General features: G+C 71.8%; 51 protein-coding genes, 1 tRNA gene and 1 pseudogene (2 of these 53 cut by a window edge). 34 read left to right on the top strand and 19 right to left on the bottom strand.

All coding sequences use genetic code 11. The features are described 5' to 3' along the window. Nucleotides 1-890 carry the 3' end of a heparinase II/III family protein gene (locus QE359_RS14710; protein ID WP_309779745.1) on the top strand. It extends 979 nt beyond the left edge of the window, so only the last 890 of its 1,869 coding nucleotides appear in the window; its start codon lies beyond the left edge, outside the window; it ends in the stop codon at nt 888-890. Beyond that, the gene (locus QE359_RS14705; RefSeq protein ID WP_309779744.1) at nt 887-1,555 is read left to right on the top strand and encodes a ThuA domain-containing protein; all 669 of its coding nucleotides are present in this window, start codon (nt 887-889) and stop codon (nt 1,553-1,555) included. Before QE359_RS14710 ends, QE359_RS14705 begins: the two co-directional genes overlap by 4 nt. Nucleotides 1,556-1,607: 52 nt before the next feature. Here QE359_RS14705 and QE359_RS14700 read toward each other — a convergent pair whose 3' ends face one another. From QE359_RS14700 to QE359_RS14670, 7 genes are all read right to left on the bottom strand, one after another. After that, on the bottom strand, nt 1,608-3,143 hold the full coding sequence (locus tag QE359_RS14700; protein ID WP_309779743.1) for a DUF4832 domain-containing protein: 1,536 nt from the start codon (nt 3,141-3,143) through the stop codon (nt 1,608-1,610). A 107-nt stretch (nt 3,144-3,250) separates the two neighbouring features. Continuing rightward, nucleotides 3,251-4,033: a dipeptide/oligopeptide/nickel ABC transporter ATP-binding protein gene (locus tag QE359_RS14695; RefSeq protein ID WP_309779742.1), complete on the bottom strand. Its 783-nt coding sequence runs from the start codon at nt 4,031-4,033 to the stop codon at nt 3,251-3,253. Beyond that, on the bottom strand, nt 4,030-4,848 hold the full coding sequence (locus QE359_RS14690; RefSeq protein ID WP_309779741.1) for an ABC transporter ATP-binding protein: 819 nt from the start codon (nt 4,846-4,848) through the stop codon (nt 4,030-4,032). Before QE359_RS14690 ends, QE359_RS14695 begins: the two co-directional genes overlap by 4 nt. After that, nucleotides 4,845-5,744, bottom strand: a complete 900-nt coding sequence (locus tag QE359_RS14685) for an ABC transporter permease (RefSeq protein ID WP_309779740.1) — start codon at nt 5,742-5,744, stop codon at nt 4,845-4,847. Before QE359_RS14685 ends, QE359_RS14690 begins: the two co-directional genes overlap by 4 nt. After that, a complete protein-coding gene (locus tag QE359_RS14680; RefSeq protein ID WP_309779739.1) occupies nt 5,741-6,694 on the bottom strand; it encodes an ABC transporter permease in 954 nt (317 codons plus the stop codon). Before QE359_RS14680 ends, QE359_RS14685 begins: the two co-directional genes overlap by 4 nt. A 37-nt stretch (nt 6,695-6,731) precedes the next feature. Next, nucleotides 6,732-8,267 carry an ABC transporter substrate-binding protein gene (locus tag QE359_RS14675; protein ID WP_309779738.1) on the bottom strand — a complete coding sequence of 512 codons (1,536 nt, stop codon included), beginning with the start codon at nt 8,265-8,267 and terminating at the stop codon, nt 6,732-6,734. Nucleotides 8,268-8,324: 57 nt separating this feature from the next. Further along, the gene (locus tag QE359_RS14670; protein WP_309779737.1) at nt 8,325-9,272 is read right to left on the bottom strand and encodes an alpha/beta fold hydrolase; all 948 of its coding nucleotides are present in this window, start codon (nt 9,270-9,272) and stop codon (nt 8,325-8,327) included. 65 nt (nt 9,273-9,337) lie between these two features. On the opposite strand from QE359_RS14670, the gene QE359_RS14665 reads away from it, so the two are divergent. Next, complete coding sequence (locus QE359_RS14665) at nt 9,338-10,234, top strand: siderophore-interacting protein (RefSeq protein WP_309779736.1); 897 nt, start codon at nt 9,338-9,340, stop codon at nt 10,232-10,234. Then, on the top strand, nt 10,231-11,058 hold the full coding sequence (locus QE359_RS14660; RefSeq protein ID WP_309779735.1) for an ABC transporter ATP-binding protein: 828 nt from the start codon (nt 10,231-10,233) through the stop codon (nt 11,056-11,058). The genes QE359_RS14665 and QE359_RS14660 overlap by 4 nt, the downstream gene beginning before the upstream one ends. Nucleotides 11,059-11,417: 359 nt before the next feature. Here the strand turns inward: QE359_RS14660 and QE359_RS14655 are convergent, their stop codons facing one another. From QE359_RS14655 to QE359_RS14635, 5 genes are all read right to left on the bottom strand, one after another. Then, nucleotides 11,418-11,774 (bottom strand): Fe-S oxidoreductase, encoded by a 357-nt coding sequence (locus QE359_RS14655; RefSeq protein ID WP_309779732.1) that lies wholly within the window; start codon nt 11,772-11,774, stop codon nt 11,418-11,420. 2 nt (nt 11,775-11,776) lie between these two features. Continuing rightward, complete coding sequence (locus tag QE359_RS14650; RefSeq protein ID WP_092386928.1) at nt 11,777-13,180, bottom strand: NAD(P)/FAD-dependent oxidoreductase; 1,404 nt, start codon at nt 13,178-13,180, stop codon at nt 11,777-11,779. An 88-nt stretch (nt 13,181-13,268) separates the two neighbouring features. Continuing rightward, on the bottom strand, nt 13,269-14,090 hold the full coding sequence (locus QE359_RS14645) for an arginase family protein (protein ID WP_309779730.1): 822 nt from the start codon (nt 14,088-14,090) through the stop codon (nt 13,269-13,271). Nucleotides 14,091-14,135: 45 nt separating this feature from the next. Then, nucleotides 14,136-14,861, bottom strand: a complete 726-nt coding sequence (locus QE359_RS14640; RefSeq protein ID WP_070416310.1) for a PspA/IM30 family protein — start codon at nt 14,859-14,861, stop codon at nt 14,136-14,138. Between the two features lie 56 nt (nt 14,862-14,917). After that, entirely contained in the window at nt 14,918-16,861 is a 1,944-nt protein-coding gene (locus QE359_RS14635; RefSeq protein WP_309779726.1) for a TPM domain-containing protein, read from the bottom strand. A 274-nt stretch (nt 16,862-17,135) separates the two neighbouring features. Between QE359_RS14635 and QE359_RS14630 the strand changes: the two genes are divergently transcribed. Then, nucleotides 17,136-17,339, top strand: coding sequence for a hypothetical protein (locus QE359_RS14630; RefSeq protein WP_022905704.1), 204 nt, complete (start codon nt 17,136-17,138; stop codon nt 17,337-17,339). 24 nt (nt 17,340-17,363) lie between these two features. Next, on the top strand, nt 17,364-17,927 hold the full coding sequence (locus QE359_RS14625; protein WP_309779724.1) for a 4'-phosphopantetheinyl transferase superfamily protein: 564 nt from the start codon (nt 17,364-17,366) through the stop codon (nt 17,925-17,927). Here QE359_RS14625 and map read toward each other — a convergent pair. Then, nucleotides 17,911-18,678: a type I methionyl aminopeptidase gene (map, locus tag QE359_RS14620; protein WP_309779722.1), complete on the bottom strand. Its 768-nt coding sequence runs from the start codon at nt 18,676-18,678 to the stop codon at nt 17,911-17,913. The genes QE359_RS14625 and map overlap by 17 nt on opposite strands. Before the next feature lie 45 nt (nt 18,679-18,723). Between map and QE359_RS14615 the strand changes: the two genes are divergently transcribed. Next, complete coding sequence (locus QE359_RS14615) at nt 18,724-19,020, top strand: helix-turn-helix transcriptional regulator (protein WP_309779721.1); 297 nt, start codon at nt 18,724-18,726, stop codon at nt 19,018-19,020. Between the two features lie 25 nt (nt 19,021-19,045). Here QE359_RS14615 and QE359_RS14610 read toward each other — a convergent pair whose 3' ends face one another. The 5 genes from QE359_RS14610 to QE359_RS14590 form a co-directional block, all read right to left on the bottom strand. Then, nucleotides 19,046-20,437, bottom strand: a complete 1,392-nt coding sequence (locus QE359_RS14610) for a M1 family metallopeptidase (protein ID WP_309779719.1) — start codon at nt 20,435-20,437, stop codon at nt 19,046-19,048. Beyond that, nucleotides 20,362-24,288 (bottom strand): Pls/PosA family non-ribosomal peptide synthetase, encoded by a 3,927-nt coding sequence (locus tag QE359_RS14605; protein WP_309779718.1) that lies wholly within the window; start codon nt 24,286-24,288, stop codon nt 20,362-20,364. Before QE359_RS14605 ends, QE359_RS14610 begins: the two co-directional genes overlap by 76 nt. Nucleotides 24,289-24,333: 45 nt before the next feature. After that, nucleotides 24,334-25,395, bottom strand: coding sequence for a Gfo/Idh/MocA family oxidoreductase (locus QE359_RS14600; protein ID WP_309779717.1), 1,062 nt, complete (start codon nt 25,393-25,395; stop codon nt 24,334-24,336). 134 nt (nt 25,396-25,529) lie between these two features. Continuing rightward, nucleotides 25,530-25,601, bottom strand: a tRNA-Arg gene (locus tag QE359_RS14595). Between the two features lie 345 nt (nt 25,602-25,946). Further along, on the bottom strand, nt 25,947-26,522 hold the full coding sequence (locus tag QE359_RS14590) for a hypothetical protein (RefSeq protein ID WP_309779716.1): 576 nt from the start codon (nt 26,520-26,522) through the stop codon (nt 25,947-25,949). Between the two features lie 59 nt (nt 26,523-26,581). Here QE359_RS14590 and argS point away from each other — a divergent pair, with 59 nt between their 5' ends. The 9 genes and pseudogenes from argS to prmC all read left to right on the top strand — a co-directional run bounded on the left by argS (nt 26,582) and on the right by prmC (nt 38,507). Further along, a complete protein-coding gene (gene argS / locus QE359_RS14585) occupies nt 26,582-28,252 on the top strand; it encodes an arginine--tRNA ligase (RefSeq protein WP_309779712.1) in 1,671 nt (556 codons plus the stop codon). Nucleotides 28,253-28,460: 208 nt separating this feature from the next. After that, a complete protein-coding gene (locus tag QE359_RS14580; protein ID WP_309779711.1) occupies nt 28,461-29,216 on the top strand; it encodes an LmeA family phospholipid-binding protein in 756 nt (251 codons plus the stop codon). Between the two features lie 58 nt (nt 29,217-29,274). Then, a pseudogene (gene lysA / locus QE359_RS14575) lies at nt 29,275-30,679 on the top strand (diaminopimelate decarboxylase). Nucleotides 30,680-30,723: 44 nt separating this feature from the next. Then, the gene (locus QE359_RS14570) at nt 30,724-32,031 is read left to right on the top strand and encodes a homoserine dehydrogenase (protein ID WP_071302517.1); all 1,308 of its coding nucleotides are present in this window, start codon (nt 30,724-30,726) and stop codon (nt 32,029-32,031) included. Between the two features lie 44 nt (nt 32,032-32,075). Continuing rightward, complete coding sequence (gene thrC, locus QE359_RS14565) at nt 32,076-33,155, top strand: threonine synthase (protein ID WP_070416299.1); 1,080 nt, start codon at nt 32,076-32,078, stop codon at nt 33,153-33,155. A gap of 32 nt (nt 33,156-33,187) precedes the next feature. Continuing rightward, complete coding sequence (gene thrB / locus QE359_RS14560) at nt 33,188-34,147, top strand: homoserine kinase (RefSeq protein WP_309779708.1); 960 nt, start codon at nt 33,188-33,190, stop codon at nt 34,145-34,147. 161 nt (nt 34,148-34,308) lie between these two features. Next, nucleotides 34,309-36,513: a transcription termination factor Rho gene (gene rho / locus QE359_RS14555; protein WP_309779707.1), complete on the top strand. Its 2,205-nt coding sequence runs from the start codon at nt 34,309-34,311 to the stop codon at nt 36,511-36,513. 3 nt (nt 36,514-36,516) lie between these two features. Next, complete coding sequence (gene prfA / locus QE359_RS14550; RefSeq protein WP_070416296.1) at nt 36,517-37,599, top strand: peptide chain release factor 1; 1,083 nt, start codon at nt 36,517-36,519, stop codon at nt 37,597-37,599. Between the two features lie 20 nt (nt 37,600-37,619). Next, nucleotides 37,620-38,507 (top strand): peptide chain release factor N(5)-glutamine methyltransferase, encoded by an 888-nt coding sequence (gene prmC, locus QE359_RS14545; protein ID WP_396127764.1) that lies wholly within the window; start codon nt 37,620-37,622, stop codon nt 38,505-38,507. Between the two features lie 292 nt (nt 38,508-38,799). Here prmC and QE359_RS14540 read toward each other — a convergent pair whose 3' ends face one another. After that, nucleotides 38,800-39,492: an HAD family phosphatase gene (locus QE359_RS14540; RefSeq protein WP_309779706.1), complete on the bottom strand. Its 693-nt coding sequence runs from the start codon at nt 39,490-39,492 to the stop codon at nt 38,800-38,802. A gap of 37 nt (nt 39,493-39,529) precedes the next feature. Between QE359_RS14540 and QE359_RS14535 the strand changes: the two genes are divergently transcribed. The 18 genes from QE359_RS14535 to QE359_RS14450 form a co-directional block, all read left to right on the top strand. Beyond that, nucleotides 39,530-40,204, top strand: coding sequence for an L-threonylcarbamoyladenylate synthase (locus QE359_RS14535; RefSeq protein ID WP_070416294.1), 675 nt, complete (start codon nt 39,530-39,532; stop codon nt 40,202-40,204). Continuing rightward, nucleotides 40,201-41,427 carry an MraY family glycosyltransferase gene (locus tag QE359_RS14530; protein ID WP_070416293.1) on the top strand — a complete coding sequence of 409 codons (1,227 nt, stop codon included), beginning with the start codon at nt 40,201-40,203 and terminating at the stop codon, nt 41,425-41,427. The genes QE359_RS14535 and QE359_RS14530 overlap by 4 nt, the downstream gene beginning before the upstream one ends. Next, nucleotides 41,424-41,903 carry a hypothetical protein gene (locus QE359_RS14525; protein ID WP_309779704.1) on the top strand — a complete coding sequence of 160 codons (480 nt, stop codon included), beginning with the start codon at nt 41,424-41,426 and terminating at the stop codon, nt 41,901-41,903. Before QE359_RS14530 ends, QE359_RS14525 begins: the two co-directional genes overlap by 4 nt. Before the next feature lie 104 nt (nt 41,904-42,007). Further along, on the top strand, nt 42,008-42,868 hold the full coding sequence (gene atpB, locus QE359_RS14520; RefSeq protein ID WP_374115161.1) for a F0F1 ATP synthase subunit A: 861 nt from the start codon (nt 42,008-42,010) through the stop codon (nt 42,866-42,868). Between the two features lie 67 nt (nt 42,869-42,935). Next, nucleotides 42,936-43,172, top strand: a complete 237-nt coding sequence (gene atpE, locus QE359_RS14515) for an ATP synthase F0 subunit C (protein ID WP_070416292.1) — start codon at nt 42,936-42,938, stop codon at nt 43,170-43,172. Nucleotides 43,173-43,181: 9 nt separating this feature from the next. Beyond that, nucleotides 43,182-43,745: a F0F1 ATP synthase subunit B gene (locus QE359_RS14510; protein WP_070416291.1), complete on the top strand. Its 564-nt coding sequence runs from the start codon at nt 43,182-43,184 to the stop codon at nt 43,743-43,745. Nucleotides 43,746-43,747: 2 nt separating this feature from the next. Then, nucleotides 43,748-44,542, top strand: coding sequence for a F0F1 ATP synthase subunit delta (locus QE359_RS14505; RefSeq protein ID WP_070416290.1), 795 nt, complete (start codon nt 43,748-43,750; stop codon nt 44,540-44,542). 107 nt (nt 44,543-44,649) lie between these two features. Further along, complete coding sequence (gene atpA / locus QE359_RS14500; protein ID WP_070416289.1) at nt 44,650-46,278, top strand: F0F1 ATP synthase subunit alpha; 1,629 nt, start codon at nt 44,650-44,652, stop codon at nt 46,276-46,278. After that, nucleotides 46,279-47,181 carry a F0F1 ATP synthase subunit gamma gene (locus QE359_RS14495; protein ID WP_071296243.1) on the top strand — a complete coding sequence of 301 codons (903 nt, stop codon included), beginning with the start codon at nt 46,279-46,281 and terminating at the stop codon, nt 47,179-47,181. It abuts the gene before it with no gap. A 47-nt stretch (nt 47,182-47,228) separates the two neighbouring features. Next, nucleotides 47,229-48,683, top strand: coding sequence for a F0F1 ATP synthase subunit beta (gene atpD, locus QE359_RS14490; protein ID WP_022905457.1), 1,455 nt, complete (start codon nt 47,229-47,231; stop codon nt 48,681-48,683). A gap of 1 nt (nt 48,684) precedes the next feature. After that, nucleotides 48,685-48,948: a F0F1 ATP synthase subunit epsilon gene (locus QE359_RS14485; protein ID WP_022905458.1), complete on the top strand. Its 264-nt coding sequence runs from the start codon at nt 48,685-48,687 to the stop codon at nt 48,946-48,948. Next, nucleotides 48,945-49,718, top strand: coding sequence for a peroxide stress protein YaaA (locus tag QE359_RS14480; protein WP_309780440.1), 774 nt, complete (start codon nt 48,945-48,947; stop codon nt 49,716-49,718). The genes QE359_RS14485 and QE359_RS14480 overlap by 4 nt, the downstream gene beginning before the upstream one ends. A 109-nt stretch (nt 49,719-49,827) precedes the next feature. Next, complete coding sequence (locus QE359_RS14475) at nt 49,828-50,385, top strand: hypothetical protein (protein ID WP_309779703.1); 558 nt, start codon at nt 49,828-49,830, stop codon at nt 50,383-50,385. A gap of 54 nt (nt 50,386-50,439) precedes the next feature. Beyond that, nucleotides 50,440-51,348: a hypothetical protein gene (locus tag QE359_RS14470; protein ID WP_309779702.1), complete on the top strand. Its 909-nt coding sequence runs from the start codon at nt 50,440-50,442 to the stop codon at nt 51,346-51,348. Nucleotides 51,349-51,351: 3 nt separating this feature from the next. After that, nucleotides 51,352-52,173 carry a PP2C family serine/threonine-protein phosphatase gene (locus QE359_RS14465; RefSeq protein ID WP_070416284.1) on the top strand — a complete coding sequence of 274 codons (822 nt, stop codon included), beginning with the start codon at nt 51,352-51,354 and terminating at the stop codon, nt 52,171-52,173. A 129-nt stretch (nt 52,174-52,302) separates the two neighbouring features. Continuing rightward, nucleotides 52,303-53,715 (top strand): serine/threonine-protein kinase, encoded by a 1,413-nt coding sequence (locus QE359_RS14460; protein WP_309779701.1) that lies wholly within the window; start codon nt 52,303-52,305, stop codon nt 53,713-53,715. Continuing rightward, nucleotides 53,712-56,819, top strand: coding sequence for an Ig-like domain-containing protein (locus QE359_RS14455; protein WP_309779700.1), 3,108 nt, complete (start codon nt 53,712-53,714; stop codon nt 56,817-56,819). Before QE359_RS14460 ends, QE359_RS14455 begins: the two co-directional genes overlap by 4 nt. Continuing rightward, nucleotides 56,816-57,671, top strand: the start of a protein-coding gene (locus QE359_RS14450) for a fibronectin type III domain-containing protein (protein WP_309779699.1). It continues 1,895 nt past the right edge of the window; 856 of the gene's 2,751 nt are visible here — the first part of the coding sequence; it begins with the start codon at nt 56,816-56,818; its stop codon lies beyond the right edge, outside the window. The genes QE359_RS14455 and QE359_RS14450 overlap by 4 nt, the downstream gene beginning before the upstream one ends.

Here is a 57,671-nt window from a genome sequence, read left to right as displayed (position 1 = left end):
CGAACTGGCACCTGCTGGTCCGGTTCGGTGCACGCGTCGGGGACGACGAGGTCGTGCAGCACGCCCGGTGGATGGGGCGCCGGCACGCGTTGCGGTTCGACGGGCAGCTCGCAGCGCTCTTCCGCCGCACCCTCGCCGAGCTCCGGGCACCGGGGTGGCAGGACGCCGGACCCGCAGCGCCGGGCATGCCCACGTCGCTGTACCTCCCCGGCACCGAGGTGGCCGTTGCCCGCTCCGACGCCTTCTTCCTGTCGGCGAAGGGCGGCCACAACGCCGTCAGCCACAACCACAACGACGCAGGGTCCGTCATCGTCTCGCTCGACGGCGAACCCGTCGTCGTGGACGCCGGTGTCGGGGTGTACCGCCGTGAGACGTTCCTGCCCGAGCACCGGTACGGCATCTGGACCATGCGGTCGAGCTGGCACAGCGTGCCGTGGCCGAACGGCGTCGAGCAGCACGAGGGGGAGTCGTTCCGGGCGACGGGCACCGAGTTCGCCGACGACGGCGACCGAGCGACGCTGTCCACGGACCTGACCGCGGCGTACCCCGCGGCGTCCGGGCTGGTGCGCGCGGTGCGGATCGCCTCGCTCGACCGGGCCGCCGAGGTCGTCGAGCTGCAGGACGAGTGGGCGTTCGCGGAACCGGGCGTCATGACGCTCGTGCTGTTGACGCTCCACGAACCGGTGGTGACCCCCGGCGGTCTGGACGTCGGGCCGGCACACGTGGCGGTCGACGGCGCGCGCTTCGAGGTGCGCACGGAGCGACGCGAGCTCGACGACGAGAAGCTGCGGGCGGCCTGGGACGCGGCGCTGCACCGGGTCCTGCTCGTCGAACGCGAGCCTGCCCGCACGGGGTCGCACACCGTCCGCATCACCCGGGCCACCGCGTGAGTGCGGTGCTGCTCGGCGGGGTCGGACGGTGGACGGACCCCTGGCACCCCTTCGACGAGACGACCGCGGCGCTGACGGCGATCGCGGCCCAGGTCGGGATCGGGCTGTCGTCGTCGTCGGACGTCGACCGGACGCTCGAGTCCTTCGGGGTCGGCCCGCTGCCGTCGCTCGTGGTCGTGGACCTCGGCCTGCCGCGGGACGGCCTGCCGGTGCCGTTGCCCGCAGCGGAACCGGGGTTCCGTCGGCTGCTCGCGAGCCGCGTGCCGATGCTCGTCGTGCACGTGTCGTCGACGTCCTTCGCCGGAGACGACGACTGGGAACGGGCCCTCGGCGGCGTGTGGGTGCGCGGCACGACGATGCACCCGCCGTCCGGACCGTGCACCGTGCACGTGGTCGACGACCAGCACCCGGTCACGGCGGGCATCGGCGACTTCTCGCTCGACGACGAGCGGTACTCCCACCAGCGGGTCTCGGCGGCGGTCCGGGTCCTGGTCGACCACGAGCACGACGGTGTCCGACACCCGCTGGTCTGGGTGCACGAGCGTCCGGGCGGCGGCGTCACGGTCTACGACGGCCTCGGTCACGCCGGGGCGTCGTTCGCCTCGCCGGATCACCGCCGGCTGGTCGCACAGGCGCTGGGATTCCTGACCGAGTCCGGCTCGTGACCGTTCCGGTTCGCGATCGCGGGGGATCGCGAACCGGAACGGTCACGACGGCTCAGGAGACCGTGACGTCCCCGACGACGAGCCAGCCGTTCGTCGTCGTCCCCTGCGCCGCGAGCGCGATCGCCGGGGTGTCCGACCGGGTCGTGTCCACGATCGCGACGCCCCAGCGGTAGGAGCCGCGGGCGACGCCGGCGACCGACGGCGTGTACGAGTACGCGGTGGGCGTGCCCCGCAGCCAGTCCGAGGGCTCGGACGCCGCGTCCACGACGACCCGGACGGGCGTTCCGTCCGCCCCGAGCAGCGCGAGCGCGGCCTTGTACTTGTGCTTCCAGACCGGGAGGTTCGTCGGCAGGAAGCCCCAGCCGAGGTTCGTCCACTCGTGGGTGATCGCAGCGGTACCGCCGGCACGGAGCGCGTCCGGGGCGACGACCTTCGACGGGTAGAGGCGGTACCCGCCCTCGGCGTCGAAACGCTGCGTGAGCGGGGCGGTCTCGGCGGCGAACCACGAGAGTGTCTCGCCGTTCCGGAAGTCCATCATGTTGACGTGGGCCTCGACGGAGTCGTCGAACTCGCCCTGCCGCACGTCGGCGACCGTCTCGTAGCCGCGGGGGTCCTGCGTGACGTCGTGCTGGGCGGTGACCCACCCGCCCTCCATGATGATCGGGCGCCGGTACCGCCACTTCGCGGCCATCGACCTCTCCCAGTCGGAGTAGTAGGTGGTCATCCCGAAGGCGTCGTGGCGGAGGACGTACCCCTTCTCGTACGCGCCGTCGAGCATCCGTTCGCTCTCGGGGTCCGGCGCACCCCAGTCCTTCCCGCCGCCGATCATCCGGTGGTAGTTCAGCGCCAGCGGCACCGTGGTGAAGTGCCGCTGGTACAGGTCGATGATCCAGTCGAACACGGGCTCGCGGTTCGCGGCGTCCCGGTAGAGCATCGAGTGTCCCTCGCCCCACTTGCCGAGGCCGTACCCGTCGATGAAGTCCGTCGTCTCCGGGTCGTCGTACTGCTCGGCGAAGGCGGCGACGAACGCCGCGTACTTCGCCTGGAACACCGGGTCGTCCGGGTAGGGCGACCAGACCGTCTTGCTGCCGGTCTGCGTCTCGTACCCGGAGGCACCCGCGGCCCGCACCCAGTCGGGCGTGAAGTTCGACGCCTTGTCGCGGCTGTCGACCACCACGCGGAACGCCAGCCGGAGTCCCCGACGGCGGGCCTCGGCGAGGATGCCCGCGAAGGCAGCGTTCGTGTCCCATCCGTAGACGCCCTCTGACGGTTCGAGGATCGTCCACGACACCCGCATGTACAGCACCGAGGCGTGGTCGGACACGGTGATCGTGGTGCCGTCGGGCAGCGGGACGTCGTCGTACTGCGTCCAGTAGTCCGCCGCCGGGGTGGACGAGCCGTACAGCGCCCAGCCGTTGAGCGGGTTCTTCAGCAGCGTGGTCGTGTCGGCCGCGAACTCCTTCGTGACCGTGGCGGCGAGGTGTGGTCGGCCGCGCCCTGGTCCGAGGACCCCGCTCGCGGCCGACGTGGTGGCGACGATGCCGAGACCGAGTGCCGTCCGTCTGGTGATGTCGTTCGACGTGCTCATGCGTTCTCCCCTTCGAGAAGCGATCGATGCACGTCGATGCTCCCGAGGGTCCCGCACAGTGGGCAAGGACTCCCGCCCAGCCGAACAGGAGTCGCACACGGCCGGCGCTACGGCAGCGTGGGCGCCGCCTCCACCAGGGCCCGGGTCACCGGGTGCTCCGGCGCATCGAGCAGGGACACCGGCCCGTGCTCGACGATCCGGCCCGCGGACATCACCGCCACCGTGTCGCACAGCCGCTGCACCACGCCGATGTCGTGCGACACCAGCACCAGCGTCAGCCCGAGGTCGTCCGCGAGCGACCGGAACAGCTCGATCACGCGGGCCCGGACCACCACGTCGAGGGCGCTCATCGGCTCGTCCCCGAACAGGATCCGCGGCGAGTGCACGACGGCCCGGGCGATCGCGATGCGCTGCCGTTGGCCGCCGGAGAACTCGTGCGGGTACCGGTCGACGACGTCGGCGGGGAGGTCGACGCGCGCGAGGACGTCCCGGACGAGCGCGTCGTGCGAACCGTCGATCCGGAGCGCCCGCAGCGGTTCCGCGACGATCGCGCCCACGCGCATCCGCGGGTCGAGCGAGGCGTACGGGTCCTGGAAGACCACCCCGGTCTCGCGACGGAACCAGCGCATCGCGGCCGCGGACCCGGACGCCACCACCGGACGACCGGAGGCGGTCACGGTGCCCGCGGAAGGCGCCTCCAGGCCGGCGAGCAGCCGCACCAGCGTCGACTTGCCCGATCCGGACTCGCCGACGATCCCCAGGCGTGCGCCGGGCGCGACCGTCAGGTCGACGCCGTCCACCGCGGTCCGGACGGGCCCGGGTTCGAACGGGCCGCGGCGGGGGAGCCGGTAGGTGCGGTGCAGGTCGCGGGCGTGCAGGACGTCGGTCATGCGGAGCCTCCGGTCCGAGGGGCACGACGGGCGGTGGCGCGGGCGGCGTCGACGAGGGCGGCCGTCGCGGGGTGCTGCGGCGCCGCGAGGAGTCCTGCGACCGACCCGTGTTCGACGACCCGGCCGGCGTCGAGCACGACGGCCGTGTCCGCGATCCGGGCGAGCACCGCGAGGTCGTGCGTGACGAAGACCATGCCCGCGGTGAGGCCCTCGAACAGCTCGAGGATCCGGGCCTCGGTCGTGACGTCGAGCGCCGTGGTGGGTTCGTCGGCCACGAGGTAGGACGGCTGACCCGCCATCGCCATCGCGATGCAGATCCGCTGCCGCTGCCCACCCGAGAGCTGGTGCGGGTACTGCCGCAGCAGCGACTCGGGATCCGGCAGCCCCACGCTGACGGCGAGGTCGAGCGCGGCGGCCGCTGCGGCACGCCGGTCGAGTGAGCGGTGCAGCCGCAGCGGTTCGGCGATCTGCGCGCCGACCCGGCGGAGCGGGTCGAGCGCGGTGCCGGGTTCCTGGAAGACCATCCCGATGCCGGCCCCGCGGTGGCGGGCGCGCGCACGGTCGGGCAGACCGACGAGCTCGGTGCCGTCCAACCGGACGCTGCCGGTGACGGTCGCGCCGGTCGGCTCGAGTCCCATCAGGGCGAGCGAGGTCATCGACTTGCCGGACCCGGACGCGCCGATCACGCCGACGCGGCGGCCAGGAGGCACGGTGAACGTCACGTCGTCGAGGATCGTCCGACGGTCGATGCGGACCGTCAACCCCCGCACCTCGAGCCCCGAGGCTGCGGTGCTCGGAGTGGTCGCGTCGCTCATGCGGTCACCCCCGTGCTCGTCGTGGCCGGGTCGTCCGGCGTGCGGGGCGCGGGTCCGCCACCGGCCGCGCGGTCGTTCGTGGTCAGGCGCGGGTCCGTCGCGTCGCGGACGGCGTCGCCGAGCAGCGACAGCGCCGCGACGACCAGGGCGATGGCCGCACCGGGCCAGGTGGCGCTCCACGGGTGCACGCCGATGTACGTCTGCAGGTCGGCGAGCATGCTGCCCCACGAGGCAGTGTTCGAGCCGGCGCCGTACCCGAGGTACGAGAGCCCGGCCTCGGCGAGGACCGCGGTGGCCATCGCGAGCGAGAGCTGCACGGTGAACAGCGGCGCCGCGTTCGGCACGAGGTGGCGGAACAGCACCCCGGCACCGCCCACGCCCGACGCCCGCGCGGCGGTGACGTAGTCGCTCCGGGCGATGCGGCGGATCTCCCCGCGGGCCACCCGGGCGATCGTGACGCCGAAGGACAGGCCGACGCTGACGATCACGACGCCGAGCGACCCGCCGGCGATCGCGGTGAGCAGCATCGCGGTGAGGAGGGTCGGGAACGCCACGAGGATGTCGAGCAGGACGGCCGTGCCCTCGCGGAGCCAGCGCGCGGTGAGCGAGCCGATCGCGGTGAGGACCATGCCGACGACGCTCGCGATGACGCCGGAGCCCACCGCGACGAGCACGGTCGTGCGGGTACCGGCGAGCAGGTAGCTCGCGATGTCCCGGCCGGAGGCGTCGGTGCCGAACCAGTGCGCTGGGCTCGGCGGCTCCCACTGGTGGAAGGGGTCGGCGCGGAAGGGGTCCTGCGGCGTCCACACGAGCGACACCACGGCGAGGACGACGAGCAGGCCGAGGACGACCACGGCGAAGACCCCGGTCGGCCGGGCGAGGAGGCGGCGGATCACTCGGACACCTCGCGCTGTCGGGGGTCCAGCGTGCGGTGCACGACGTCGACGGCGAAGCCCACGAGCAGCACGAGCCCGGTGAGCACGAGTAGCTCGGACTGCACCTTCGTGATGTCGCGGCGCCCGACGTCGGTGACGAGCATGCGCCCGACACCGGGGAGCGAGAAGAGCTGTTCGACGACGACGGCCCCGACCAGGAGCCCGGCGATCTGCACGCCGAGCACGGCCAGCACGGTCAGCGCCACCGACGGGAGCCCGTGCTTGACGAGCGCCTGCGTCCGGGTGAGGCCGATCGCCGCCGCCGTGCGGACGTGGTCGGCGTCGAGCACCCCGAGGGTCGCCGAGCGGGTGAAGCGCAGGATCACCGCACCCTCGACGGCGCCGATCGTCAGCGCGGGCAGCACGAGCGCGGCGAACGCCCGACCGGGTTCCCCCCAGCCGTCGAGCGGGAAGCCCTGCGTCGGGAGCCAGTGCAGCGTGACGGCGAACAGCGCCACGAGGAGCATGCCGGCCCACACGATCGGGATCGCCGCGACCGCCTGCGCCACGAAGGCGATGACGGCCCCGCCCGGGCGACGCCGCAGCACCGCGGCGAGCACGCCGAGCGGCACCCCGATGACGAGCGCGGCGACGAGCGACATGGCCGCGAGCGGCAGCGTGACGCTGAGCTTCTGGGCGATCTCGGGTGCGACCCGTCCGTCGGTGACGAGGGACCGCCCGAGGTCGCCGCGGAACAGCCCGCCGATCCAGTCCAGGTACTGCACGACGACCGGTCGGTCGAGCCCGAGCTGCTGGCGCAGTTCGGCCACCTGCGCCGGCGACGCCTGGGTGCCCGCGACGATCTGCGCCACGTCGCCGGGCAGCACCCGGAGCGTCGCGAAGATGATCGCGCTGGCCACGAGCAGGCCGACGACGAGCAGGAGCACCCGCCCGATGAGGAACCGGGTCACGACACCGATGCTACGGGAGCCGTGGTCCGTGCCCGCCTCACTTGACGGCGAGCTTCGACAGGTCGAGGCGCGAGTTCGTGCCGTCGTACGGGAAGCCCGTGACGCCCTTCCGCACCGCGGTGATCGACGTCGCCGTGTAGAGCCACTCGCCGGCGGCGTCCTCGCTGACGATCCGCGCCGCCTTCTGCAGGTCGGCGACCTTGGCGGCTTCGTCCGTCGCGGCGACCGAGTCGGCGTAGAGCGACTGCACCTCGGCGTTGTCGTAGCCGAAGTAGTACTCCGGGTTCGCCCAGTTGCCGAAGTCGCGCGCCTCGACGTGGTTCACCATCGACAGGTCGAAGTCGTGCGTGCCGCTCTTCGGTGCTTCGAACACCTGCGACAGCCAGGTGGCGAAGTCGACGCGCTTGACCGTCAGGGTGATGCCGACGTCGGCGAGCTGCGACTTCAGCACGTCGCCGATCGTCGCCGAGTAGATGTTCGCGTACGTCAGCGTGAGCTTCAGGTTCGTCGCACCGGCCTCGGCCAGGAGCTTCTTCGCGTTCGCGGGGTCGTACGCGTCGATGTCGGTGAGGTCCTGGTAGCCGGGGTCGAGCTCGGGGATCGGGCCGCCCTGCTCGACGCCGGTGCCGCCGATCGCCTTGATGATCGCCTTGGCGTCGATCGCCTGCCGGATCGCCTGTCGCACCCGCTTGTCGGTGAAGGGCGCCTTCTGGTCGTTGAACGCGAGCGTGTACTTGTCGGTCGTCTTGCCGGTGTGCAGCGAGATGTCCGAGCTGTTCTGCAGCTGGCTCTTGAGCGTGCCGTCGACGGCGGTCTGCACGTCGAGGTCGCCGTTCGCCATGGCGTTCACCGCGGTGGACGGCTGCGTGATGTACCGGAAGACGACCTTGGCGACCTTCGCCTTCGTGCCCCAGTAGTCGGCGTTCCGCTCGAAGGTGAGGGAGTCGCCCTGCTTCCAGCTCGACACCTCGTACGGGCCGGTGCCGTTGGCGGTGTCCGACAGGTCGTTCTTCGCCGCCTTCTCGAGCACGAGGCCGGCGCGCCCCGTGAGGTTCCAGAGCAGGTCGGAGTCGGGCTTCGCGAGCTTGAGGACGACCGTGTCGGCGGAGGGTGACGAGATCGACGTCACGTTGGCGAGCTGCGCGGAGTCGACGTACGAATCGTTCGACTTGACCTGCTGCAGCGACCAGACGACGTCGGCCGCGGTGACGTCCTTGCCGTCCTGGAACGTGGTGCCGTCGCGCAGCGTGAACGTGTACGTCAGGCCGTCGTCCGACACCTGGTGCTTCGACGCCAGCACGTCGCGGACGTCACCGTCCGCCGTGCGGCCGACGAGCCCCTGGTAGACGTTGTCGATGAGCACCTGGTCGAGTGCGGCACCGGACTGCGTGCGGATGTCGAGGCTCGTCGGTTCGAGGACGAGGCCGACGCGGACGGTGGCGTCGGTGCCGCCGTCCTCGTTCGAGGATCCGGAGCAGCCGGTCAGCACGAGGGCCGATGCGACGGCCACCGCGGTCGCGGCGAGGGCCGCGCGGCCGAGGCGGGAGGTGCTGCGGGCGGGGAGCGGACTCATGGGTGGTGGGTTCCTTCCGGCGCGGTGGCGACGGTCGTCGCGCGCGCTTGCACGAGGTTAGCGGCGGCCGGGGTGCTCCGGCGACGGTTCTTCGATCCGGTGCAACAAACCGTTACGTTCCGCCCATGCCCGGATCGCCGTGGCCAGTTCGAGGGGGGCCTGGTTCTGCACGGCGTGCCGGGCCTCGACCGTGACGATCTCGGCGTCGGGCAGGCGCTCGGCGAACTGCGCGTGCAGCTTCGGTGACACGTAGCCGCGGTCGCCGCGGACGAGCAGGATCGGGACGTCGAGGGCCTCGAGGTCCGGCCACGCGTCCGCGAACCGCCCCACCGACGAGGTGTGGCCGGCGGGGAGGTGCGGGAAGTGGTGGCGCCGCACGAGCCGCCCGTCGGCCCCGAGTCGCGTGGTGTGCCGGGCCTCACGCAGGAGCACCGTGCGGTCGTCGCCGACGCGGGCCTCCACGGCGCGGTCGACGACCTGCTCGAGCGACGTGAACGGCTCCTCGGCCTCGAGCGCGCGGGCGATCCGGTCGACGGCTCGCTGGGCGAAGTCCGGCGACATGTCGACGAGCACGAGTCCGGTGACGCGCTCCGGTGCGGTCGCCGCCAGTCGGGCGGCGAGGATCGCGCCGAGGGAGTGCCCCACGACGATCCCGGGCCGGACCCCGAGCGCGTCGAGGGCCGCGAGCACGCTCGGTGCCGTCGCGCCGGCCCCGTAGTCCGCGTCGTCGCGCCACCCGGACCGGCCGTGGCCGGGCAGGTCCACGGCGACCGCCGGCTCGCCGACGGCGAGCGCGGTCTGGTCGAAGCTGTGGGCGTCGATGCCGAGCCCGTGCAGGTAGGTGATCCGCGCCTCCTGGCCGTCCGCCGTGTCCCAGCGGATCGCGGCGATCTCCTGTCCGTCGGTGGTGCGGACCACCTGCCTGGAGGCGCGCATCGGCGCCGTCACGCCGCTCGCGTGGGCGAGGTCGGCCAGGTCTGCGAATTCGTCGTCGGCATCGGGCACGGGGACGATCCTCGCACCGTGCGGACCCTTGGGTCTCTTAGGTAAGGCATGCCATACTTGCCGTCGTGGCAGCCCGGTACCGTGTCTTCTCCGTCCGCGTGGCAGCCGTCACGTCCCTCACCCCGCACTTCGTCCGGGTGACCCTGACGGGCGACGCCCTCGCCGAGTTCTCGTCCGTCGGCCTCGACCAGCGCATCAAGATCGTGCTGCCGATCCCCGGGCACGGCTTCACGGACCTGCCCGACGGCGAGGACTGGTACGCCGCCTGGCGTGCCCTGCCCGACGCGGTCCGGAACCCGCTCCGCACCTACACGGTCCGCTCCTTCCGACCGGACGCCCGCGAGCTCGACATCGACTTCGTCGCGCACGGCGACACCGGACCCGCCTCGCGCTGGGTCTCGGAGTGCCGGGTCGGCGACGAACTGCGCATCGTCGGGCCGGCGGTGCCGTCGTCGCCCGCGGAGCTCCCGACCGGTGCGGCCGAGTTCGACCCCGGCGCCGCGAACCGGATCCTGCTCGCCGGCGACGAGACCGCCGCCCCCGCCATCTGCGCCATCCTCGAGGCACTCGACGTCGCCACGATCGGCCACGTCTTCATCGAGGTCCCGACCGACGCCGACCGGCTGCCCGTGACCGCGCCCGCCGGGGTCGAGGTCCGCTGGATCGCCCGGAACGGCGCCTCGCACGGCGTCCGGATGACCGACCAGGTGCACGCCTGGGCGTCGACCGTCGCGGCGGGGCCGGCGTGCGGCGACGCGCGGGAGCTCACGGACGTCGACGTCGACGAGCAGGTGCTCTGGGACATTCCCGCCGGCGACGAGTCGCGGCCCGTCTACGCCTGGATCGCGGGCGAGGCCGGGTGCGTCAAGGAGCTCCGCCGGCACCTCGTGCGCGGTGTCGGGCTCGACCGGAAGCAGGTCGCGTTCATGGGGTACTGGCGGCACGGCAAGGCCGAGAATTGACCGGTTCCGCCGACGGTGCCGGGGCTGCGTCGTCTGTGCCGGCGACCGCGCTCGGGGCCCGTGGGCTGACGCTCGCGTACGACGACCGGGTCGTGGTGTCCGCGCTCGACGTCGACATCCCGGACGGTGAACTCACCGTCATCGTCGGGCCGAACGCGTGCGGCAAGTCGACGCTGCTGAAGTCGTTCGCGCGGACGCTGAAGCCGACCGCCGGCACCGTGTACCTCGACGGGTCGCCGATCTCGTCCCTCCGCCCGAAGGCCGTCGCGCGCCGCGTCGGGATGCTCCCGCAGACCCCGATCGCGCCGGACGGCATCACCGTGCGCGACCTGGTGTCCCGGGGGCGGTTCCCGCACCAGGACCTGCTGCACCCCTCGTCGGGGTCGGACCGGCGGGCCGTGCAGGCCGCGCTCGAGCAGACGTCGACCGTGTCGCTCGCCGACCGCAGCGTGGACGAGCTGTCCGGCGGCCAGCGTCAGCGGGTGTGGATCGCGATGGTGCTCGCGCAGGAGACCGACATCGTCCTGCTCGACGAGCCCACGACGTTCCTGGACATCGCGCACCAGTACGACGTGCTCGAGCTGGCGTCGGCGTTGCACGCGGCCGGTCGGACGGTCGTCGCGGTGCTGCACGACCTCAACCAGGCGGCGCGGTACGCCACGCACGTGATCGCGATGCGTGACGGGTCGATCGTGGCGTCGGGGCCGCCGGCGTCGGTGGTGACGGCCGACCTCGTCGAGGACGTGTTCGGGCTGCCGTGCGTGGTCGTCGCCGACCCCGAGACGGGCACGCCCCTCGTGGTGCCGCGGCGCCCCGCGGCCTGACGCGCTGCGCGCCGCGGCGCGGGCGCGCGGGCGCTGGCGCTGGCGCCCGGTCAGGTCGCACGAAGTGCCGCTCGCGCGCGCCGCGGGCGGCACTTCGTGCGACCCGGGCGTCACGCCCACGGCGTGTCGTGCGACCTCGAGACGGACGTGACCCGTCGCGGTGGGCGCACACCGTTCCGGACGGGAGGCACGGTGCGAGACCGTCCCGCGCCTCCCGTCGGGGTGTCGGCCAGCTCCACCCCCGCGAGGTCGCGAGAACTGCCGCTCGCGCGCCCGGCGCGCGGCACTTCGTGCGACCTCGCCGCCGCACGCGCGGCGTGTCGTGCGACCTCGGGGCGGGCGCGCGGGCGCGCCGAGCGTCAGCGGTAGTTGCCGTCCTCGAGCCCGGCCTCGATCTCGAACCGGTTCCGCAGCGGATCCTGCCCCGCCAACGCGTACACGATCGGCATGAGCATCCCGTACCGCCGCCACTGGTCGACGTGCACCCGCTCGTGCCGGAGCACCCGGTCGCCGTCGTTGTCCCGCGTGAGGTAGACCGACCCCACGCACGTGCCACCTCGGCGGAACACCCACCGCGGCAGCCCGGTGCACACGATCAGCCCGTCGACGACCCGCACCTTCCCGGTGGAGAGCGGGACGCCGACGGCGAGGCCGACCACGGTCGCGAACGCCCACCCCGCCCGGGACACGGGGGAGTCGAGCAGGGGGTTCCGCACCGCTACTCCGGGCGGCCGTAGGTCTCGAGCAGTCGCAGCCAGATCTCGTTCATCGTCGGGTAGGCGGGGACGGCGTGCCAGAGGCGGTCGACCGGCACCTCGCCCACGACGGCGATCGTCGCGGCGTGCAGCATCTCGGCGACGTCCTGCCCGACGAAGGTCACGCCGACGACGACCCCGCGGTCCTCGTCGACGACCATCTTCGCCCGCCCGGTGTAGCCGTCCGCCTGCAGTGAGGCGCCGGCGACGTTGCCGAGCTCGTACTCGACCGCGCGGACGTTCAGCCCCTGCTCGCGTGCCTTGGCCTCGGTCAGGCCGACGCTCGCGACCTCGGGATCGGTGAAGGTGACCTGCGGGACCGCAGCGTGGTCGGCGGTGGCGACGTGCGCACCCCACGGTTCGGTGTGCAGCGGCGTGCCCTGGTGCCGGGCGGCGATCGCTTCGCCCGCGGCACGCGCCTGGTACTTGCCCTGGTGGGTGAGGAGCACGCGGTGGTTGACGTCGCCGACGGCGTAGAGCCAGTCGGTGCCCTGCACGAGCATCGTGTCGTCGACCTGCAGCCAGTCGCCCGCGGTCAGCCCGACGGACTCGAGGCCGAGGTCCTTCGTGGTCGCGGCGCGTCCGGTCGCGGCGAGGACCTCGCTCGTGATGACCGTCGAGCCGTCGTCGAGCGTCGTCGTGACGAGGCCATGCTCGTCGCGGTCGACGCGGGTGGGGTTCACGCCGGTGCGGACGTCGACGCCCAGCTCGCGGAGGGAGTCGGCGACGAGCTCTCCCGCGAACGGCTCCATGCCGCCGAGCAGCCCGTGCCGTGCGACGAGCGTGACCTTCGCCCCGAGGGACGCCCACGCGGTCGCGAGCTCCGAGCCGGAGACCCCGCCGCCGATGACGAGCAGGCTCTCGGGCACCGTCTGCGCACTGGTGGCCTCACGCGTGCCCCACGGCGTCGCGTCGGCGAGCCCCGGGACGTCGGGGAGGATGTGCAGCGAGCCCGTGACGACCGCGATCGCCGCGGCCGCCGTGTAGGTCGTGCCGTCGACCTCGATCGTCTTCTCGCCGGTGATCCGGGCGTGGCCGCGGATGAGGTCGATGTCGGCGGACTCGAGCCACGAGACCTGGCCGTCGTCCTTCCAGTCCGAGGTGAAGGAGTTCCGTCGGGCGAGCACGTGCGCCGCGTCGAGGTCGCCCGTGACCGCCTGCTTCGCACCGTCGAGCCGCTTCGCCGCGGCGAGGGCGTGCCCGCTGCGCAGCAGGGCCTTGGACGGCATGCACGCCCAGTAGGAGCACTCGCCGCCGACGAGCTCGGCCTCCACGATGGCGACCGACAGGCCGCGCTTCTTGGCGTAGTCCGCCACGTTCTCGCCGACTGCGCCGGCGCCGATCACGATGAGGTCGTAGTCCGTCATGTCGCCGAGCGTACGCGGATCGGCATGGGTCATGCCGGGCGCGGTGCGTACCCCTGGAGAACGGGTCCGCGGGGGAGCGCCGGGACCGTCAGGCGGTGCGGGACGCGCTCGTCAGCGCGCCGACCGCACGCAGGATGACGCCGAGGTCGTCGACCGCGCGGTCCGGGTCGACCGGCGCGAACCCGGTGAGGGCCGCGCCCGCCAGGCGTCGTCCGCGCGTGGCGGCCTGGATGCGCTCGACGAGTCCGGCGCCGTCCAACCCGAACGGGACGGGCTCGAGCAGCCCGTCGACCTCTGACGGGTCGAGGACGTCCAGGTCGACGTGCACGAACACCGCGTGGGCACCGGTGGCGTCCACCGCTGCCGCGATCGCGTCCGGGGTGGCGGCGTCGACGTCGAGGTGCACGATCCCGGCACGGTCGAGGGCACCTGCCTCGGCGTCCTCGACCCCACGCACCCCGGCGACGACGACGGACGAGGTCGCCAGGGTCGGAAGCGCCGGGAACAGGTCGTCGGGGCGGTCCACGAGGATGCGGAGCACGGCGGTCTCGGCGGCGACGGGCTGCGCGCGGTTGAGTGCGCGGAACCCGCTCGACCCCGCGATCCGCACGAAGGCGGTGTCCGGTCCGAGCCCGACCGTGGCGCCGAGCACGCTCGCACCGTCACCGCCGACGACGAGGACCGGCTCGCTCGACACCGTGGTCTCCTCGGCGACGCGTTCGGCCACCGAGAGCACCGAGGTGTACCGGGCGACGGCCGTCTCGAGACGGTCGCCGGCTCCCGCCGGGACGTCGACCACGGTGGTCGACGCGCGCGGGAGGTCGGCCGCGATCGCCGCGGCTCCGTCCCCGAGGCGCATCGCACGGGACGACGCCGAACCCTGCCACTGACCGACCACGAGGAACTGCATCGTGCCAGTCTGTCAGGCGGGGTCCGGCGTCGTCCGAGGAGCGCGTCAGATGCTCGACGAACCGCCGGACTTCAGGGCGGCGAGCCGTGCCTCGACCTCGGCGTCCTTGCCCACGTCCTCGAGGCTCTCGAACTGCGAGTCGAGGCTCGACGACTGCAGCTCCTGCTGGCCGAGGACCTTCGCCTCTTCGCGGCGCACCTTCTCCTCGAAGCGGCCGAGGTCGCTCGTCGGGTCGAGCACGTCGATGTTGCCGAGCGCGTCGTTGACCTTGGACTGCGCCTCGGCCGTCTTCGACCGGGCGACGAGGTTGTCGCGCTTCGAGCGGAGCTCCTCGAGCTTCTGCTCCATGCCGGCGAGGCCCGACTTGAGCTTCTCCACCGCCTCGTTCTGCGAGGCGAGGTTCGGCTCGGCGTCCTTGACCTCCTGCTCGGCCGCGATCTGCTTGCCGATCGCGATCTTGGCGAGGTTGTCGAACTTGTCCGCCTCGGCCGTCTTGCCCTCGGTGCGGTACTTGTCCGCAGCAGAGGAGGCGTTGGCGGCCTTCTGGCCCCACTCCACCGCTGCCCGCTTGTCCTCTTCGTGGTCCTGCTCGAGCAGTCGGACGTTGCCGATCGTCTGCGCGATCGCCGTCTTGGCGTCCGCGATGTTGTTCGTGTAGTCCCGCACGAGCTGGTCGAGCATCTTCTGGGGATCCTCGGCGTCGTCGATGAGCTGGTTGATGTTCGCCCGGACGAGGGTCGAGATCCGCCCGAAGATCGTCTGCTTTGCCATTGCTGTTCCCTTTCGTGGAAGGACTGGTGTGGTGCTGTTGGTCTGTGGTGCCCGGTCTAGAAGCGGCCGCCGCCGGAGAAACCGCCCCCGCCTCCGCCGCCTCCGCCGCCGAAGCCGCCGCCGCCCCCGAAGCCGCCGCCTCCGCCGAAGCCGCCACCCCCGAAGGAGCCGCCCCCGTAGCTGCCGCCGCGACCGCCGAGCAGGCCACCGAGCACGATGCCGGTGACGAGGCCGCCGAGCTGCGCGCCGTTGCCGCCACCGCCGCCGAAGCCGCCGCCACCGCCCCAGCCGCCCATGTCGTCGTTCGCGGCGTCCATCGCGGCCGCCGCGTACTGCTCGGCCGCACGCGCTGCCTGCAGCGCCTGCCCCGGGTCCGTCGTGGCGAGCTGGACGGCGTCGTCGAGTGCTCGTTGGGCTTCGGACAGCCGCGTCCGCGCCGTCGGTCCGACCCCGCCGCGGTGCAGGGAGATGAACTCGCGCGCCTGGCTGATCCGGTTCCGGGCGTCGCGGAGCGCGTCGTCGAGCGCACGGGACGCCCGACGCTGCTGTTCCTCGGCGCCACGGGCCGCGGCGATGGCCTGGTCGATCTCGGTGTTCGCCTTGGTGAGGGCGTCGACCGCGGTGATCGGGTCCTTCGGGTCGAAGCCCTGCCGCAGGACGGTCTCGGCACGGGTGACCGCGGCGGCGAGTTCCGGTCCGCCGACGGTGAGGGTGCGCGCCGCGGCGACGTCGCCCTCGATGTCGACGCGCATCGCCTCGGCGCGTGCGGTGGCCTCGGCGAAGCTCGCCTCGGCAGCGCTCGCGCTCGACGTGAGCTGCTGCACCTGCGCGAGGGCGTGCTGGGCGTCGCGCACGGCGACGACCGCCTCGCCCTTGTCGCCCGCGGCGATCGCTGCGGTGGCCGCCTGGGACCGTTCGGTCGCGTAGGCGAGGACCTGCTCGGCCTGGTCGACGCTGTCCGACACGGTCGCGAGGGTCCGGCCGGTGTACGCCGAGCGGATCCGGTCCAGCGATGCGCTCGCCTGCTGGACCAGTGCCGGGGCGGCGGCGACGGCCTGCGCGAGCGCGGCAGCGGCTTCCTCGACGCCGTCCTCGAGCGAGCGGAGCTTGTCGAACGACTCCGTCTGCTCCTCGATCGAGGCGTGCGCCTGTTCGCAGATGGCGATGATCTGGTTCGCCCAGTCGGCGCGCTGCTGCGGGGAGTCCGGGATCTCGTCGTCGAGCTGCTGCTGGAACGTGAACGCCTTGCGGACGGCTTGCTGCGCCGCGGCGACCGCCTCCGCGAAGGGCTTCGCGGCGTCGGCCCCGAACTGCGCGGTGGCGAACCCGACCTCTTGCTCGGCGGTGCGCAGCTCGTCGTCGATCGTCACGAGGGCGCCCCCGGCGGTCCGCTCGAGGTCGGCGAGGGACGCTTCCTGCGCCTTCGTCGCGGCGGCCGTCCGGCGCTTGTTCCGCGTCCGGATGACGAGCACCACGACGACGACCGCGACGACCACGACGGCGAGGAGGATCCACAGCCAGGTGAGGTCCGGCGGCGCCTGGGTGTCGGCGAGGCCGTTCGCGAAGGCGAGCGCGGCCCCGGACCAGTCGCTCTTCTTCAGGGCCGGCAGCAGGTCGTCGTCCACCGCGGACTGGACGTCGGACGAAGAGATGCTCGTCTCGTTCGTCTGCTGGACGTCGTAGTTCCGGTCGTCGACGGCGACCGACAACAGGATGCCGTCGGAGTCGATCTGGTTCGCCGACATCGTCGCGGCGCCCCACTCGGTGTGGTCCGACGGGTTCGTGAACGTCGGGACGAAGACGACGTAGAGCTGGGTCTTCGTGTCCGTGTAGAGCTGTTGCACGGCGTTCTCGATCCGGGACTGCTGCGAGGAGCTGAGCACGTCGGCTTCGTCGAGGACGTACGCGCCACCGAGGTCGACCGGTGCGGTCGCTCGCGCCGTCGCCGCCGGCGCCAGCACGAGGAACACGGCCAGGAGTGCCGCAGCGATGCGTCCCACCAGCCCCGGCGTCCCCCTGTCGGTCCTCGTCCTGCCCGTGGCCGATCCGCCCTGGACCGCTCGCATCCGTCCTCCGTCCGTCGCCGTGGTCACGGTCCGAGTACCCCCGGAACCGCGCCCCGGAGCGCTGTTGCCCGGAGTCTATCCACGCCGCGCAGCGCTCGGACAGACTCCGGGCGAACCCTCGTGGAACCCCGGGCCTGTGCAGGTGTTGTACCCCGGACCGGGGTATGCTCGGGGAGCGTTCGACGACGAACGAGACAGGGGAACAGCAATGGAGCGAACAACCAGCACCGAGGTCGTCCCACTCGAGGACGGCTACCACCGTGTGTCGACGCCGGCGAGCGGTGTCATCGGCTTCGTGCGCGAGCACGACGGCCGCTACGAGGTCCTCCGCGGACGGGTGCGCCAGGCGACCCGGTCCGAAGGGCTCTACAGCACGATGAACGTCGCGCTCATCGCGCTCACCCACGCCTGAACCACCCGACGTAGGCTCGCCTGCGTGAGTTTCCCGCGCCTCCAGACCGTCGTGGTGACGATCCGGCGGTCCGGCGGCAGTGCCGACTCGGACCGGGAGGCGCTGCTCTCCGCCGTCGAGTCGGCGGCGGGTGTCGACGTGTCGGCCGTGCGCGCGGGGCGCGTCTGCCCACACTGCGCCGCGACGGACCACGGCCGCCCCTGGGCCGAGGTCGACGGCTCCGCCGTCGGCGTGAGCCTCGCACGGACCACCGACCTCGTCGCACTGGCCGTCGGACCACCAGGGATCGGCGTCGACCTCGAGCGCGTGTCGCGGGTCGCAGCGGCCCCGCTCGACGCGTTCACGCCCGGGGAGCTCGCCCGGTCCGTTGACGACACTGCCCGGGCGGCGTGCTGGGCGGTGAAGGAGGCCGTCCTGAAGCGTGACGGCCGAGGACTCCGGGTGGACCCGACCCGCGTCGATGTCGACCTGGGGCGGGGCACGGCGGTCCTGGACGGGGTGTCGCAGCCGGTCTCGGTGCTCTTCCCCGCGGTCGACGTGGTGCTCGCGGTCGCGGCGGGTGGGGCTCCGGTCAGCGTGGGAGCGTGAGGACCTCGACGCCGTCCTCGGTGATCGCCACGGTGTGCTCGGTGTGCGCGGTGCGTGCTCCCGTGGCGCTGCGGAGCGTCCAGCCGTCCGGGTCGGTGACGAGCACGTCGGTGTCCGCCATCACCCACGGCTCGAGCGCGAGGAGCAGCCCGGGGCGGAGGGTGTAGCCGCGTCCGGGGCGCCCGGTGTTCGACACGTGCGGGTCCTGGTGCATCGTCGAGCCGATGCCGTGGCCGCCGAACTCGACGTTGACGGGGTAGCCGGCGCCCTCGAGCACCGTGCCGATGGCGTGCGACAGGTCGCCCGTGCGGACCCCGGGGCCGGCGGTCTCGATCGCTGCGGCGAGGGCGCGCTCGGTGGCGTCGATGAGGGCCAGGTCGGCCGGGTCCGGTGTGCCGACCACGAAGCTGACGGCGGCGTCGGCGGCGATGCCGTCGAGCGACACGGCCAGGTCGAGCGTCAGCAGGTCGCCGTCCTGCAGGGTCCGGTCGTGGGGGAGCCCGTGCAGGACGGCGTCGTTGACGGCGGTGCACACGTGGTGGCCGAACGGCCCGCGTCCGAACGACGGGGCGTAGTCGACGTAGCAGGAGTCGGCGCCGGCGTCCTCGATCATCGCCTTCGTCCACCGGTCGATCTCGAGCAGGTTCGTGCCGACGCGGGTGCGCTCGCGCAGGGTCTGCAGGATCGTGCCGACGAGGGCTCCGGTGGCGCGGGCCCGGTCGACCTCGGCCGGGGTGAGGATCTCGATCATGGGATGATCATACCGGTACTGGAAGACCGGTATTAGTGTGGGCACATGGTCCGTCTCCCGCTCAACCCCGACGAGCTCGCCCGTGGTCGGCGCCTCGGCGCGCTGCTCCGTCGTGCCCGCGGGGAGCGCTCGATGCTCGACACGGCGCTGCGGGCCGGGATCTCGCCGGAGACGCTGCGGAAGATCGAGACCGGCCGCATCGCGACGCCGGCGTTCTCAACCATCGCGTCCGTCGCCGGGGTCGTCGGGCTGTCCCTCGACGCGGTGTGGGCCGAGGTGAACGGTACCCCGGGGACGGCCGACGTCGGCGGCGCTCCGGACCTGGTCGAGACCGCGAGCTGACGCGCGCGTCGTCGCCGACCGATCCCTAGAGCGCGGGGACGGTGGGCTCGTCGAGCCAGGGAGTCGTCACGGCCCGGACGGCGTCGACGTCGGTCCCGGCTGCGTCGGCGAACGCGGCGTGCACGTCCTCCGGTGCGACCGACCCGTACCGGTGTCGCTCGGTGATCGTCCGGAGCCCGGCGAAGAACGCGTCGTCGCCGACCGACCGGCGGACGGCGTGCAGGGCCAGGGCGCCGCGCTTGTAGACCCGGTCGTCGAACATGTCCTTCGGGCCCGGGTCGGCCACGACGAGGTCCTCGGGCTGCTCCAGGAGCCCGTCGCGGTACGTCGCCGCGAGGGTGTCGGCCGAGTCGCCGCCGCGGTGCTCCGACCAGAGCCACTCGGCGTAGCAGGCGAAGCCCTCGTGCAACCAGATGTCCTTCCACCTGGCGACCGTCACGGAGTTGCCGAACCACTGGTGCGCGAGTTCGTGTGCGATCAGCCGGTCGGTGCCGTGCTCGCCGTCGACGTGGTTCCGGCCGAAGACCGCCAGGCCGTGCGCCTCGAGCGGGATCTCGAGCTCGTCGTCGGTCACCACGACGCCGTACGACGCGAACGGGTACGGCCCGAACCGGTCCGCGTACAGGGCGAGCATGTCCGGCACCCGCCCGAAGTCCGTCTTCGCGGCCGTGCCGAGGTCGGCGGGGTGGTGCAGCGTGACGGGGGTGTCCGAGCCGCGGAGCTTCGTCGTGCGGTAGCGCCCGATCTGCACCGTCGCGAGGTAGGTCGCCATCGGCTCGGTCGTGGCGTACGTCCACGTCGTGCCGGCGCGGGCGCGCTCCTTGCCGAGCAGCTCGCCGTTCGCGACGACGTCGTAGGCGGCCTCGGCGGTGATCTCGAACCGGTAGGTGGCCTTGTCGTCCGGTCGGTCGTTGCACGGGAACCACGACGGGGCGCCGGTGGGCTGCGCGGCGACGATGACGCCGTCGGTGAGCTCTTCCCAGCCGATCTGGCCCCACGGACTGCGGAGCGGGTGCGGGGTGCCGCGGTACCGCACGTGGACGGTGAAGTCCGTGCCGGCGGCGACGGGCTCAGCCGGGGTCACGGTGAGCTTGTGCGTCGCGGTCGTGTGCTTCTTCGCCCGCTTGCCGTCGACGTCCACCCGGTCGACCGTCATGCCGTGCAGGTCGAGGACGACACGGTCGAGGTCCTCGTGCGCACGGCCGCTGATCGTCGCGGTGCCGTCGAGGCGGTTCGTCGCGACGCGGTACTCCAGACGGAGCTCGTAGTGGTGGGCGCTCCACCGTCGGTCGCCGCTGTGCGGGGTGTACGGGTCGGCGTCTGGGTTCGTCGAGGCGGGCTTCACGGTGCCGTCGAGTCTGCCACGGCGACGTGCTCGACGGACGACCGCGCCGGCACCGGCGGTGCCGATGTCCACGGAGCGATCGGGTTACCAGACCAGTGCGTCCCGCCGGGCACCTGCTCGCCGCGCATCACGAGGGACGCCGGCCCGACGGTGGCGCCCGGTCCGATGCCCGCCGCCGGCAGCACCACGCTGTGCGGCCCGAGCGTCGCACCCGGGTCGAGGCGGACCTCGTCGAGCTGCATCACCCGGTCGTGGAACAGGTGCGTCTGCACGACCGTGCCGCGGGCCACGGCGGCTCCGGACCCGATCGTCACGAGGTCGGCCTCCGGGAGCCAGTACGTCTCGAGCCAGGTGCCGCGGCCGATCGTCGCCCCGAGACTGCGGAGCCACGCCGCGAGGGCCGGCGTCCCCGTCGCCTGCTCGGCGAACCACGGCCGGGCGACGGTCTCGACGAACGTGTCCTGCACCTCGTTCCGCCACACGAACGACGACCAGAGCGGGTGCTCGCGGGCGGCGATCCGGCCGACGAAGGACCACTTCGCGATCGTCGACACCACAGCCGCGACGGCACCGGCGACGATGAGCACCGGCCCGGCGAGCAGCACCGTCCACCCGATGCCGACTGCCGTCCAGAGGGCGAGCAGCGTGCCGACGACCCCGAGCGCGATCCCCGCGGACACCATCGGGGCGGCCAGGCGCAGGAGTTCCCAGCAGCCTCGAGCGACCTTGAGGGACCGCGGCGGCCGGAACGTGCGCTCCTCGTCGAACTCCGCCGTCGCGCGCCGGAGCCGCACCGGGGGAGAGCCGAGCCACGACGATCCGCGCTTCGCCTTCTTCGGGACGGCGGACAGCACCGCGACCAGGGCCTCGCGCGGCACCGAACGTCCGGCGCCGGTCATCCCGCTGTTGCCGAGGAACGCCCGCCGCCCCACCTTCGACCGACCGATCCGCACCCGACCGCCGCCGAGCTCGTACGTCGCCACCATCGTGTCGTCGGCGAGGAACGCTCCCGAGGCGATCTGCGTGAGCGCCGGGATGAGCAGGACCGTCGAGATCTCGGTGTTCCGTCCCACCCGCGCCCCGAGCAGTCGGAGCCAGAGCGGGGTCACGAGCGACGCGTACACCGGGAACAGCAGCGTCCGGGCGCCGTCGAGGATCCGCTCGGTCGTCCACACCTGCCACCCGATCCGGGAGCGCACCGGGTGCCGACCCTCGTGCAGACCGATCCCGAGCAACCGCACCGCTGCCACGACGAGTCCCGCGTACACGAGCCCCGCGACGACCGTCCCCACCGGTACCCACGCGAGCGCGAGCAGCACGGCCCGCTGGAGGGACGCGACCGGTCCGACGAGGAGCCACACCAGCCCCACCCCCGCGGCGACACCGATCGCCGGCAACCCGGCCACGGCCAGGGACCCGGCCCCGTACGCCAGCAGCCACCGGCGTCGGGACGGGGGTCGCGCCTCCCGGTCGTGCCGAGCCGACCCGACGCGTTCCGCCGGCGACCCCGCCCACCGCTCCCCGTCGGGGACCCGGTCGGCGACCGCGGAACCGGCCTCCACCTCGGCACCGACGCCCACGTGCGCACCCGGCAGCAGCGTCGTCCGGCTGTGCACCACGGCGTCCGCGTCGATCCGGACCCGGCCGAGCCGGAACACGTCGCCGTCGACCCAGTGTCCGGCGAGGTCGACCTCGGGCTCGATCGACGCCCGCTTGCCGACCGTCAGCATCCCGGTCACCGGCGGCAGCGCGTGCAGGTCCACGTCCTTGCCGATCGTCGCGCCCAGGGCCCTGGCGTAGTAGCTGATCCACGGCGCACCGGCCGTCGAGGGGCCGTCCACCGCCTCGGCGATCCGCTCCGCGAGCCAGACCCGCACGTGCACCGACCCGCCACGGGGGTGGTCACCCGGACGCACCCCGACGAGCAGGGCCCGGACGAGGACGACCGTCACGGCCATCTTCCCCGCCGGGGTGACGAACAGCACGAGCGCCACGACGAGCGCCGGCCAGGGCAGCACCGGGACGGACGGCAGCGTCGTCGCGTGCAGCACCGCCGCCACGAGCGCCGTCCACGTCACCACCCGCAGACCGCGGAGCACCTGCAGGGGTAGCCCGAGCACCGTCATCACCACACCCGTCGCCGGCGGGACCGGCCGGACGTCACGCGGCACCGACGTCACGGGGCCGGAGTCGTCGAGCGCGTCCGCCAGCGCCCCGATCCGCGGGTGGTCGTACACGTCGGCCACCGTCGTCGTCGGGAAGCGCTCACGGATCGCCGACACGAGCTGCGCCGCCGTCAGCGACCCGCCGCCGTGCGCGAAGAAGTCGTCGTCGACGCTCGCCACCGGCACCCCGAGGATCGCGGACCACCGCTCGGCGATCCACGCCACCGTGTCCGGGAGCATCGCCGTGTCCGACGATCCCGGCAACGGCCACGGGAGCGCGGCACGGTCGACCTTGCCCGAGGTCCGCGTCGGCAGCGAGTCCACCACCGCGAGCAGCGGCACGAGCGCCGCCGGGAGCTCCTCGCGCAGCCGGGCGTTCGCCGCCGCCACGTCCACCGTCGCACCCGCGACCGGCGCGACGTACCCGACCAGCACCTGGTTGCCCGCCGGCGTCCGCTGCACCACGGCAGCGCCCCCGGCCACGTCCGGCAGCCCCTGCAGCGCCGCGTCGATCTCCCCGAGCTCGATGCGACGACCGCCGAGCTTCACCTGGTCGTCCGCACGACCCTGGAACACGAGCCCCTCGGGGTCGTACCGCACCAGGTCACCGCTCCGGTACGCCCGGTCCCACCCGAGCTCCGGGAACGGCGCGTACTTCTCGGCGTCCTTCGCCGGGTCCAGGTACCGCCCGAGCCCGACCCCGCCGATGACGAGCTCCCCGACACCCCCGGGCTCCACCCGGGCACCCGCCGCGTCCACGACCGCGAGGTCCCAGCCGTCCAGCGGCAACCCGATCCGGATCGGCGTGCTCCCGTCGAGCAGGGCACCGCACGCCACCACCGTCGCCTCCGTCGGACCGTACGTGTTCCACACCTCCCGCTCGCGGCTCGCGATCCGCGCAGCGAGCTCCGGCGGGCAGGCCTCACCACCGAAGATGACCAACCGCACCTGCTCCAGTGCGTCGTCCGGCCACAGCGCCGCGAGCGTCGGCACCGTCGACACCACCGTGATCCCGTGCGCGATGAGCCACGGCCCCAGGTCCACCCCGGTGCGCACGAGCGACCGCGGCGCCGGCACCAGGCACGCACCGTGGCCCCACGCCAACCACATCTCCTCGCACGACGCGTCGAACGCCACGCTCAGACCCGCCAGCACCCGGTCGCCCGGACCGATCGGCGCGGCCTGCAGGAACATCCGCGCCTCGGCGTCCACGAACGCCGCCGCGGACCGGTGCGTCACGGCGACGCCCTTGGGCACGCCGGTCGACCCGGACGTGAAGATGATCCACGCGTCGTCGTCCTGCTGGGGGAACTCGGCGCTCGCCGCGGGGTCGGTCACCGGGAGTTCCGCGCCGTCGCGGTCACGCAGGATGCCGCCCACTCCGATCACGCCGACGACGCCGGCCTCGCCGAACACGAGCGTGGCGCGTTCCTCGGGGTCGTCCGCGTCCACCGGGACGTACGCGGCGCCGGCGGCGAGCACCGCGAGGATCGACACGTACAGGTCGCGCCCGCCGGACGGGATCCGGACGCCCACCCGGTCGCCCCGTCGGACCCCGCGTCGCGCGAGGTCGTCGGCCTGCCCGTGCACCAGGCGCACGAGCGTCGTGTAGTCGATCGTGCCGGCCGGGTCCTCGAGCGCGGTGGCGTCGGGGTGCTCGGCGGCGGTCGCGGTGAGGACGTCGAGCAGGGTCCGTGGTGCCGGGGCGTCGGCGCCCCGGGCGAGTTCGTGCTGCGGGTTCCCGGTGGCTGCGGTCATCGAGTCCTCTTCCCGGTCGCGTGCGGGGTCGACCGGCCCGTGATCCTAGGGGGTGGACGTGTCGCGTTCGGAAACACCAGGGGCGTCCACCCGGGGACCGAGCGCGGACCGCGCCGCGTCGAGCGTCGCGGCGAGGCCGATCGAGTCGTCGAGCGAGTGCAGCGGCGACTCCGTGCGCCCCTCGGCGACGTAGTGCGCGAGCGCCCCGGTCTGCCAGACGAGGCCCTGTCTGCCACGGAGGCCGCTCTCGTCCTCCCAGTGCGCCGCCTCCGCGCCGTGGTGCAGCGCGAAGGACGCCGGGAACACGAAGTGGTCGGTGTACCGCACGGTGGCCGCGCTCCCCGCGATGACCGCGAGTCCGGGCGTCCACGCGGTCATCGTCGTGGTCACCACGGCCTGCGCGCCGCCGGCCGACGTCGACACGGTGACGGACTGGAGGTCCACCCCGCGTCCGGAGACCGCTCCCGTCGTGCTGCTGGTCACCGGGGCGCCGGTGGCGAACCGTGCGAACCAGTGCCCGTACACACCGGCATCGAGGAGGGCGCCGCCGCCGGCGGCAGGGTCGAACATGCGGTCGGCGGGGTCGGGGTCGTGCGGCCAGCCGACGTCGACGGACGCGAGCCGGACGTCGCCGAGGGCGCCGTCCGCGAGGAGTCGTGCGACGACGGTGGTCCCCGGGAGGTACCGGGTCCACATCGCCTCCATCGCGAACACCCCGGCGCTGCGGGCGGCCTCGGCGAGGGTGCGGGTGTCCGCCTCGGACGTGGTCATCGGCTTCTCGACGAGGACGTGCTTGCCCGCGGCGATCGCGAGGAGCGCGTGGCCGAGGTGCTGCGGGTGCGGTGAGGCGACGTAGACGACGTCGACGGCGGGGTCGGCGACGAGGGCCTCGTACGAGCCGTGCACGCCGGGGATCCCGTGTCGCCGGGCGAAGGCGGCGGCGCGTTCGGGGGAGCGGGAGCCGACGGCGACGACGCGCTGGTCGGAGTTCGCGTGGAGCGTCGACGTGAAGTCGCCCGCGATCTCGCCGGGCCCGATCACGCCCCACCCGAGCCTCGGCCCGCCTCGCAGCGGCGCAACACCAGGTTCCGGGAACACCATCGTCATGCGCCGACGCTACCGCGCTGTGCGCCCACGAGGGCCCCTGCCCCGACCGCCCCCGAGGGAAGGTCGGCGTAGCCGACATCGCGGGCAGTCGCCTGAGCGAAGCGAAAAACTCGCCTTGCGCGGGGATGTCACTGTGCCCCCAGGAGGATTCGAACCTCCGCCCCTGCCTCCGGAGGGCAGTGCTCTATCCCCTGAGCTATGGGGGCCCTGGGTGGAACCAACCGTAGCAGGTCCGCACGGCTGTCCGAGACCACGCGTGTCGCGCCCGGTCCTTCCCAGGACGCGCGCGATGGGAAGCGGGATCGGGCGTACCTGGTCGGAAGAACTCACCAGGTACGCCCGTTCCCGCCAGGTACGCGGGTGACCAGCTGACGGACGGGAGGTCCGGGGCGGGGCCGCACTGCGCCTCCCGTCCGTCTGGTGGGTACGGCGGGCGCGGGGCGCGCTCGGTGCCGGTCTTTCCCAGGACGCGCGCGATGGCAAGCGAGATCGGGCGTACCTGGTCGAAAGAACTCACCAGGTACGCCCGATCCCGTCCGACCCGTGTCGGGTCAGCCGGCCGGCGTCGCGGACGCGCTCGGCTGCACGACGCTCCGCACCGCGTCGACGACCGGCTGCGCGCCGCCGGGCTCGGTGAAGAGGGTGGAGGTCGCGGTGATCCAGTACGGGTCGGCGAAGGCGTCCGCGCGCCCGACGCCGTCGGTGAGCGAGAAGTACCCCTCGACCCGGTAGGTCGGCACGGATCCGCCCCGTTCGTAGAGCGCGTCCTTGAGGTTCGTGAGCGACTTCTCAGGCAGGTCGGCGACGGCGACCGTGATCGTCGTCGAGGCGTCGTCGGTCGCACTCCAGTGGCACACGCGACCGCGCTGCTCGGCGATGCGCGCCGCCGGGGTCCCCCTCTCCGGCGTGAAGTCGTCGTCGAGGGTGAACGTCTTCCCGTAGACGGACAGGGCGTCGGCGGGCAGGAGCTCGGTGCACGTCTGTGCGACCCGTTTCCCGATCGGACCCGCCGTGGCGCTCGGCGTGGCGCCGTCCGAGCCGCCGCCGGAGCACGCCACCAGGGCGACGGACGCGGACACGGTGAGGAGGGCGACGCTGATCGCCCGGACGCGGCTGCGGGTGGTCATCCCGACATGATGGTGCATCGACCGGGGAGGACCTGTGCGTCCCGGTAGACTCGACCCTCGTGACTCCTGCCGAACTCTCCGCCGCGTACCTGTCGATCCTGACCGGGATCGTCGAGCGACGAGGCGCGTCCGACACCGTGACCGTCGAGGAGTCCCACGCGGCACTCGAACGTCCGAAGAACCGCGCGCACGGCGACTGGGCCTCCAACGCGGCGATGCAGCTCGCGAAGCGGCTCGGCACGAACCCGCGCGAGCTCGCGACGGAGATCGCCGGTGAGCTGACCGAGCTCGACGGCGTGGACTCGGTCGACGTCGCCGGCCCCGGCTTCATCAACATCACGCTCGAGGCCGCCGCTGCCGGAGAGATCGCGCGCACGATCGTCGAGGGCGGCGAGTCCTTCGGGCACGGCGACCTGTACGACGGCGTGCGGATCGACCTCGAGTTCGTGTCCGCGAACCCGACCGGGCCGATCCACATGGGCGGCGTGCGCTGGGCCGCGGTGGGCGACAGCCTCGCGCGGGTGTTCCAGGCGCAGGGCGGCCTCGTCACCCGCGAGTACTACTTCAACGACCACGGCGCGCAGATCGACCGCTTCGCCCGCTCTCTCGTGGCGTCGGCGCTCGGTGAGCCCACGCCCGAGGACGGCTACGGCGGCGCGTACATCGCCGAGATCGCGGCGCGCGTGATCGCGACGCTCGACCCGTCGGTCGACGTGAAGGACCTGCCGCGCGACGAGGCGCAGGAGCTCTTCCGGCGCGAGGGCGTCGACTTCATGTTCGCGGACATCAAGTCGTCGCTGCACGACTTCGGCGTCGACTTCGACGTGTACTTCCACGAGAACGCCCTGCACGAGTCGAAGGCCGTCGAGCGCGCCATCGAGCGACTGCGCTCGGCGGGCGTGATGTACGAGGCCGAGGGTGCAGAGTGGCTCCGGACCACCGACTTCGGCGACGACCGCGACCGCGTCGTCATCAAGTCGGACGGCGAGCCCGCCTACATCGCCGGCGACCTGGCGTACTACCTCGACAAGCGCGAGCGCGGGTTCGAGCGGAACCTCATCATGCTCGGCGCGGACCACCACGGCTACGTCGGCCGGATGATGGCGATGTGCGCCGCGTTCGGGGACGAGCCGGGCAAGAACCTCGAGATCCTCATCGGGCAGATGGTCAACCTGCTCAAGGACGGCGAACCGATGCGCATGTCGAAGCGCAACGGAACGATCGTCACGATGGAGGACCTCGTCGACGCCGTGGGCGTGGATGCGGGCCGGTACGCGCTCGTCCGGTTCGCCAGCGACACCGCGATCGACATCGACCTCGACCTGCTCACGAAGCGCACGAACGACAACCCCGTCTTCTACGTGCAGTACGCCCACGCCCGCACGCAGTCCGTGGCCCGCAACGCCGCGAACGCCGGGGTGGACCGGTCGGCCTTCGACGCCTCGCTCCTGACGCACGACACCGAGGGGGCCCTGCTCGGCGCCCTGGCGGAGTACCCGCGCGTGGTGCGCCAGGCGGCCGAGCTCCGCGAGCCGCACCGTGTCGCGCGGTACATCGAGCAGCTCGCCGGGCTCTACCACCGCTGGTACGACGCCTGCCGGGTCACGCCCCTCGGGGACGAGCCCGTGACCGACCTGCACCGCACGCGCCTCTGGCTGAACGACGCCACCGGCCAGGTCGTCCGCAACGGGCTGGGCCTGCTCGGCGTGACGGCGCCGGAGCGCATGTAGCGGTCGCCGCCCGGCCGGCGCGGAGCGCTGCGCACAACCAAAGTCGCCCCGAACTGCGGAATGCCGTGGTTCGGGGCGACTTCCGTTGTGCGGCGGGCGCTGGGCGCACGCGGCCGGCGCGACCGCGACCGCGCCCGTGCGCCCGGCGCGCCGGGCGCACGCCGCGCCTCCAGGCTCGCTGCCGGGGCCACCTGGCAAGGTGGGACGCATGTCCGCCGCCACCGTGACCCCCCGGAAGCGCCGTCGCTGGCCCGTCGTGCTGATCGTCGTCGTGGTCGTCCTCGCCGCGCTCGTCGTGATCGCCGAGTTCGTCCTCCGCGGGGTCGTCGACCGCATCATCGCCCAGCAGGTCGAGCAGTCGCTGCCGTCCGGCGCCACCGGCGAGGTCGAGGCGCACGCGAAGGGCATCGTCATCCCGCAGCTGATCGGCGGGCAGCTCGACGAGGTCGAGATCTCCTCCCAGAAGCTCACGATCGACGGCATCCCGCTCGCCGCCGACGTCACCGCGCGTGACGTGCCCGTCGACGGGAAGGGCGACGTGCGCGACGTCGACGGCCACGTCCGGCTCGCGGCCGCGTCCGTGAAGGACCTGTCGAAGTACAGCCCGCTGTTCGACCGGCTCAGCCTCGTCGACGGCGGCGTGGAGCTCTCCGGCAAGACCGCGGTCCTCGGCTACGACATCACCTACGCGGCGAAGGGCGACGTCGCCGCGCAGGACGACGGCAAGGGCATCACGATCACGCCGAAGACGGTGCGGATCACGAACTCGTCGCTCGGCCTCAAGGTGGACTCGATCCCGGGCGTCACGAACGTCCCCGTCGAGGTCTGCACGGCGCAGTTCCTGCCGTCGGGGCTCCTCGTGCGGTCGCTCGACGTCACCGCCTCCGAGGCGACGGTGCGCGTCACGGCCGACTCGCTGCCGCTCAACGAGGCGGGGCTGCAGACGGTCGGTTCGTGCGGTTGAGCACGTGGCTGCGTCACACAGTCAGGAGGCGCGGCTCGGCTCGGTAGGATCGGGTCCCGTGAGCGAGAACCCCCTTGCCCCGCAGCACCTGCGGTTCCCGACGGACGCCTCCGCGCTGACCGCGCGGATCTGGCCTGCCTCCGCGACCCGGACCGACGACGGCGAGCTCGTCGTCGGCGGGATCGCCGCGTCCGACCTGGTCGCGCAGTTCGGCACGCCGCTGTACGTGGTCGACGAACGCGACGTGCAGTCCCGTGCAGTGCGGGTGCGGAACGCCTTCACCGAGGCGTTCGAGCGGATCGGCACCCGGGCGCACGTCTACTACGCCGGCAAGGCGTTCCTGACGACGCAGGTCGCGGCGTGGATGGTCGAGGCCGACCTCCGCGTCGACGTGTGCACCGGCGGCGAGCTCGCGGTGGCCCTGGCCGGGGGAGTCGACCCGGCGCTGCTCGGCTTCCACGGCAACGACAAGTCGGACGCCGAGATCGCCCGCGCGGTCGAGGTCGGCGTCGGCACCATCGTCCTCGACAGCCACGAGGAAGTGCAGCGCGTCGCCCGTGCCGCGGCCGATGCCGGGGTCGTGCAGCGCGTGCGCATCCGGATCAACAGCGGGGTGCACGCGTCGACGCACGAGTACCTGGCGACCGCGCGCGAGGACCAGAAGTTCGGCATCCCCCTGACCGAGGCCGTCACCGCTGCCGAGGCCGTCCGCGCCGAGCCGTCGCTCGCCTTCGTCGGCCTGCACTCGCACATCGGCTCGCAGATCTTCGACGAGTCCGGCTTCCGCGAGGCCGCGCGGCGCCTGATGGACGTGCACGCCTCGCTCGTGGCGACCGGCCCGGTGCCGGAGCTCAACCTCGGCGGCGGCTGGGGCATCGACTACACCGAGGCCGACTCGGCGTTCGAGCCGGAGGACGTCGCCGACGCGCTCGCGACCATCGTGGCCGAGGCCTGCGCCGAGCGGGACATACCCGGTCCCCGAGATCGCGGTCGAGCCCGGCCGGTACATCGTCGGGCCCGCGGGGATCACGCTCTACCGCGTCGGCACCATCAAGCCCGTGACGCTCTCGGACGACGAGCAGGAGGCCGCCACCCGGACGTACGTGTCGGTCGACGGCGGCATGAGCGACAACGCCCGACCCGCGCTCTACGGCGCCGACTACACGGCCCGGCTCGCCCGGACGTCCGACGCCCCCGCCGTCCTCACCCGCGTGGTCGGGAAGCACTGCGAGTCCGGCGACATCGTCGTGAACGACGAGTACCTGCCCGGTGACGTGCACCGCGGGGACCTCCTCGCCGTGGCCGCCACCGGTGCGTACTGCTGGAGCCTGGCGAGCAACTACAACCACGTCGGACGCCCGCCGGTCGTGGCGGTCGCCGACGGCGTACCCCGTATCCTCGTGCGTGGCGAGTCGATCGACGACCTCCTCGCCCGCGACACCGGGGTGGTCCCGGGGGCCTGAGCCCCTCGGACGACCCGACTCCCCACGAACAGGACCCGCACCAGATGATCGAATACCGCAACGTCCGCGTCGCGCTGCTCGGAGCCGGCTCGGTCGGTTCCCAGGTGGCGCGGCTGCTCCTCGAACACGGCGACGAGCTCGCCTCTCGTGCCGGGGCCGGCCTGGAGCTCGTCGGGATCGCGGTGCGCGACCTCGACGCCCCGCGCGACGTCGACCTGCCGAAGGAGCTCTTCACGACGGACGCGGCGTCGCTCATCCTCGGCGCGGACATCGTCGTCGAGCTGATCGGCGGCATCGAGCCGGCACGGACGCTCGTGCTCCAGGCGCTGCAGTCCGGCGCCGACGTCGTCACCGGCAACAAGGCCCTCCTGGCGACCCACGGCCCGGAGCTCTTCGCGGTCGCCGAGCAGGTGGGCGCGCAGCTCTACTACGAGGCAGCCGTCGCCGGCGCGATCCCGATCATCCGACCGCTGCACGACTCCCTCGCGGGTGACCGCATCGAGCGCATCATGGGCATCGTCAACGGCACGACCAACTTCATCCTCGACCTGATGGACCGCGAGGGCTCGACGTTCGAGGACGCCCTCGCGACCGCGACCGAGCTCGGGTACGCCGAGGCCGACCCGACCGCCGACATCGAGGGCTACGACGCCGCGCAGAAGGCCGCGATCCTGGCGTCGCTCGCGTTCCACACCTCGGTGCCGCTCGCCGCAGTCCACCGCGAGGGCATCACCTCGGTGACGATCGAGCAGGTCCGGGCCGCGCGCAAGGCCGGGTACGTCGTGAAGATCCTCGCGACGGCCGAGCGCCTGACCGACGAGCAGGGCACCGAGGGCGTCAGCGCCCGCGTGTACCCGGCCCTGGTGCCGGAGTCGCACCCGCTCGCGAGCGTGCACGGGGCGAAGAACGCCGTGTTCGTCGAGGCCGAGGCCGCCGGTGACCTGATGTTCTACGGCGCCGGTGCCGGCGGGGTCGAGACCGCCTCGGCCGTCCTCGGCGACCTGGTGTCCGCCGCACGCCGACACGTCATCGGTGGCCCCGGCATCGCCGAGTCGACCCAGTCCGCGCTGCCGGTCTTCCCGATCGGCACCGTCCGCACGCGCTACCAGATCACGCTGCACGTCACGGACGCCCCGGGTGTGCTGTCGACCGTCGCGGGCGTCCTCGCGAAGCACGGCGTCAGCGTCGAGACCGTCGAGCAGACCGTCGCCACCGGGTCCGACGCGACCGCGACCCTCGTCATCGGCACGCACCTGGCGCGCGAGTCCGACCTCGCCGCGACGGTGGTCGCCCTCCGCAACGAGGACGTCGTCGCCGAGGTCACGAGCGTCCTCCGCGTCGTCGGCGCCTGAGCCGCGCCCGACCGAACTCCAGAACCGACAAGAAGGGGAGCCTCATGGCCCACCAGTGGCAGGGTGTCCTGCGCGAGTACGCCGACCGTCTCGACGTCACCGAGGCGACGCCCGTCGTCACGCTCGGTGAGGGCGGGACCCCGCTCATCCCGGCGCGCCGCCTGTCCGAGCGCACGGGGGCCGAGGTCTACGTCAAGTTCGAGGGCATGAACCCGACCGGGTCGTTCAAGGACCGCGGCATGACCATGGCGATCTCGAAGGCCGTCGAGCACGGTGCGAAGGCCGTCATCTGCGCCTCGACCGGCAACACGAGCGCCTCCGCCGCCGCGTACGCCACGCACGCCGGCATCACCGCCGCGGTGCTCGTGCCCGAGGGCAAGATCGCCATGGGCAAGCTCAGCCAGGCCGTCGCCCACGACGCCCAGCTGCTGCAGGTGCAGGGCAACTTCGACGACTGCCTCGACATCGCCCGCGACCTCGCCGCGAACTACCCGGTGCACCTGGTGAACTCGGTCAACAACGACCGCATCGAGGGGCAGAAGACCGCCGCGTTCGAGGTCGTCGACGTCCTCGGTGACGCGCCCGACTTCCACTTCCTGCCGGTGGGCAACGCGGGCAACTACACGGCGTACTCCCGCGGCTACCGCGAGGACGTGGCCGCCGGTCGGTCGTCCAGGCTCCCGCGCATGTTCGGCTTCCAGGCCGCGGGCTCGGCCCCGATCGTCCGCGGCGAGGTCGTCCGCAACCCGGACACCATCGCGTCCGCGATCCGCATCGGCAACCCGGCCTCGTGGGAGTTCGCGCTCGAGGCCCGTGACGAGACCGACGGCTACTTCGGTGCCATCACCGACGAGGCGATCCTCGCCGCGCACCGCATCCTCTCCGCCGAGGTCGGCGTCTTCGTCGAGCCCGCCTCGGCCATCGGCGTCGCCGGGCTCCTCGAGCGTGCCGACGCCGGCGTCGTGCCGAAGGGCGCGAAGGTCGTCATCACGGTGACCGGCCACGGCCTCAAGGACCCGCAGTGGGCCCTCCGCACGCAGGACGGCGGCGAGGTCACCCCGACGAGCGTCCCGGTCGACACGAAGTCGGTCGCCGACGTGCTCGGACTGGTCGGCGCCGAGTGAGCCCCGACCGCTCGTCCGGACCGGGGGAGGGCATGACCGCCCAGATCGCTGTACCGGCCGGACGGGCGGTCCGCGTACGGGTCCCGGCGACCTCCGCGAACCTCGGACCGGGGTTCGACTCCCTGGGCCTCGCCCTGTCGCTCTACGACGAGGTCGTCGTCCGGGTCCGGCCCGAGCCCGGCGCGACCGTCACGGTCGACGGTGTCGGCGCGGGTGAGGTCGCCACCGACGACACGAACCTCGTTGTCCGCGCCGTCCGCCGCGGGCTCGAGCACGCCGGCGTCGCACTGCAGCCCGGACTCGAGCTGCACGCGGTGAACGCCATCCCGCACGGCCGCGGCATGGGGTCCTCGGCGGCCGCGATCGTCGCCGGGCTGATGGCCGCGCGCGGGTTGCTCGAGGGCGTCGTCGACCTCGACGCCTCGACACTGCTCACGCTCGCGACCGAGATGGAGGGGCACCCGGACAACGTCGCGCCGGCGCTCTTCGGCGGGCTGACCATCGCGTGGATGACCGCGGAGGGTCCGGCGTACAAGCGCCTGCTCGTCCACCGCGGTGTCTCGCCGGTGGTCTTCGTGCCGACCTCGACGCTCTCGACGAAGCTCGCGCGCTCCCTGCAGCCGGCGAGCGTCCCGCACGAGGACGCCGCGTTCAACGTGTCCCGCTCCGCCCTGCTCGTCGCCGCGCTCATCCAGAGCCCCGAGCTCCTCCTGGCGGCGACCGAGGACCGGTTGCACCAGGCCTACCGTGCCAGCGCCATGCCGGAGACCGACGCCCTCATCGGCCTGCTGCGGCAGCACGGCCTGGCGGCGGTCGTCTCCGGAGCCGGCCCGAGCCTCCTGGTCCTCGGCAGCGACCCCGCGCAGCGACTCACCGCGGCCGACCTCGTGTCGCGACACGGGGAATCCGACTGGCGGGCGCTCATGCTGGCCGTCGACCTCGGTGGTGCTACAGTGGTGCCGCACTCGGCGCTCCAAGCCGAACCCGCGTAGGCAGCAGGAACTTCCTCGCCATGCTGGGTCCGGTGCGCGGGGGCAATCTCTTTCTGATCACCGAATCCCGGTCCGTCGTCTGAACGGCGGTCGATGCATACCCGTGCATCCGGGACGGTGGAAACTCTCCGCGTTCTGCGGTTCGAAAGGAAACACCGACCTTGACGAACGTCAACGACTCCACCCAGGTGGAGATCCCCAGCGATCTGCGCGCCCTCCGGCTCCCGGAACTCCAGCGCATCGCCTCCTCCCTCGGCATCACGGGGCTCTCGAAGCTCCGCAAGGGTGACCTCATCGCCTCGATCGAGGACAAGCGTCCCGTGACGGACGACGCTTCCGCCGAGCCGGCCGCACCCGCGGTCGAGGCCCCCGTGGCCGAGCAGCCGACGCTGCCGGAGCCGACCGAGGCACCCGCAGCACCCGCTGAGGCCGTCGCCGACGCACCGGCAGCCACCGAGGCCCCGGCCGAGCAGCCGGCGTCCTCGCGGGCCCGCCGTTCGCGCCGTGCCTCGTCCGGCGGCACCGTGAGCGCGGCGCCGACCTCGGCCGCCGAGCACACCAACCACGGTCAGACCGGCACCGAGGACCTCCTCGCCGGGCTCGACCAGGTCCGCGCCGAGAAGGACGCCCAGGAAGCCGCGCAGACCGGCGGCCAGCGTCGTGGCCGCGGGCAGCGCGACCAGCAGAACGGCCAGCAGGCCGAGCGAACCGAGCAGACGCCGGACCAGGCCGAGCAGCCGGCCCAGCCGGACGCCGCGGGCGACCAGCAGGAGCAGTCCGCGCACGGCACCGAGTCGGGCGACCAGAACGACCAGCAGGGCGAGGGCGGCTCGCGCCGCGGTCGTCGCAGCCGTGGTCGCGGTCGTGGCCGTGGCCAGAACGCCGAGAACGGCGAGCAGGGCGGCGACCAGAACGGTCGCGACAACGCCCCGAAGACCGACGCGGCCCAGAAGAACGGCCAGAACGGCCAGGGCCAGCAGGGCGAGCAGAAGAACGCCCAACAGGACGACAAGAACGAGCAGAAGCAGAACGGCCAGCAGCAGAACGGCCAGCAGAAGCAGCAGGGCCAGCAGGGTCAGCAGAAGCAGCAGCAGGCCCAGCAGAACGCCGACGAGACCGAGGGCGGCCGCAGCCGTCGCCAGCGTGACCGCAAGCGCGGCCGCGGCGGGCAGAACGACGAGTTCGAGCCGGAGATCACCGAGGACGACGTCCTCATCCCGATCGCGGGCATCCTCGACGTCCTCGACAACTACGCCTTCGTGCGCACGACCGGCTACCTGCCGGGCCCGAACGACGTCTACGTCTCCCTCGGCCAGGTGAAGAAGTACCACCTGCGCAAGGGCGACGCGGTCGTCGGTGCGATCAAGCAGCCGCGCGACAACGAACAGCAGAGCCGCCAGAAGTACAACGCGCTCGTGAAGGTCGACTCGGTCAACGGGCAGACCGCCGACGAGGCCGCCGCGCGCGTCGACTTCCAGGACCTCACCCCGCTGTACCCGAACGAGCGTCTCCGCCTCGAGACCGAGCCGTCGAAGCTCAGCACGCGGATCATCGACCTCGTGTCGCCGATCGGCAAGGGCCAGCGCGGTCTGATCGTGTCCCCGCCGAAGGCCGGCAAGACGGTCGTGCTGCAGGCCATCGCCAACGCGATCGCGAAGAACAACCCCGAGGCGCACCTCATGGTCGTCCTCGTGGACGAGCGGCCCGAAGAGGTCACCGACATGCAGCGCACGGTGAAGGGCGAGGTCATCGCCTCGACCTTCGACCGTCCGGCAGAAGACCACACGACGGTCGCCGAGCTCGCCATCGAGCGTGCGAAGCGTCTCGTCGAGCTGGGTCACGACGTGGTCCTGCTCCTCGACTCGATCACCCGTCTGGGCCGCGCCTACAACCTGGCGACGCCGGCCTCCGGTCGCGTGCTCTCCGGTGGCGTCGACTCGTCCGCCCTCTACCCGCCGAAGCGCTTCTTCGGCGCCGCGCGCAACATCGAGGACGGTGGCTCGCTGACCATCCTCGCGACGGCGCTCGTCGAGACCGGGTCGAAGATGGACGAGGTGATCTTCGAGGAGTTCAAGGGCACCGGCAACATGGAGCTCCGTCTCAACCGTCACCTGGCGGACAAGCGGATCTTCCCGGCCGTCGACGTCAACGCGTCCGGCACCCGTCGCGAGGAGCAGCTGCTCTCCGCCGACGAGGTCAAGATCACGTGGCGCCTGCGCCGTGCCCTCGCCGGGCTCGACCCGCAGCAGGCCCTCGAGATCGTGCTGCGGAACCTCAAGGAGACGCAGTCGAACGTCGAGTTCCTGGTCCAGGTGCAGAAGTCGGTCCCCACGACCGGTGGGCACCACAACGGTCACCAGGAGTAACGCGTGTTCGAGTCGGTGGCAGGGCTGCTGGCGGAACACGAGGACCTGACGCAGCAGCTGTCGGACCCCGCGCTCCACGCCGATGCGGCCCGGGCGAAGAAGGTGAACCGGCGGTACGCCGAGCTCAACCAGATCAAGTCCGCGTACGAGTCCTGGAAGGCGGCGGGGGACGACCTCGCCGCCGCCCAGGAGCTCGCGCGTGAGGACGAGGCGTTCGCGGACGAGGTCCCAGCGCTCGAGGAGCAGCTGTCGGAGCGCCAGGAGCGTCTCCGCCGGCTGCTCATCCCGCGCGACCCCGACGACGGGCGCGACGTGATCATGGAGATCAAGGGCGGCGAGGGCGGCGAGGAATCGGCGCTCTTCGCGGCCGACCTCCTGCGCATGTACTCGCACTACGCCGAGTCCAAGGGCTGGAAGATCGAGATGCTCGAGCGCACCGAGTCCGACCTCGGTGGCTACAAGGACGTCCAGGTCGCGATCAAGTCGAACGCGACCGATCCGTCCCAGGGCGTCTGGGCGCACCTCAAGTACGAGGGCGGCGTGCACCGTGTGCAGCGTGTGCCGGCGACCGAGTCGCAGGGGCGCATCCACACCTCGACGACCGGCGTGCTCGTCTTCCCCGAGGTCGACGAGCCCGAAGAGGTCCAGATCAACCAGAACGACCTCAAGATCGACGTCTACCGGTCCTCCGGGCCCGGGGGACAGTCCGTCAACACGACCGACTCCGCGGTTCGCATCACCCACCTGCCCACGGGCATCACGGTCGCGATGCAGAACGAGAAGTCGCAGCTGCAGAACCGCGAGGCCGGCATGCGCGTCCTGCGTGCCCGCATCCTCGCGCGCCAGCAGGAGGAGCTCGACGCCATCGCCTCGGACGCGCGCAAGTCGCAGATCCGCGGCATGGACCGTTCGGAGCGCATCCGTACGTACAACTTCCCGGAGAACCGCATCGCGGACCACCGCACCGGGTACAAGGCGTACGACCTGGACCGCGTCATGAACGGTGCGCTCGAGCCCGTCATCCAGTCCGCCATCCAGGCGGACGAAGAGGCACGACTGGCCGCCATCGGCGACCAGGACGCGTGAGCGACGTCCCCTCGGACGGCCTGGAGGCGCGACCCGCCTCCGAAACGCCCGTCGCGTTCGCCGCGGACCGCCTCCTGCGCGAGGCGGCCGCGGCGTTCGACGCGGCCGGCGTCCCGACGCCGCAGGTGGACGCGGAACTGTTGCTCGCCTGGGCGACCGACACCTCGCGCGGCGCCGTGCAGGCCCGGGCGATGACCGGCGGTGCGATCGCCGCCGAGCACGTCGAGCGCTTCCGGCACGCCGTCGCCCGACGCGCCACCCGCGAGCCGCTCCAGCACATCACGGGCGAGGCGTACTTCCGGGCGCTGACCCTGGCCGTCGGACCCGGCGTGTTCGTCCCGCGGCCCGAGACCGAGGGCGTCGTGCAGTTCGGCATCGACGCACTCCGCGCGGTGCCCGTGCCGTCACCGATCGCCGTCGACCTCGGGTCCGGCAGCGGCGCGATCGCCATCGCCATGGACACCGAGGTGCCGAACGCGGTCGTGTACGCGGTCGAACGCTCGCCCGAGGCGCTCCCGTGGACGCGGCGCAACATCGACGCGTACGGCGGGACGGTCCGCCTCGTCGAGGGCGACCTCGCCGACGCGCTGCCCGAGCTCGACGGAACGGTGTCGGTCGTCGTGTCGAACCCGCCGTACGTGCCCGACGACGCGGTGCCGATCGACCCCGAGGTCCGCGACCACGACCCGGCCGTGGCGCTCTACGGCGGTCCGGACGGACTCGACGCGGTGCGTGCCCTCGCCGAGACCGCGTGGCGCCTGCTCGTCCCCGGGGGAGTCGTCGTCATCGAGCACGCCGAGCCGCAGGGCGCCGGCGTGCGCGAGGTCCTGGCGCGCCGGGGGTTCCGTTCCCCGGAGACGCACGTCGACCTGACGGGACGCGACCGCACGACCACGGCGACGCGCTAGGCAGGGTCGACCCGCGCCTCCTGGACCCGGTGTGGGCGCGTGCTCCTGTGGGCCGTTCCGCGCATGGTGGGCCGTTCCGCGCGTACCTGGTCGTTCGTTCCTGCCCGGTACGCGCGATTCCGCTTCCTACCGCACGCGTGATGGGAAAGATCGCGCAGCGGTCCGGGCCTGGAGGCGCGGATCACCTCCGCCGGTCAGCCCACCGCCGTGAGTCGGTGCCGCTCCGCGCATGGTGGGCCGTTCCGCGCGTACCTGGTCGTTCGTTCCTGCCCGGTACGCGCGATTCCGCTTCCTACCGCACGGGTGATGGGACGTTCGCGCTGCGGTCCGGCTGCTCCGCGACGGGCGCGGCGGCGTGCTGCTCCGCGACGAAGGCGAGGACGGCTTCGCGCAGGTCGGTGTGCTCCTCGACGAGCACCGCGTGGATGCCGACGCTCTGCGCGCCCTCGACGTTGATCGGCATGTCGTCCGCGAAGAACGTGCGCTCGGCGGGCACGCCGTGGTGCTCGAGCGCGCGCCGGTAGACCTCCGGCTCGGGCTTGCGCGCCCCGAAGTTGCTCGTGGTGTCGAGGTGCTCGCCGAAGACCGGCGCGAGGGACGGCACCCAGCGGTGGATCCACCGGCCGGCCAGCGGCCCGTTGTTCGTCAGGAGGCCGACGCGACCGTGCTCGCTCGCGACGCGCACCGCCTCGATCCGGTCGGGCAGCTCGGTCATCGCGGCGCCGCGGATCCGCGCCCACTCGGTCTCGGGGACGTCGCAGCCCATGGCCTCGGCGAAGGCGGCGAGGTACTCGTCGCCGTCGGCGTACCCGCCGGCCTCGGCGCGCTGCTCGTTGCCGCAGTCCCACCAGCGGCGACGGAGCTCCGCGAACTCGTGCCCGGTGAACTCGGCGAGTGCGGCCATCCGCACCTGCCAGTCGTACCGGACGAGGACCTCGTCCATGTCGAAGAGGAACAGGAGGCGGGGCGCAGGGGACTCGTTCACGATGCCACCCATTGTGTCGCACTATCATCGTCGAGTCATGGCATCCCGATACGACTGCACCGACTCCGACGGGCTCCTGACCGGGATGCGGCTCGCACGTGCCGCACTCGGGCGCGGAGAGCTCGTCGTGGTCCCCACCGACACCGTCTACGGCGTGGCCGCGGACGCCTTCAGCGCTGCCGCCGTCCAGCGACTGCTCGACGCGAAGGGACGCACCCGGCAGTCGCCGCCGCCGGTGCTCATCCCCGGACCGCCGACCCTGGACGCGCTCGCGAGCGACATCCCGCAGCAGGTGCGCGACCTCGTCGACGAGTTCTGGCCCGGCGGCCTCACCGTGATCCTCCGTGCGCAGCCGTCCCTCGACTGGGACCTCGGCGAGACGCGGGGCACCGTGGCGCTCCGGATGCCGGACTCGCGGATCGCGCTCGAACTCCTGCAGGAGGTCGGTCCGCTCGCGGTGTCCTCGGCGAACACGACGGGGGACCCGGCCGCGATGGACGCCGACCAGGCCGAGGCGATGCTCGGCGACAGCGTCGCGGTGTACCTCGACGGGGGCTCGCTCGAGCCGCACGAGGGGTTCGCGGAGTCGACCGGTTCGACGATCGTCGACGCCACGGGACTCTCCGACGGCGGCAAGCTCCGGATCGTCCGCCACGGTGTGATCCCGGACGAGGAGATCACCAGGGTCGTCGGAGCCGACCTCGTCGGATGAAGTACTACCTGCTCGCCGGGGCCATCGCGGCCGTGGTGAGCTTCTGCGTCAGCTGGATCGTCTGGAAGCTGGGGCTGAAGTACAAGTGGTACCCGAAGGTCCGCGAGCGGGACGTGCACCGCACGCCGACGCCCCGGCTCGGCGGCATCGCGATGTACATCGGCGTCATCGTGTCCCTGCTCGCGGCGTGGTTCCTCTTCCCGTCGATCGCCGGCACGGACTACTTCAGGTTGGTGTTCTCCGAGCCGGGTCGTGTGCTGGCGGTGCTCGGGGGAGCGACGATCATCGTGGTCCTCGGTGTCGCCGACGACATCTGGGACCTCGACTGGATGACGAAGCTGGCCGGGCAGATCATCGCCGCGGGGATCCTCGCCTGGCAGGGCGTGGCGATCGTGTCGCTGCCGATCGGGAACACGCTCGGGGTCGGGTCGTCCTACATGAGCCTGATCTTCACCGTGCTGGCGGTGGTGCTCGTCATGAACGCGGTGAACTTCATCGACGGCCTCGACGGGCTCGTCGCCGGCGTGGCGATCATCGCCGGCGGCGTGTTCTTCCTCTACACGTTCTTCATCAACCGCGTGGTCGTGCAGACGGAGTTCTTCTTCAACCTGCCGTCACTGCTCACCGCCGTGCTCGTCGGTGCCTGCTTCGGCTTCCTCATCCTCAACTGGCACCCCGCGAAGCTCTTCATGGGGGATGCCGGCGCCCTGCTCGTGGGCTTCCTGATGGCCACGAGCGCGGTGTCGGTCACGGGCAACATCGACCCGGCTGCGGTGCAGACACGCCAGGCGCTGCTGCCGGCGTTCATCCCGATCCTGCTGCCGTTCGCGATCCTCATCGTGCCGATCCTCGACTTCGGGCTCGCGGTCACGCGTCGGCTCAGCGCGGGCAAGTCCCCGTTCTCGGCCGACCGGAAGCACCTGCACCACCGCCTGCTCGACATGGGGCACTCGCACTTCCACGCCGTGCTCATCTTCTACGCGTGGACGGCCACCGTGGCGATCGGCTGCCTGCTGTTCCTCTTCGTGGACTGGTACTGGGTGGTCGTCTTCGTCGCCGTCGGCTTCATCGTCTGCGCCGTCGCCACCTTCGCCCCGCTCGGCCGCAAACGCGCCGAGTTCGCCGCACAGGTCGCCACCCGGTCCACCGCCGTGGTGGACGCCAGCCTCGACCCGCTCGACCGGGCCGCCAACGACCGCTCGATCCCAGGAGACAACTCGTGACCGCACCGAACGCGCTCGACCACGTCCGGCCGGTGTTCCGCCGCATCATCACCTGGGGCGCGTTCCTGGCCGTCGGGCTCGCCGTCGTCGGGGGAGTCGTCGGGCTGCTCGTCGCCGGTGGTCCCGGGCTCGCCGGTGGCCTGCTCGGGGCCGTCCTCAGCGTGGTGTTCCTCGGACTGACCGCTGTGAGCGTGCTGGTGGCGCTGCGCGTCTCCAAGGGGCAGATGATCTCCGGCGCGTTCTTCGGGATCGTGATGGGCACGTGGCTGCTCAAGTTCGTCGTGTTCATCGTCGTGCTCGTCCTGCTGCGCGACCGCGCCTGGGTGGACTTCCCGGTACTCGCGATCGCGATCATCGTCGGTGTCGTCGGCTCGCTCGTGATCGACGTGGTCGCGGTCGCGAAGGCCCGGATCCCGATCGGGGTCAGCCTCCCCGGAGACTCCGCGTCTCCTGAGAAGGACGCGCCCCGCAACTGAGAGCCCGGGAAGCCTCTCGCACCTGATAGGCTTCTCGGAGTCCGCGTCCGGAGCATTGCTCGGAGCGGACGAGCCTCCACAACGTCCACCATCGCGTGCCATGCGTGCGCGCGCCGACACAGGAGACAGCGCTGCTATCCCACGCTCTTCCCCTGTCCCTCACCGCTGCGGGTAACACCGTTGCGGCGGGGAGCAGCAAGGCCGCCGAGTTCCATGGTCCGTCGATCAACGAGTTCTTCCCGGATGCGATCTTCTTCGCCGGGACGCCCTTCGAGATCGACCGACTCGTCATCATCCGGTTCATCGCCGTCGCGGTCCTGCTGCTGATCGGCATCATCGGGACCCGTTCGCTCAAGCTCGTCCCCGGCCGCGGCCAGGCGCTCATCGAGTACGCGTTCGACGTCGTCCGCCGGAACACCTTCGACAACCTGGGTGAGAAGGACGGCAAGCGGTTCCTCCCGCTGCTGGCCACGATCTTCTTCTCCGTGCTGTTCCTGAACCTCACGGGTCTGATCCCGGGGCTCAACCTGCAGGGCACCAGCCGTATCGCGTACCCGATGATCCTCGCGATCGTCGCCTACGTGGCGTTCATCTACGCGGGTCTGCGCAAGCACCCGGGCACCTTCCTCCGGAACTCGCTGTTCCCGCCTGGGGTCCCGTGGTACCTGTACATCATCGTGACGCCGATCGAGCTCGTCTCGACCTTCGTGCTCCGTCCGGTGACGCTGACCCTGCGACTCCTGATGAACATGGTCGTCGGCCACCTGCTGCTCGTCCTCTTCTTCGCTGCCACGCAGTTCTTCTTCTTCGACGCCTCGCTCGGTTTCAAGGCGTTCGGAGTCGGGACGCTCGCGTTCGGCATCGCGTTCAGTTTCTTCGAGATCCTGGTCGCGCTGCTGCAGGCGTACGTCTTCATGCTGCTGACCGCTGTGTACATCCAGCTCGCGCTGGCTGACGAGCACTGACCAACGACCTGAACTGACCCCCAATACGGCACGGCATCCGCCGGGCCGCATCCTGAAAGGAAAACACGTGGACGCAACGACCGTTCTCGCGGAAATCTCCGGCAACATCGCGACGGTGGGCTACGGCCTCGCGGCGATCGGCCCGGCCATCGGCGTGGGCATCGTCGTCGGCAAGACGATCGAGTCCGTCGCTCGCCAGCCGGAGCTCCAGGGCCGCCTGACGACCCTCATGTACATCGGTATCGCCTTCACCGAGGCCCTCGCCTTCATCGGTATCGCGACGTACTTCATCTTCACCAACTAAGGCCTCTCGATGCAGAACGCACTCATCATCGCGGCCGAGGAGACGCACAATCCCCTCGTACCGCCGCTGTACGACATCGTGTGGTCCGCGGTGGCGTTCGTCGTCATCCTGCTGGTCTTCTGGCGGGTCATCATCCCGCGGATCACGAAGATGCTCGACGAGCGCACCGAGGCCATCGAGGGTGGCATCAAGAAGGCGGAGGCTGCTCAGGAGCAGGCCGCTGCCGCGCTCGACGAGTACAACAAGCAGCTCGCCGAGGCCCGTGCCGAGGCATCGCGCATCCGTGAGCAGGCCCGTTCCGACGCGAACGCGATCGGCAACGAGCTCCGCGAGCAGGCGCAGGCCGATGCAGCACGCATCACCGCCAACGCGCAGGCCCAGATCGAGGCCGAGCGTCAGAGCGCGCTCCAGTCGCTCCGGACCGAGGTGGGCACCCTCGCCCTCGACCTCGCCTCCGGCGTGATCGGGGAGTCGCTCAAGGACGACGCCAAGTCGACCGCGGTCGTGGACCGGTTCCTCGCTGACCTCGAAGCCTCGCAGGGTTCGTCGGCATCGTCGGCCGGGGAGCGCTGAGCATGCGCAGCGCCACCAGGGAAGCACTGGCGTCGACGAGGGCGGTGCTCGCCGACCTCGGCGGTGCGGCCGACCTCGCCGCCGGTGCCGAGATCCTCGCCGCAGGGCGTGCGATCGCCGGTGCGCCGCAGCTGCTCGGTCTGCTGTCCGACCCGACGGCCGACCCGGCCGGCAAGAAGGTGGTCCTCGACCGCGTCTTCGCCGGCCAGTCGGCCGCGACGCGTGCGGTCCTGACCGCGGTGGCCGGCTCGCGCTGGTCCTCGCACCAGGACCTGCTCGTCGGCATCGAGGACGCGGGCATCCGCGCCGTCGCCGCCACGGCAGCGTCCGGCACGCCGATCGAAGCCGAACTGTTCTCCTTCGAGACCGCCGTCCGTTCGGACGCCGACCTCGAGCTGGCGCTGGGCACCAAGCTCGGCAGCCCGTCGGAGAAGAGCGCCCTCGTCGAGCGGCTGCTCGGCGGCAAGGCATCGGAGCAGACCATCGTGATCCTGTCGCACCTGGTGCAGCAGCCGCGTGGTCGTCGCATCGGTGAACTCGTCCGCGACGCCTCGCGCATCGTGGCCGAGCAGGCCGGCAAGCTCGTCGCGACGGTCATCACCGCGACGCCGCTCACGGACGGCCAGGCGGCTCGCGTCGCCCGTGCCCTCGCGGAGCAGCACGGCAAGGGCATCAGCATCAACCACGTGGTCGACCCCTCGGTCGTCGGCGGGGTCCGGGTGCAGATCGGTGGCGACGTCATCGACGGCACCGTGTCCACGCGGCTCTCGGAGCTCCGGCTCCAGCTCGCCGGCTAGGCGTACCGTCGAAGCCGCTCCTCCCAAGTCCACAACGGGAACTGCCGAGTCAGGCAGCGTCACCCTCTCGGAGCCGAATGGCCCCGGAAACCAACAAGGAAAATCCCATGGCAGACATCACCATCAGCCCCGATGAGATCCGTGATGCCCTGAAGGACTTCGTCTCGAACTACGAGCCGACGAAGGCCTCCACGGCCGAGGTCGGGCACGTCATCGACGCCGGCGACGGCATCGCGCACGTCGAGGGCCTCCCCGGCGTCATGGCGAACGAGCTCATCCGCTTCGAGGACGGCACGCTCGGCCTCGCGCAGAACCTCGACGAGGACGAGATCGGCGCCATCGTGCTCGGCGAGTTCGCCGGTGTCGAAGAGGGCCAGGAAGTCACCCGCACGGGCGAGGTCCTCTCGGCTCCCGTCGGCGACGGCTTCCTCGGTCGCGTCGTCGACCCGCTCGGCGCCCCGATCGACGGTCTCGGCGAGATCCCGGCCGAGGGCCGTCGTGCCCTCGAGCTGCAGGCGCCCGGCGTCATGTCCCGCAAGTCGGTGCACGAGCCGCTCCAGACCGGCATCAAGGCCATCGACGCGATGATCCCCGTCGGCCGCGGTCAGCGTCAGCTGATCATCGGCGACCGCCAGACCGGCAAGACGGCCATCGCGATCGACACGATCATCAACCAGAAGGCCAACTGGGAGTCGGGCGACGAGGACAAGCAGGTCCGCTGCATCTACGTCGCCATCGGTCAGAAGGGCTCCACGATCGCCTCCGTCAAGGGTGCGCTCGAGGACGCCGGCGCGATGGAGTACACCACCATCGTCGCCGCCCCGGCCTCCGACCCGGCCGGCTTCAAGTACCTCGCCCCGTACACCGGCTCGGCCATCGGCCAGCACTGGATGTACCAGGGCAAGCACGTCCTGATCATCTTCGACGACCTGTCGAAGCAGGCCGAGGCCTACCGTGCGGTGTCGCTCCTCCTGCGTCGTCCGCCGGGCCGCGAGGCCTACCCGGGTGACGTCTTCTACCTGCACTCCCGCCTGCTGGAGCGTTGCGCGAAGCTGTCCGACGAGCTCGGCGCCGGTTCGATGACGGGTCTCCCGATCATCGAGACGAAGGCGAACGACGTCTCGGCGTACATCCCGACCAACGTCATCTCCATCACCGACGGCCAGATCTTCCTGCAGTCGGACCTGTTCAACGCGAACCAGCGTCCGGCCGTCGACGTGGGCATCTCGGTGTCCCGCGTCGGTGGTGACGCGCAGGTCAAGTCGATCAAGAAGGTCTCCGGCACGCTCAAGCTCGAGCTCGCGCAGTACCGCTCGCTCGAGGCCTTCGCGATGTTCGCGTCCGACCTCGACCAGGCGTCGCGTCGCCAGCTGGAGCGCGGTGCCCGTCTGACCGAGCTCCTCAAGCAGCCGCAGTACTCGCCGTACCCGGTCGAGGAGCAGGTCGTCTCGATCTGGGCCGGCACGAACGGCAAGCTCGACGAGGTCCCCGTGGCCGACGTCCTGCGCTTCGAGTCGGAGCTGCTCGACCACCTGCGTCGCAACTCGGACGTCCTGACGACGCTCCGTGAGACGAACCAGCTCAGCGACGACACCGTCGCCGAGATGACCAAGCAGATCGACGAGTTCTCCAAGAGCTTCCAGACGAGCGACGGCAAGACGCTCGGGTCCGAGCAGTTCGAGGCCGCCTCGGCCGACGACGTCGACCAGGAGCAGATCGTCAAGGGTCGTCGCTAGATGGCAGCGCAGGTCCGGGTCTACCGACAGCGAATCAAGTCCGCGAAGACCACGAAGAAGGTCACTCGCGCGATGGAGTTGATCTCGGCGTCGCGGATCCAGAAGGCGCAGGCCCGCATGGCCGCGTCGGGTCCGTACTCGCGGGCCGTGACGCGTGCGGTGTCGGCCGTGGCGACGTTCTCGAACGTCGACCACGTGCTGACCACCGAGCCGGAGTCGTCGACGCGTGCAGCCGTCGTGCTGTTCACGTCGGACCGCGGCCTGAACGGTGCGTTCAGCACGAACGTCCTCAAGCAGGGCGAGGAGCTCGCCTCCCTGCTCCGCAGCGAGGGCAAGGACGTCGTGTTCTACCTGGTCGGGCGCAAGTCCGTCGGGTACTTCGCGTTCCGTGAGCGCGCGTCGGAGCAGCAGTGGGTCGGCAACACCGACCAGCCGGAGTTCTCGACCGCGAAGTCGATCGGTGACGCCGTCGTGGCGAAGTTCCTGCAGGACACGGCCGAGGGTGGCGTGGACGAGATCCACATCGTCTTCAACCGCTTCCTGAGCCTCGCCACGCAGGAGCCGCAGGTCGTCCGGCTGCTCCCGCTCGAGGTCGTCGAGGGGGTCGAGGCGCCGTCGAACGACGAGCCGCTCCCGCTCTACGAGTTCGAGCCGGACGCCGACGCGGTGCTCGACGCGCTGCTCCCGGTCTACATCGAGAGCCGCATCTTCAACGCCATGCTGCAGTCGGCTGCTTCCGAGCACGCCGCCCGGCAGAAGGCGATGAAGGCGGCGAGCGACAACGCCGACTCGCTCATCCGCGACTTCACGCGTCTCGCGAACAACGCCCGACAGGCCGAGATCACCCAGCAGATCTCCGAGATCGTCGGCGGCGCCGACGCCCTCTCGTCGAAGAAGAAGTAGTCCGCGTCGTTCGCGGACAGTTACCCACCCTCAGGAAGGCACCAGCCATGACCGACACCGCAACCACCGCGGTCGAGACGTCGTCGGCGCCCGGTGTCGGCCGGATCGCCCGTGTCACGGGCCCCGTCGTCGACATCGAGTTCCCGCACGACGCCATCCCCGAGATGTACAACCTCCTGTTCACGACCATCACCATCGGTGACTCGTCGCAGGAGATCGGCCTCGAGGTCGCGCAGCACCTCGGCGACGACCTCGTCCGCGCCATCTCCCTGAAGCCGACCGACGGTCTGGTCCGTGGCCAGGAGGTCCGTGACTCGGGCGCTCCGATCTCGGTCCCCGTCGGCGACGTCACCAAGGGCAAGGTCTTCGACGTGCTGGGCAACGTGCTCAACACGGACGAGAAGCTCGAGATCACCGAGCGCTGGCCGATCCACCGCAAGGCCCCGGCCTTCGACCAGCTCGAGTCGAAGACCTCCATGTTCGAGACCGGCATCAAGTCGATCGACCTCCTCACCCCGTACGTGCAGGGTGGCAAGATCGGCCTCTTCGGTGGTGCGGGCGTCGGCAAGACGGTCCTCATCCAGGAGATGATCCAGCGCGTCGCGCAGGACCACGGTGGTGTGTCGGTGTTCGCCGGTGTCGGCGAGCGCACCCGTGAGGGCAACGACCTCATCGGCGAGATGGAAGAGGCGGGCGTCTTCGACAAGACCGCCCTCGTGTTCGGCCAGATGGACGAGCCGCCGGGAACGCGTCTCCGCGTGGCCCTGTCGGCGCTGACGATGGCGGAGTACTTCCGCGATGTCCAGAAGCAGGACGTGCTCCTCTTCATCGACAACATCTTCCGCTTCACCCAGGCCGGTTCCGAGGTCTCCACGCTGCTCGGCCGCATGCCGTCCGCGGTGGGCTACCAGCCCAACCTCGCCGACGAGATGGGTGTGCTCCAGGAGCGCATCACCTCGACGCGTGGTCACTCGATCACCTCGCTGCAGGCGATCTACGTGCCGGCTGACGACTACACCGACCCGGCGCCGGCGACCACGTTCGCGCACCTCGACGCCACGACCGAGCTGTCGCGTGAGATCGCTTCGCAGGGTCTCTACCCGGCGATCGACCCGCTGACGTCGACCTCGCGGATCATGGACCCCCGTTACCTGGGTGCGGACCACTACGAGACGGCCACGCGCGTCAAGCAGATCCTCCAGAAGAACAAGGAACTGCAGGAGATCATCGCCATCCTCGGTGTCGACGAGCTCTCCGAAGAGGACAAGATCACGGTCGAGCGCGCTCGTCGTATCCAGCAGTTCCTCTCGCAGAACACGTACATGGCGAAGAAGTTCACGGGCGTCGAGGGTTCGACCGTCCCGCTGAAGGACACCATCGAGTCCTTCCGCGCCATCGCCGACGGCGAGTTCGACCACGTGGCCGTGCAGGCCTTCTTCAACGTCGGTGGCATCAACGACGTCGAAGAGAAGTGGGCGCAGATCCAGAAGGAGAACCGCTGACATGGCGGCACTCACCGTGAGCGTCGTCTCGGCCGACCGTGAGGTCTGGTCGGGCGACGCCACCATGGTCGTCGCTCGCACGACGGAGGGCCAGATCGGTATCCTCGCGGGACACGAGCCGCTGCTCGCGACCCTCGCGCAGGGACAGGTCCGCATCACCCGAGCCGACGGCTCGACGGTGGCGGCGGACGCCGAGGACGGCTTCCTGTCGGTCGAGCACGACACGGTCACGATCGTGGCGCGGCAGGCCGCGCTGGCGTCCTGACCGGACTGACCGTCCTCCTCCCGCCTTCGGAGACGAAGCGGGAGGGCGGGGACACGGACCGCACGCTCGACCTGCGTGCGCTGTCGTTCCCGGAACTGGCTGCTGAACGGGCCGCGGTGATCACCGCGGCCCGTTCCGTCAGTTCCGAGGAGTCCTCGGCCCGGACGGCCCTGAAGCTCGGCCCGAAGTCGATCGGGGAGCGGTTCCGCAACCTCGAGCTCGACACGTCGGGCACGATGCCGGCGATCGACCGGTACACGGGTGTGCTCTACGACCCGCTCGGCTCCCTCGACGCGGACGCTGCGACGCGTGCGTGGTGGTTCGAGCACGTGGTCGTGCAGTCCGCGATGTTCGGCCCCGTCCGCGGTGGCGATCGCATCCCGGCCTACCGGCTCTCTCACGACTCGCGGCTCGGGTCCGTCCGGCTCGCGTCGCACTGGCCGGAGCCGTCCGCGCGGGTGCTCGCGGCGCACACGGCGGACGGGCTCGTGCTCGACCTGCGTTCCGAGGGGTACCGGCAACTCGGGCCCGTCGCCGGCGCGGTCGTCCCGCGCGTCGTGAGCGTCGACGGTTCCGGTCGGCGCAAGGCGTTGAACCACTGGAACAAGACCGCGAAGGGCCGCCTGGTCGCGCTCCTCGCCCGGACGGGCGCGGCGGTCAAGACGACGGCCGAGCTGCTCGACTGGGCCCGCGCGCACGGCGTCGTCCTCGAGGAGCACGACGGCTCGTGGGACCTCGTCGCGGAGAGCCTCGAGCCCGCAACGGTCTGATCCCGGTCCTGCCCCGCTCGTCCTCCACAGGACGGGTGAGGCGGGTCGCGTTCCACAGGTGCCCACGACGGCGGGTCCAGGAGGCGCGGCGTGCGTTTCGATGACGTGCATGATCCCGGTCACGACACGAAGCCACCCCGACGCCGCAGTGCGCTACCCGCGCGAGATCGCGGCCGCCGTCACCCTCCCCGCCGCCTGCGCTGCCCTCGTCGCGCCCGGCGACGCACCATCGTCGCGTGGTGCGTCGATCGCCGTCGTCACGGCGTGCGGGGCACTGTCGACCCGGCTCGCGGTGATCCGGTTCCTCGCCGCGCCCGGGCCGATCGAACCCCGCGCGGTGACCGCCTTCGACCCTTTCTCCGATCCGACACCGCCGGCGTTGTGCGGGTTCGGTCCCGAGCCGGACCGGGCGCGACTCCGCACCGCGGGTGACCGGTGCGCCGATGCCTGGCGGCACTGGCGTGCGGAGGACCCGTCGGCCGACTCGGCTGCCGGCGCCGCGGGGGCGTTGGCCGTCGCAGCGTGGTGCTCCTGGGCGCTCGGGTCCGCCGCGCGGGCGCAGACGCGGGCGCAGCACGCCCTCGACACCCGGGCGGACGATCCGTTGGCGGGCCTGGTGCTGCGCTCGGTCCGGGCGGGGAGCGGTCCCGCGTGGGACCGAGGATGACGGTCGGCGGACAGGATCGTCTACGGTTGTCTCGACCACGCTTGGAGGGCTCGGGTGCGCGACGACGACATCGACGACACGGTCGTCCGTCGACCCCGCGCCGCCGCGTCCCACGAACCGGTGCACGCGTCGGTGGACGACCTGTTGGGCGACACCGTGATCCGTCCGGTCCCGCCTGTCCCCGGTGCATCCCGAGTCCCGGGCGCTCCGGCCACCGACTCGGCCGACGACACGGTGATCCGTCCGGTGCCGCCGTTGCCGCCCGCGCCGGTGGTGCACGGCGTCTCGGAAGCGCAGGACATCGACGACACGGTGATCCGTCCGGTGCCGCCCGTGCCGGGTGCGCGGGTCGCTCCGGCGACCGGTTCCCTCGACGACACGGTGCTGCGGCCCGGTCGCGCGCCGCGCCCGGAGGGCAGCTCGATCGACGACACCGTGGTCGGGGCCCGGACGCACCTCACCACCCAGGGCGGGACGCCCGTCGGGGGCGAGCCGCGCCTCCCGTCCGACGTCCCCGCACCGACGACCAGGGTGCCGTCCGTGCGGATCGGCGACCGCGTCATCCGACTCGACCACCCCGTCATCGTCGGCCGGCGGCCCGCGCTGCCGCGGATCCTGCGCGGTCCGGCTCCCGAACTGGTGTCCGTCCCGTCGTCGAGCGGCCAGGTGTCGTCGTCGCACGTGATGCTGCACGCCGAGGGCGAAGCCGCCGTGGTCGACGACCTCCGGTCCACCAACGGGACCGTCGTGCGGCCCGCCGGGTCGGCACCGTTCCGGATGCCGGCGGGTGCGTCGAACGTCGTGCTGACGGGTACGGTTGTCGAGATCGGTGACGGCAACGTGATCGAGGTCCTCTCGCCACACCTGCGGGTCGCACCGTCGTCGAGGGACCTCCCACCCCTTCCCACGTGGCCGACCGACCCACCCGCCGGCACGCCCCGAACCCCCAGAGAGCGATCCTGAAACGTGACCGAACTCGGCCGAGCAGCGACTGCGCACGCCATCGACGTCCCCGGTGCCGACGGCGCCACCCTGACGCTCTCGTGGGGAGCCGCGACCGACGTCGGTCGGCGCCGTGACCACAACGAGGACAGCTACATCGTCGGGGCGCCGTTCTTCGTCGTCGCCGACGGGATGGGCGGCCACCTCGCGGGCGACCGTGCGAGCGATGCCGTGGTCCGCCGCCTCGAGCAGGCGACGGAGAGCGCGTTCACGACGCGGCAGTCCATCCAGCGGGCGCTGCTGCTCGCCACCGCCGACATCGAGCGCGCAGCGGGCGGCAACGCGATCGGCGCCGGGACGACCGTCACCGGCATCGCGCTCGTCGCCGCGCAGGGACAGCCGGCTGCGCTCGTCTTCAACGTCGGCGACTCCCGGACCTACCGGATCGAGGGCGGCGTCCTCCGACGCGTCACCGTCGACCACTCGGTCGTGCAGGAGATGGTCGACGCCGGCCTCCTCCGCGCCGAGGATGCCGAGCGGCACCCGGACAGCAACGTGATCACACGGGCCGTGGGCTTCGGCGAACCGCCGGAGCCGGACTGGTGGACCCTGCCGCTCCGTGCGGGGGACCGGTACATCGTGTGCTCGGACGGGCTCACGAAAGAACTCGGCGACGCCGGGATCGCCCGGATCGCCGCACGCGTGCCGGCGGCGCAGGACCTCGCCGAGCGTCTGGTGGGCGACGCGGTCGTCGCGGGCGGTCGGGACAACGTGACGGTCGTCGTCCTCCAGGTGGACGACGCCCCGGACGACGGCGACGTGGAGGACACGCTGCCGCGGCACTGAGTGCCCCCCGAACTGGGGGACGGGTGACCTCGGGCTGCGCGCAGTGTGCGGAATGTCGGTCACCCACGGTTCGTACAATGGCATGGCCGTGACGAGAGAGCTGGCCGCTCGGCCGGGGAGGAGGGGACGATGGCGCGACGCCTGCCGTCCACCCCGCCCGTCATCGCGGGCTTCAGCCCCGTGCACGTCCTCGGTTCCGGTGGCTTCGCGGACGTCTTCCTCTACGAGCAGGACATGCCGCGCCGGCAGGTCGCCGTGAAGGTCCTGCTCGACGAGGTCGTGGACGACCGCGTCCGGCAGATGTTCCAGGCCGAGGCGAACCTCATGGCGCGACTCAGCACGCACCCGTCGATCCTCACGGTGTTCCAGGCGAGCGTGGCCTCCGACGGCCGGCCGTACCTGGTGATGGAGCTCTGCTCGTCATCCCTCAGCGAGCGGTACCGCCGTGAGCCGATCCCCGTGTCCGAGGTCCTCGCGATCGGCATCCGCATCGGATCCGCGCTCGAGACCGCGCACCGCGAAGGCGTGCTGCACCGCGACATCAAGCCGTCGAACATCCTGCTCACGGCGTACGGCAACCCGGTGCTGTCCGACTTCGGCATCGCGGCGACCATCGGCGAGGCCGACCCCGACGAGCCGATCGGCATGTCGATCCCGTGGTCCGCGCCCGAGGTGCTCATCGACGAGTCCCGCGGCACGATCCAGTCCGAGGTCTACTCGCTGGCGGCGACGGTCTTCTCCCTGCTCGCGGGCCGGAGCCCCTTCGAGGTCCGCGGCGGCAAGAACGGCGCGGCCGACCTCATGGGGCGCATCGACAAGGGCGGTGTGAAGCCCACCGGGCGGACCGACGTCCCGCCGTCGTTCGAGCGACTGCTCGCATCCGCGATGTCGCGCAAGGTCGCCGGACGGCCGTCCACCGTCATGGAACTCGTCCGTGGGTTCCAGCAGGTCGAGGCCGAGCTCGGCATCCCGCAGACCTCGGCGGACGTCGCGGTCGAGGCGTGGGCCGTCGCGACGCCGACACCGAGCGGTGACCGGACGATGATCCGCGAGCTCCAGCCGCCGACGCGCGTGGGTGCACGTCGGCGCACGCGCAAGGCGCTGCAGGGCGGATCGGCGGGGGCCGCGGCGCAGAGCGTCGGCACCGTCCACCGCACCGGCTCCGTCACGCGCGCCCGCCGCCGCACGCGGTCGACGTTGGTCTGGGCGACCTCGATCGCGGTCGTGGTGGTGGCGGCACTCGCCGTCGCCACCGTGCTCGTCATCGGTCGCCTCGGCTCCGGCGCGATCCCTGTGGTCGCCGACGTGCGTGCCGAGCCGTCACCGTCGTCCGTGACCTTCACCTGGGCCGACCCGGGCCTGCGCACGGGGGACACCTACGTCATCTCGTCGAACGGTGCGGCGAGCCAGCAGACCGGCACCAGCTTCGTCGTCTCGGGTCAGAAGGGCGACGAGGAGTGCATCGCCGTCGCGGTCAACCGTGACGGCAAGACCGGGGTCGCGAGCGCCCAGAAGTGCGCCACGATCGGGAGCGCCGGGTGATCCGGGCGTTCCTCGCCAAGCACCGGTCCGCAGCGGTGACGGTCGGCGCCTCGGTCGTCGTCGGCGCGGTCGTCGCCACCGCGGCCATCGCGTCGACCGGGTACCACACGCAGCGGGTCGACCTCGGTGACGGCACCGTGTGGGTGCCGTCCGCCGAGTACGGTGCGGTCGGCCGGGCGAACACCGGCGTCCTGCAGCTCAACACCGCCGTCGAGACCGCGAGCGACGACCTGTCCGTCCTGCAGCGCGGCTCCACGGTCTACAGCGTCGACGAGACGAAGGGCACCGTCGCGAAGGTCGACGTGGCCGACGCCACGGTGGCCGACCCGGTCACGCTGCCGGCCGGCACGCCGCAGGTCTTCTTCGCGGGGTCCACGGCGGTCATCGGCAACGGGGACACCGGCGAGCTCTGGGCGACCCCGGCGAAGGACCTCGGCGAGTTCGACGCGTCGACGAAGGCCGACCTGACGCTCGGCGCCGACGCCGTCTTCGACGCCTCGGACGACCACGTCGCCGTCTACTCGCCGAAGACCGGCACCGCCGCACTCGTCGACGTCGGCACCACGCCGACGGTCGCGAAGCGGTGGACGGTGAAGATGGACCGCGCCGACGACTTCCAGGTCGCGTCCTTCGGCGACCACCTCGCCGTGCTCGACCGCAGCTCGGGCCGGATGTCGGTGGACGGTCGCGCGGTCGACCTCGGTGACCGCGTCGGCAGTGCGCCCGCACTGCAGCACTCGACGGACAGTTCGTCCGAGGTCGTCGTCGCCGGCACCGCCGGGCTCGTCCGTGTCTCGGCATCCGGCGACGTCAGCAGCACTGCGATGCAGGTCTCCGGTCGTGCGGCACGACCGATGGTCGTCGGGTCCTGCACGTACGCGGCGTGGGCCGGCGGGCAGGCGATCGACACCTGCAAGGGGTCCGGCCTGCAGCGACTCGCGAGCACCGCGGGCACCGGTGACCTGCAGATCCTGCACAACGGCGAGACGGTCGTCGCGAACGACCCGCAGAGCGGGCGCTCCTGGGCGATCGACCGGAGCGGACAGCTCATCGACAACTGGGCTGACCTCATCAAGAAGGACGAGGACCAGCAGCAGGAGCAGGTGTCCGACGACGACCCCGAGGTCGAGAAGGACCAGAAGCCGCCGGTGGCGGTCGACGACGACCTGGGCGCTCGTCCGGGACGCACCACGAGCCTCCCGGTCCTGCTGAACGACTACGACCCGAACGGCGACCCGATCGTCGTGAGCGAGGTCGGGAAGATCGACGACGCCGTCGGCGACGTCGCGATCGTCGGCGACGGCCAGCGCCTGCAGATCACGCTGTCCGGCCGCGCCACCGGGACCGTCTCCTTCCCGTACACGATCACGGACGGCAACGGCGGGTCGGACACCGCCACCGTCCGGGTGACCGTCCGCCCCGACTCCGAGAACGACCCGCCCCGACAGGTCCGCGACACCTCGGCCGACGTCGTGCAGAACGGGCACGTCGTCTCGAACGTGCTCGGCGACTGGGTCGACCCCGACGGCGACCCGGTGTACCTCAAGTCGGCGACCGCGGCCGACGGCGACCGCGTGTCGACGACACCCGACGGGCTGCTCGACTACCGGAACGCGAGCGCGCGGACCGGCGACCGTGCCGTGCAGCTCGTCGTGAGCGACGGGCGTGCGGACGGTCGGGGCTCGGTCACGGTCCACGTGGCGAAGCAGGGCAGCGTGCCGCTCTACGCCGACCCCTTCCCCGTGCAGGGGTACGCGGGCAAGGCGTTCACGGTGGACCCGCTCGACCACGTCCGCGGCGGGAACGGCACCGTCACGCTCACGAGCGTGTCGTCGTCGACCGGCCTCACCGTCACCCCGAGCTACGACTCCGGCACGTTCCGCGTGCAGGGCGCCGGCGCGGGGGACCACCAGCTCGAGTACACCGTGACCGACGGCACGAAGACGACGAGCGGCATCGTGCGGGTCACGATCCTCGCTCCGCCGGACGCCTCGACCGCGCCGATCACGACGCCGAAGACCGTGTTCGTCAACACCCTGTCGACGAAGGACACCGACGTCACCGCCACCGACATCGACCCGGCCGGCGGCGTGCTGCTCGTGACCGCGCTCGACGGTCCGGGCCGTGATTCCGGGGTCGAGGCGAGCATCCTCGACCAGCACACCGTCCGGGTCACGCTCACCGCGCCGCTCGACGGTCCGGTCTCCTTCGGCTACACCGAGACGAACGGACTCGCCTCGGCGACCGGCACGATCACGGTCGTCGAGATCCCCAAGCCGGACCGGATCCAGCCGCCCGTGGCGCAGCCGGACACCGCGACCGTGCGGGTCGGCGACGTGGCGAACATCGACGTGCTCGACAACGACACCCAGCCCGAGGGGGAGCCGCTCACGCTGCAGCCCGACCTCGTGCAGAACGTCCCCGGCGACGGTGGCCTGCTGTTCGTCTCGGGCGACCACCTGCGGTACCTCGCCCCGAAGACCCCGGGCAACTACACCGCCGTGTACCGGGTCGCCGGGCCCGACGGCCAGTACGCCGACGCGACCGTCTCGATCTCGGTGCGCGAGCAGGACGCCGCGACGAACAACCCGCCTGTCCCGCAGACGGTGACCGCGCGGGTCGTCGCCGGGCAGTCCGTCCGGGTGTCCATCCCGTTGAACGGGATCGACCCCGACGGTGACTCGGTGCAACTCGTCGGTGTCGCCTCGAACCCCGACAAGGGCTCCGTCGCCGACGTGTCGTCCGACTCGCTGACGTACGAGGCCGGCGACTACTCCGCCGGCACCGACGAGTTCACGTACACGGTCGTCGACGCGCTCGGCGCCCGTGCGACCGGGACCGTACGCGTCGGCATCGCGCCCCGTGCCGAACAGGCGTCGAACCCCGTCGCCGAAGCCGACCACGTGACCATCCGGCCCGGCGGCTCGGTGACCGTCCGCGTCCTGCAGAACGACTCCGACCCCGAGGGGGCGGCCAGCTCACCGTCACGAAGGCCGAGCCCACCGCCGAGTCGGTCTCCGCCACGATCCTGCAGAAGCAGCAGATCCGGGTCACACCGCCGAAGACCGCGAAGAACGGCGACTACGCGGTGCTGTACACGGTGACGAACGAGAACGGCGGGGCGAGCACGGCCTTCCTCACCGTCACGGTCGACCCCGACGCCCAGCCGCTGCGGCCCGAGGTCGACGACACCACGCTCGACCTGCAGGACATCCTGCACCGGCAGAGCGTCACGGTCGACGTCCTCGAGAACGTCTTCTTCGCCGAGGGGACCACGGCCGACCTGAAGGTCGGTGTCGTCGACGGCTACGGCGACAACGCCCGCACCACCGACGACGGGCGCATCGTCGTCCGGCTCTCCGACGACTCGCAGGTGATCCCGTTCTCGGTCGCCCGCGTCGACCACCCGGACATCGTCTCCTACGGGTTCATCCACGTGCCCGGCTTCGACGACGCCCTGCCGCAGGTCAACCGGACCGCCGGTGCGATCACGGTGAAGAGCGAGGCGACGGTCCGGATCCCGCTGTCGAAGTACGTCGTCACGGCGAACGGGCAGACCGCCAAGATCACCGACCGGGGCACGGTGAAGGCGACGCACGCGAACGGGCAGAGCCTCGTCGTCGACTCCTCGACGTTGCAGTTCACCTCGTCGAAGCTCTACTACGGCAACGCCTCCATCTCGTTCGAGGTCACCGACGGCTCGAACGCCAACGGCGGCAAGGGGCGCGTCGCGACGCTCGTGCTGCCGGTCAAGGTCACGCCCCGGTCCAACCAGCCGCCGGCGTTCACCGGCTCCGCCGTCGACATGCAGCCGGGGGAGTCGCGCGTGATCGACCTCAGCAAGCTGACCGACTACCCGTACCCGCAGGACCTCCCCGAGCTCAAGTACTCCGTCGTCAGCAAGCCGAGCGACGGCACCACCGCCACGATCAGCGGGCAGAACCTGACGATCAAGG

The organism is Curtobacterium sp. SORGH_AS_0776, assembly GCF_031453355.1.
Classification (GTDB): Bacteria; Actinomycetota; Actinomycetes; order Actinomycetales; family Microbacteriaceae; genus Curtobacterium.
The sequence above is the reverse complement of the archived record's forward strand: the minus strand, read 5'-3'. Positions and strand labels throughout refer to the sequence as shown.

Excerpts from the sequence above, each read along its gene's own strand:
- QE359_RS14580 (WP_309779711.1), top strand. The coding sequence starts at position 28,461 with ATGTCCGCCGCCACCGTGACCCCCCGGAAGCGCCGTCGCTGGCCCGTC.
- QE359_RS14510 (WP_070416291.1), top strand. The coding sequence starts at position 43,182 with ATGCAGAACGCACTCATCATCGCGGCCGAGGAGACGCACAATCCCCTC.
- QE359_RS14675 (WP_309779738.1), bottom strand. The coding sequence starts at position 8,267 with ATGAGTCCGCTCCCCGCCCGCAGCACCTCCCGCCTCGGCCGCGCGGCC.
- QE359_RS14645 (WP_309779730.1), bottom strand. The coding sequence starts at position 14,090 with ATGCAGTTCCTCGTGGTCGGTCAGTGGCAGGGTTCGGCGTCGTCCCGT.
- QE359_RS14475 (WP_309779703.1), top strand. The coding sequence starts at position 49,828 with ATGATCCCGGTCACGACACGAAGCCACCCCGACGCCGCAGTGCGCTAC.
- QE359_RS14530 (WP_070416293.1), top strand. The coding sequence starts at position 40,201 with ATGAAGTACTACCTGCTCGCCGGGGCCATCGCGGCCGTGGTGAGCTTC.
- QE359_RS14650 (WP_092386928.1), bottom strand. The coding sequence starts at position 13,180 with ATGACGGACTACGACCTCATCGTGATCGGCGCCGGCGCAGTCGGCGAG.
- QE359_RS14630 (WP_022905704.1), top strand. The coding sequence starts at position 17,136 with ATGGAGCGAACAACCAGCACCGAGGTCGTCCCACTCGAGGACGGCTAC.
- QE359_RS14605 (WP_309779718.1), bottom strand. The coding sequence starts at position 24,288 with ATGACCGCAGCCACCGGGAACCCGCAGCACGAACTCGCCCGGGGCGCC.
- QE359_RS14590 (WP_309779716.1), bottom strand. The coding sequence starts at position 26,522 with ATGACCACCCGCAGCCGCGTCCGGGCGATCAGCGTCGCCCTCCTCACC.
- QE359_RS14640 (WP_070416310.1), bottom strand. The coding sequence starts at position 14,861 with ATGGCAAAGCAGACGATCTTCGGGCGGATCTCGACCCTCGTCCGGGCG.
- QE359_RS14570 (WP_071302517.1), top strand. The coding sequence starts at position 30,724 with ATGATCGAATACCGCAACGTCCGCGTCGCGCTGCTCGGAGCCGGCTCG.
- thrB (WP_309779708.1), top strand. The coding sequence starts at position 33,188 with ATGACCGCCCAGATCGCTGTACCGGCCGGACGGGCGGTCCGCGTACGG.
- QE359_RS14505 (WP_070416290.1), top strand. The coding sequence starts at position 43,748 with ATGCGCAGCGCCACCAGGGAAGCACTGGCGTCGACGAGGGCGGTGCTC.
- QE359_RS14535 (WP_070416294.1), top strand. The coding sequence starts at position 39,530 with ATGGCATCCCGATACGACTGCACCGACTCCGACGGGCTCCTGACCGGG.
- QE359_RS14615 (WP_309779721.1), top strand. The coding sequence starts at position 18,724 with ATGGTCCGTCTCCCGCTCAACCCCGACGAGCTCGCCCGTGGTCGGCGC.
- QE359_RS14485 (WP_022905458.1), top strand. The coding sequence starts at position 48,685 with ATGGCGGCACTCACCGTGAGCGTCGTCTCGGCCGACCGTGAGGTCTGG.
- QE359_RS14600 (WP_309779717.1), bottom strand. The coding sequence starts at position 25,395 with ATGACGATGGTGTTCCCGGAACCTGGTGTTGCGCCGCTGCGAGGCGGG.
- QE359_RS14690 (WP_309779741.1), bottom strand. The coding sequence starts at position 4,848 with ATGAGCGACGCGACCACTCCGAGCACCGCAGCCTCGGGGCTCGAGGTG.
- map (WP_309779722.1), bottom strand. The coding sequence starts at position 18,678 with ATGATCGAGATCCTCACCCCGGCCGAGGTCGACCGGGCCCGCGCCACC.
- atpD (WP_022905457.1), top strand. The coding sequence starts at position 47,229 with ATGACCGACACCGCAACCACCGCGGTCGAGACGTCGTCGGCGCCCGGT.
- atpA (WP_070416289.1), top strand. The coding sequence starts at position 44,650 with ATGGCAGACATCACCATCAGCCCCGATGAGATCCGTGATGCCCTGAAG.
- QE359_RS14460 (WP_309779701.1), top strand. The coding sequence starts at position 52,303 with ATGGCGCGACGCCTGCCGTCCACCCCGCCCGTCATCGCGGGCTTCAGC.
- QE359_RS14700 (WP_309779743.1), bottom strand. The coding sequence starts at position 3,143 with ATGAGCACGTCGAACGACATCACCAGACGGACGGCACTCGGTCTCGGC.
- QE359_RS14695 (WP_309779742.1), bottom strand. The coding sequence starts at position 4,033 with ATGACCGACGTCCTGCACGCCCGCGACCTGCACCGCACCTACCGGCTC.
- QE359_RS14495 (WP_071296243.1), top strand. The coding sequence starts at position 46,279 with ATGGCAGCGCAGGTCCGGGTCTACCGACAGCGAATCAAGTCCGCGAAG.
- thrC (WP_070416299.1), top strand. The coding sequence starts at position 32,076 with ATGGCCCACCAGTGGCAGGGTGTCCTGCGCGAGTACGCCGACCGTCTC.